Raw genomic sequence first — 43,486 nt, 5'->3', positions numbered from 1 at the left:
CGGAAAACAACACGTTTTGTCGTTTAGGCCCAGATCGTCGAACAACAGAAAACGACTCACGCCCCGAAGCTCGTCATACACAACGATGCTTCGGGGCGTGCCGATGGCGACCCTGACGGGACTTGAACCCGCGACCTCCGCCGTGACAGGGCGGCGCGCTAACCAACTGCGCCACAGGGCCAAATATTCACATATCTACCAACACAGAGGTGTTGGTACCCCCAACGGGATTCGAACCCGTGCCGCCGCCGTGAAAGGGCGGTGTCCTAGGCCGCTAGACGATGGGGGCCCGTTGCCGTTCAGGCAACTTCGTAAAAATATACTGGAGATATCCTCAGTTGACCAAATCGCCCCGACAGAGAGGCAGAAAACCATGGCTGAACAGCGCGAAACCTGCTCGTGCCACGAGCCCGGTGTGCATGGCTATAACTCCGATAGTGAGCAGAAGGCTAGATATTTGGCCCGCCTCAAGCGCATCGAAGGCCAGACTCGCGGTATTCATCGCATGATTGATGAAGACCAGTACTGCATTGACATCATCACCCAAATCTCAGCGGTAACCTCTGCCCTCGAGAACGTCTCCCTCGCGCTCCTTGAGGACCATATTGAGCACTGTGTGGCCGGAGCTGCCGCCGAAGATGAGCATGTGGCCGCAGAGAAGCTTGAGGAGGCTATGCGCGCCATTCGGAAGCTGGTCAAGAGCTAACCGGTAAAACTGGAAAGAGCCGCCCGAAGGCGGCTCCACCGTGGGCCCTGCGGGGCTCGAACCCGCGACCTGCGGATTAAAAGTCCGTAGCTCTACCAACTGAGCTAAAGGCCCAACGCCCTTCCATAGTAGTCGGTGGGCTTGAAGAAAAGGAAATGGCCCCCACTTCAGCAGTGAAGGCCACGGTAGAGCGCGCTTATTAACCGCGCATGTCACCCTTCTCCATGAAGTTCACCTGGAATTCAAAGGCGGTCTTCAGGTCGTGCGGGGTGTGCTGGAACTTGTTTTCCTTCGCACGCTCGAAGTACTCCTCCAGCAGCGGACGGTAGTCCGGGTGAGCCACGGCGATGACCTTCTCCACACGCTCCTTCGGGGCCAGGCCACGCAAGTCGGCAACACCGTACTCGGTGATGATGACCATGGTGTCGTGCTCAGTGTGGTCGGTGTGGGACACGAACGGAACGATGGCGGAGATTGCACCATCCTTAGCTACCGACGGGGAGACGAAGGTGGAGATGTACGCGTTACGGGTGAAGTCACCGGAGCCACCGGTACCGTTCATGATGCGGGAGCCGGAGACGTTGGTGGAGTTGATGTTGCCGTAGATGTCGCCCTCAATCATGCCGTTGGAGGAAATCAGGCCCACGCGGCGGATAACCTCCGGGTGGTTGGACACCTGCTGCGGGCGCAGGATGATGTGCTTGGCGTAGCGCTCAGCCTCAGCGTTCATCTTGTCTGCGTACTCCGGGGACAGCGCGAAGGAGGTAGCGGAAGCGACGGTCATCTTGCCAGCGTCAATAAGGTCGAGCATGCCGTCCTGGATAACCTCGGTGTACGCCTGAATGTTCTCAAACTTGGAGTCCAGCAGGCCGGCCATCACGGCGTTCGGCACGTTACCCACGCCGGACTGCATGATGAACTTGTCATATTCGAGGCGACCAGCGGCAACCTCGCCCTCAAGGAACTCGATGAAGTTTGCAGCGATCTTCTCGGAGATCTCGTCCGGAGCCTTAAACGGTGCGTTGCGGTCTGGGGCGTCGGTCTTGACAACGGCCACGACCTTCTCTTCCGGAATCTCAATGTAGGTGGTGCCTACGCGATCGGCCGGCTTGGTGATCGGAATCGGCTGACGGTTCGGCAGCTTTTCAATCTTGTAAATGTCGTGCATGCCCTCGAGGTTCTCGGACTGCCACTCGTTGACCTCGATGATGATCTTGTCAGCTGCATCGATGTACTCAAGGTTGTTACCCACGGCGGAGGACGGAACGATGTTGCCGTTTTCATCGATGCGCACGGCCTCAATGATCGCTACCTGGAAATCACCGTAGAAGCCCTCTTCGACCTGCTGGCCCGAGTGGGACAGGTGGATGTCCTGGTAGAGGGCCGAGCCGTCGTTAAAGCGGTTACGCAGAGCCGGATCGGAGTTGTACGGGGAACGGAAGCGGATGGCGTTGGCCTCTGCCAGCACACCATCGCAATCCGGAGCGGTGGAGGCGCCGGAGAATACATCAATCTTAAATTCCTCGCCAGCCTCGTGAGCAGCCTTAGCCTTCTCAGCAATAGCGGTGGGCAGGGCCTTGGGGTAGCCGGCACCGGTAAAGCCGGAGATACCCACACGGTCACCGTGATTGACAAACTGTGCAGCCTCGTCAGCGCTCATAACAAGCTTCTCAAACGGCGCGTACGCGATTCTCTCAGACATTAAATCCTCCTTTGTGTACGGAAAGGGCCTAGGTTACGGCTCCATCCACTTAGTTACATGCACCACATTAGCGAATGTGTGGAGAGTTTACCGCACTCTTCGCAAAACTGTGCATCCCCTCTCTGTCCCCGATTCCCACACTGTGCCCGAGCCAATCGTGGCCGCGCGCCAATTTGCCACCCCACCCTCCTACCGCGCACAATGAGCTGCGTGACTCTTGCGATCGGAAAAATTCAGCTCACTTCCCCCGTTGTTCTCGCCCCCATGGCTGGCGTGACCAACGTGGCTTTTCGCGTGCTGTGCCGCGAGCAAGAGATCGAAAAAACCGGAACCGTATCCGGACTCTATGTGTGCGAAATGGTTACTGCCCGCGCGCTCGTGGAGCGCAACCCGAAAACCATGCATATGACCACCTTCGATCCGCAGGAGAATCCGCGCTCCCTGCAGCTGTACACCGTGGATCCGGAGTACACCTATAAGGCTGCGAAGATGATTGTGGATGAAAATCTGGCGGACCACATTGACATGAACTTTGGTTGCCCGGTGCCTAAGGTGACACGCCGCGGTGGCGGCTCGGCCCTGCCTTATAAACGTCGCCTTTTCGGCAATATTGTGGCAGCAGCGGTTAAGGCTACCGAGGGCACCGATATCCCTGTGACGGTGAAGATGCGCGTGGGCATCGACGATGAGCACCACACACACCTTGACGCGGGACGCATTGCGGTGGAGGAAGGGGCGTCGGCAGTCGCTCTCCACGGTCGTACCGCAGCACAGCGCTACTCCGGCCATGCTGACTGGAACGAGATTGCACGCCTCAAGGAGCACCTGGCCGATACCGGTATTCCGGTGCTGGGCAACGGCGATATCTTCAAGGCCAGCGACGCCCACGCCATGATGGCGCAGACCGGCTGCGACGGCGTCGTCGTCGGGCGCGGCTGTTTGGGTAGGCCGTGGCTGTTCGCGGAGCTGTCCGCACACCTGCGCGGCGAACCAGTCCCGTCTGAGCCCACGCTCGGCGAGGTCACCCGGATCATGACCCGCCACGCGGAGCTCTTGGCGCAGCACGAGGGCGAGCGCCAGGCCAGCCGCGATATCCGTAAGCACATTGGCTGGTACCTGCGTGGATTCCCTGTCGGCGGCGAGGTTCGGGCGGGTCTTTCGCGCGTTAATTCCCTTGAGGATCTGCGCGAACTCCTCGCACCGTGGTCCGACTCCCCTGCGCTTGCCGACGACGCCGATGGTGCCCGTGGACGCCAAGGCTCCCCCGCCAAGGTAGTCCTTCCTGAGGGCTGGCTCGACGATCCGGAGGATGCGACTGTGCCCGAGGGTGCAGAGTTGATGCACTCTGGCGGCTAATAGAGGGTCACCAAAAGTTGCACATCCCTCCCCGCATTGTTCTTCACCGAGCGCTAGACCAAAAAATCAGTTAGGCTACAGGCCATGCGCGCCGCTTACCGTGAACAGCTGGATAACTTTGCCCATGACCTGATCATCATGAGCGATACTGTCCACAAATTGATGACTCTAGCCTCCCAGGCCCTGCTTGAGGGCGCCCTCCAGCCAGCCGAGGAGGCCCTCTCACTGCGCGAAGACCTCGATGAAGTGCGCGAACGCTGCGAGGACCGCGCGGTCTCCCTCTTGGCCTTGGAGAACCCCATGGCCAAAGATCTCCGCCAGGTCATCTCCTCTATCTACATCGTGGAGGATTACTACCGCATGGGCCGCTTAGCCCAGCACATTGCCACGAGCGCACGCCGCCGACACCCTGAGATCGTCGTTCCCACGGAAATTTTGGGTTTCTTCGAGGAGTACGCGCGCCTCGTTCTGGACATGTCCTTGGGCCTCAAGGAGCTCCTTATCACCCGCGACCCGGAACTCGCGCTGCATCTCACCGAGGACGACGACGCCGTTGATGACATCAACCACCACCTGCTGCGCATGTTGACCCAGCGTGAGTGGAATGGCTCCGTCCGCCAGGCAGTCGAGACGTCGCAGCTTTCTCGTTACTACGAGCGCTTCGCCGACCACTGCGCATCCGCTGCTGGCCGCATCATTTACCTCGCCACGGGTTTGGATCCTGAGCGCTACATGCACAAGCGTGATGAAGAAAAGCGCGAGGCAGAGATGGAGGCCCGTATGGCTGAGCTCGAGCGCCAGTTCCACCGCTAACAGCGCTAGGTTGTTCGCACGGCTCAGCCTGGGAAACGCCGCACAGCATCGCGCGTTCCGCCCACAACGAAGCCACAACGACCCAACGGCCCCCTCCTAGACCTTTGAGGTCCGGGAGGGGGCCGTTGCGGTGGAAAGAATCTCTGCGGCTTAGCCGAAGCGGCCGGAGATGTAGTCTTCGGTGTCCTTCTTGGACGGGTTCTCGAAGATCTTGGTGGTGTCATCGAACTCCACGAGGTGGCCCGGCTTGCCGGTGGCCTCCAGGGAGAAGAAGCCAGTCTTATCGGACACACGAGCTGCCTGCTGCATGTTGTGGGTCACGATAACGATGGTGAAGTTCTCCTTCAGCTCGTGGATGAGGTCCTCCACGGCCAAGGTAGAAATCGGGTCGAGCGCGGAGCACGGCTCGTCCATGAGGAGAACCTCCGGCTCCACAGCAATCGCACGAGCGATGCACAGACGCTGCTGCTGACCACCGGAAAGGCCGCCGCCTGGCTTGTCCAGACGGTCCTTAACCTCATCCCAGAGGTTAGCGCCGCGCAGCGACTTTTCAGCAACTTCCTTCAGCTTCTTCTTGTTCTTTTCGCCGGAGAGCTTCAAGCCGGCAACGACGTTGTCCTCAATGGACATGGTCGGGAACGGGTTAGCCTTCTGGAAGACCATGCCGATGGTGTTGCGAACAGACACCGGGTCCACCTTGGAACCGTAGATATCCTGGCCGTCCAGAAGGATCTCGCCCTTCACGTAAGCACCCGGAATGACCTCGTGCATGCGGTTGAGGGTGCGCAGCACGGTGGACTTACCGCAGCCGGACGGACCGATGAACGCGGTGACGGCCTTCGCCGGGATCTGCATGTTGACGTTCTGTACGGCGTGGAAGTCACCGTAGTAGATGTTCACGTCATTGAGCTCAAGCTTGGACATGAGTAATGCTCCTAGTGTGTAAGTAGAGAGTGGTTACGGTTACTTCTTGACCGAGAACTTCGCCGAAACGATGCGCGCGGCAATGTTGAGGGCGGCGATAAGGATAACCAGCGTCAGCGCGGCACCCCACAGCTTGTCCAGCACGGCCGGCTGTGCGCCGGACTTGTACATGTCCAGCATCATCAGCGGCAGGGAGGACTGTGCGCCCTTGAACGGGTCCCAGTGGATGGAAGACGTGGAACCGACCAACACCAGGACCGGTGCGGACTCACCCATGATGCGGGCCACGGCCAGCATGATGCCAGTGACGATGCCGGACAGGGCAGTCGGCAGAACGATGCGGGCGATGGTCTTCCACTTGGGGACGCCCAGAGCGTAGGAAGCCTCACGCAGGTCCATCGGGACCACGCGGAGCATCTCCTCGGTGTTGCGGACAACAATCGGAATCATGAGCAGCACCAGCGACAGGGCCACGGCCATGCCGGAGCGCTTGAAACCAAAAATGGTAATCCACATGGCGAAGATAAACAGCGCCGCAACGATGGACGGGACACCGGAGAGGATGTCCACCATGAAGGTGGTCAGACGGCTCAGGAGGCCGCCCTTGGAGTACTCCACCAGGTAGATGGCGGTGAAGATACCAATCGGCACGGAGATGAGGGTGGCGATGATGGTCTGCACGAAGGTACCGATGATGGCGTGGGCGGCACCGCCGCCGGCCTCGGTATCGAGAATGCCGCGCTGGGAGCTGGTCCACCACTCCGGCGAGATGACTGCACCGGCGCCGCGGACGATGAGCTCGTAGAGAACCCACAGCAGCGGGATCATGGCGATGATCATCGTCGCCCACACCAGCACTGTGGCGACGTTGTTGGTGGCCTTGCGGCCGGCGGAGATATCCAGGAAGGTCGGGCCGGAGGAGGCCGGGACGGAATTGGTAGTCGTAGTCGTAGTCATTCTTCGTCCCTCCTTACTTGCTCTTCACGATGGAGCGGGCAATGGCGTTGACCAGGAAGGTCAGCAGGAACAGCATGAGGCCTGCGGCGATGTAGGCACCGGCGCGCATCTCATTACCAAACTCGGCGGCTGCCAGGGCGATGGCAGTAGCGAAGGTCGTACCACCGTCGAACAGGGAGAAGCGGAAGTCCACCAGCGGGGAGACGACCATGTACAGAGCCATGGTCTCACCCAGCGCACGGCCCAGACCCAGCATGGAGCCGGCAATGTAGCCGGACATACCGAACGGCAGGACGGTCATGCGGATAACTTCCCAGCGGGTAGCGCCCAGCGCCAGCGCGGACTCGACCTGGCCGGGAGGGGTCTGCACGAAGACCTCGCGGGCAGTGGCGGCGATGATCGGGAGGATCATCACGGCCAGCACGATGCCACCGGTCAGGATGTTGCGGCCAGTCGCAAAGTTCGGGGAGTTGTCGTAGACCTTGAACAGGAAGAAACCACCAGCCCAAGAGTGAAGCCAGGTGTACAGGCCGGACAGCGCCGGGCCAAGCACCTGCCAGCCCCAAAGGCCGTACACGATGGACGGCACAGCGGCGAGCATGTCCACCAGGAAGCCGAGCGGCTTGACCAGCTTGGCCGGTGCGTAGTTGGACAGGAAGATGGCGATACCAAGTGCCACCGGCATCGCGATGATGAGCGCCACAACGGAGATGAGGACGGTGGACCCGAACATCGTCGGGATACCGAACTTCATGGCGTCGGTGTTGGTGGTCTCCCAGCGCTCGCCGTAGGTGAAGAAGCCCCACAGGCCGTTCTCGTTGACGGCGAGGGACGGCACTGCCTGCAGGATCAGGAAGGCTGCGATGGCAGCGATCATCACCGTAATCAGCGTCGCGGACGCGGTGGACAGGAACTCGAATACGCGGTCACCCGGGCGCTTAACGCCGGACTTCACTGCGGGTTCGGTTGCTACGTTGGCATCGTTCTTCGACACTGCCGGCTGGGACGTAGCAATAACGTCCTCCTCGGCTGACGACGCCGTAGTGAGATTGTTGTCTGCCATGAGACTACGAAATCCTTTTCGACGGAAGCAATAAAAATATGTGACATGCCAGCGCCCCCAAAGCGCTCGTAACGGGCGGATTGGGGGCGAAAGCGGTGCTAGGCAGTGCGCCCAGCGGTAGCTATCACGCGCTAAGCGCTCTTACTGGATAGCCTCAACAGCAGCCTTCAAGCGGTCCAGGTGGTCGCCAGAAACCGGGATGAAGCCAGCGTCCTCGAGCTCCTGGTTCTGGTTGTCCAGGACGGTGTTGAAGAAGGCCTTCACCAGAGCGGAGGTCTCCTCATCGTAGCCAGCGGAGCAGACGATGTTGTAGGTGGTCAGGATGAGCGGGTAAGCACCCTCGTCGTCGGAAGCGAAGAGCTTCTCGGAATCAACGACCATGTTGTGCTCGGAGCCGGTCTCCTTGAAGGCCAAGTGGTCCAGGGCAACGCCGACGGACTCGGAGGAGAGCTCAACCGGGCCGTTACCGAAGTCGATCTTGGCGATCTTGACGCCGTCAGCTTCCTTCTGGTGTGCGTAGCCAGCCTCAACGTAGGTGATGGCACCGTCAATGGAAGCAACCTGGTCAGCAACACCGGAGGAACCGTTAGCGCCCTCGCCGACAGCGTCAGGGAACTGCTTGCCCTCGGAGTCCCAGTTGCCGGTAGCGGACTTCAGGAACTTCTGGAAGTTGTCGGAGGTACCGGACTCGTCGGAACGGAAGATGACGGTGATGTCCTTCTCCGGCAGGTCGGTGCCCTCGTTCTCAGCCTTGATGGCGTCGTCGTTCCACTTGGTGATCTCACCCTTGAAGATCTTGGCCAGGGTGTCGGTGGAGAGGTTGACCTCAGTGTCACCCAGGTTGTAAGCGATAGCTACCGGACCGATGGTGGTCGGCAGGTGCCATGCATCGTTGCCGCCGCAACGCTCCTTGGCAGCCTCGACCTCACCCTTGTCCTCCTTCAGAGCGGAGTCAGAGCCAGCGAAGTCTACGGTGCCGCCGTTGAAGGCCTTAACACCAGCGCCGGAACCGGAGGAGGTGTAGGAGAAGTTAGCATCCGGGTACTCACCCAGGAAAGCCTTCTCAAAGACGGACATAGCGGACTTCTGGGAAGAAGCGCCTTCGCCGGAGAGGTCGCCGGAGACTTCCTTGGTCTCGGCGGCGTCAGAGCCACCCTCAGCTTTGTCAGAACCAGAGTCGTTGGAGTCGTTGCAGGCTACGAGAGCGGTGGAGGTAGCGGCGACAAGGCCGAAGATAGCGGCGGTGCGCTTGAAGTTGCGAATCACGGGAAACCTTTCCGGTGCGGATACAAGAGAATGATTGTCCGAGGAAACCGTCCACTGCCCCACCGGGGCGAGCACGATTAACTCACGAGAGGTAAAGCTATCCCGAGCGGGTTAACCACACAGGGATCAAGAGGTGAACAATCGGTTAACTTGTACCAAAAGGTCGTGAGACTAGTCACTTACTGACCAGACGCAGTGTTCCTCCGCGACAGAGAAGCCCAAACGTTCATAGGCCTTAACCGCCGGCTGGTTATCCGCCTCCACATACAGGATTACCTTGTCAGCGCCTTTATCCTGCATGCGCTGCAGTCCAGCAGTGAGCAACGGGCCGCCCAATCGGCGCCCGCGGTAGTCCTGGCTAAGCCCGACAACATAGACTTCACCGAAAGCTGGAGTGTCCTCTGTGTGCCATTTCAGCCAGTGGAAGCCGGCCATTGTGGCTGGCTCGCTGGGTGCGGCAGCGCCGTCCTCCTCCCACAGGAAAAGCACGTCGTCCGGATCGAACCACTCGGCCTCCATGCCGCGGTGCAGTCGTTCCAGATCCCAACCGCCTTGCTCCGGATGCCAGGAAAAGGCCTCATTGTTGGCGCGGACCCACTCTGTCTCCACGTGCTCGCGGCCGTAGCGCTCGACGGATTCCGTATAGGACAGAATCGTGAGCCCCGTTGACAGGGAGGGCCACGCCGCGGCCGCGCGCAGTGCCTCGCCATCAATACTCATCACGAGCAGGCGTCTGACAACGTCCATCCCACACTTCTTCGCAAGTGCCTGCGCAGCCGGGAGGTTGCCATGGGCCCAGACCTGGGGATGGTCCGGGAGGGCGGCGACAAGTGCTTGCCCCACGCCACGGCCACGGTGCTGCGGCGCAACGACGAGCTCCACCGACTCCCCATCGCGCGCGGCGACACCCACAATCTCGTCCCCTTCCGTGGCGAGTAGGTGCTCGTGACCCAGACGAGTATCCCGCAGACCGAGAAGAAACTGCTCGGACAGAGGATCAATGCCATCCTGGGCGGCAGCGGCACGGGCAAGTTGTTCAACCTGCTCAGCCAGGTCTGGGTGCTGCGGCAGACTGCTGTTCTCAATATTCATGCTTCCCAGCCTACGTGCGGTAGAAATAGAAGGGTGACCGTCATCCATCTCAGCCGCACCACCGTGCGCCTCGCCGCAGTGGCAGGCGTGGTGTTGGCCGCATGGCTGGCGGATTCTGCGGTGGCCATGCATGCAGAACACACCGTGGCGCAACAAGCAAAGGCCAGCTCACAGCTCGAAAACTCACCCGATGTCTACATCGGCGGCGTTCCCTTCACCGCAGCGGCAGTCACTTCAGAGATTCCCTATATCGAGGTCAACTCCTCTGACGTCGAGGTTCCCAAGCTCGGCATGGTCAATGCCTCCACCACTCTGCGTGATATCACCATCCGCCCCGAACAACTCTTCAACGGTGACTTAGAAGGTTCACCCGTATCGACCTACACGCGCAGCATCAGCCTCGATGGCGTTGCACTCGGCCGCTTGCTGGGCATCACGGATTTATCCATTGCCAATCCCGACAACATCTCCCCCACCGGTGGTTTATCCGCCGAGGCCGAACTCACCGGAACACTGCCCGGTGATACCACCAAGTCCACGGCTACTGTCACGCTGCGCCTCGTCGGCCCGGAATTTCGAATGAGCGTGTATGGCACTGACGATGAACGCCTCAAGAAAGCCTTCAGCCTAGTGCTTGATACTCGCCAACTGCCGCTCCCATCACAAGCAACGTCGGTGAAGCTGCACGGCGGATCAATTTCCTTTGAGGTGCAGCGCCGCAACATCACGTTGAAGGCAACCCAGCTCTCCCCTCTCGAGATCGATGGCTCGGAGGAGAAAGCCGTGGAGGACGCGGCGCAAAAAGCCCACGACACCGCCAACGAAGTGGGCAGCGCCCCAACAACGCCTCCCAGCTGGCGCCAAAACTAACGGGCCGTGGATTGTGCCACCCCCGGTGTCCACACCACCGCTGTACGTGGTACGCGCCTTATTTGATGCGGATGAAGTCTCGCAGCACTTCCCGGATGGTGCGCTGTGAGGCTGGGCGCGGATCAATAGGTGCGAAAACTTCCAGCGCATTCGGCACTGATTCGATGTGCACCTTGGTGAAGGTACCTTCGGATTCACCATCGGCCTGGAAGCGGTGCGGCTTTGGGCAGTCCAAGTCCACTTCGGCGGCATCCTCAAAGTGCAATGTACGGGCATCCGTGATTTTGTTCAGCCAGTGACGGTGATCCACACCGAAGAGGTGGAGAACTCCCACCAACCCATCGAAACCGTGAAGGTCAGAGACTCCGAACAGGCCCAGACCTTGGTCGAAGGAGTTGCGCGGATTAGTCACCACAGGAAGTGGGCCCAAGAAGGTCCACGGGTTAGTGTTGGACGTGAACATGAGCGGTACGTTCTCCGCCTCAAAGGTTTGTCCAGAACGCGATACTGCACGCACGTTGATGCGCGGCGGACGCACGCGGGCGCGCTGATAAGCCTGGAAAGCCACTGCAAGATAGCGCAGCGGGGTTGCAGAAAAGCCCTTCTCACGAGCGCGATCCACGCGGGCAAGAACGTCCGCGTCCAAACCGAACCCGGCGTTCACAGCAAACCAGCGGTCATTCCACGTTCCAAGGAACACCTCGCGGCGAATGTCGCGGTCGAGCATGCGCGCCAAGACGTGCGCGGCTTCCACAGGAGTATTGGGGAACCCCAGTGCGCGCACAAAAACGTTGGCGGAACCGGTCGGAATCACCGCCAACGCTGGGATATCCTGTGGCGACGGGTGGGCCCGTCCATCCACCGACCCGAGGAGGCCGTTAACAATTTCATTGACAGTGCCGTCCCCGCCGAAGGCCAGGATGACATCGAAATCTTCCCTGGTCATTCCCTCCACCATCTCTTCTGCATGGCCTGGGTAGTGGGTAAACTGCGTCAACAGGCGAAGCCCTTCCACACCGCGAATGATGGGCAGCACCTCTCGGAAGAGGGCTGCATTCTGGCTGGTGGAATTCGGGTTAGAAATGAGCAATACGCGCATGTCACCCAACAGTACTGGAGCCTAGTGGTGAGCGTCGGTGCGGCACGACTACGCTGGGGCAGCATGAGCGAACAGACGAATAACCAGAACCAGCCCGAAGACCACCGCGGCGCGCACCCGGAGAACACCAAGATTGACGGCAACGAGGCCGTCAATCAGGCCGCGGAGGCATGGAAGGATGCCGCCTCGCGCAATATCCCCACCGTGACCGTGGCGGAAAACCCGCTGCCGGATGAGACCGCCAACCTGCGGCAGGGCCCATCCTTGCACGATGGTCTCTTGGGGCTCCTCCCCCTTGTTGGCGTGTGGCAGGGTGAGGGCCAGGCTCACAGCACCGACGGTGAACAGTACACCTTTGGCCAGCAGCTCATTATCGCCCACGATGGTGAGAACTACCTGACCTACACCTCCCGCACCTGGAAGATCGATACCGAGGGCAATCCCACCGGACCCGACGTCCGCGAGACCGGTTTCTGGCGCATCTCCCTCAAGGATGAGATCGAAATGACCTATACCTCTTCTAATGGAATCAACGAGATCTTCTACGGCTCCCTCTTCAATGAGCGCGCCTGGCAGCTCGAATCCGCTTCCACCATGGTCACCGAAACTGGCCCGACCAACCTGGGCCCGGGCAAGCGCATGTACGGCCTCATGCCAAACAACAACCTCGGCTGGGTCGATGAGCGCCTCGTCGATGGCGAGATGCGCCCCTTCATGTCTGCCGAGCTCACCCGCGTCGCAGGCTAAGCTCAGGCACCTGAGTGAAGGCGGGAGGGATCTGCTTTCGGGGTGGTTAGCGGGCCAGTGAGGCGTCGATAAGCGCGCGGATCTCCTCCACATTCCCTGGCGCCTTGAGTTTCACATCATCGAGGCGAGTCACCCGCACCGCGGTGCGCACGGAGGAGACCAGCCACACTGAGTCCGCTCCCTGCAGGTACTCCACGGTCAATTCCTTCGCTTTGCAGCGAAAGCCCTGCTTCGTGGCGTACTCAAAGAGCGCTGCCTGCGTGGTGCCAGGCAGGATTCCCTTGCCCGCCGGCGTGCGCAGTTTCGCACCTTTGACCGCCACGACTGTCGACGTCGCCCCTTCCAACACCAGCCCAGTCTCCGGGTCCGTGAAAATGACGTCATCAAACCCGCGCTCGCGCGCCAAGCGCAGCGTAGCCATGGTGGCCGCATAGTTCAACGTCTTGGCTGGCAGCTCCTCCGCCACCTGCCACAGCCGCGGCGTGCTCATGACCTTGACACCGGTCTCGCGCTGTTTCAGCACGTCCTCTGGGATTTCCTGCACCACTACCCAGGCCGAAGGCACGCCCGTTGACGCTCGGCCGCGCGTGTACGTCCACGTGCACTTAGCCTCCGGAACCGGCCGTCCATCCGTCACCGGCCCACAAAAGTCCGTGATGGCTAGCTGTGTGGCCTTCTCCCACTTATGCATCGGCGGCTCTGGCAAGTCCAGCGCACGGGCCGACTGCGCGAAACGCTCGGCATGACGCTGAAAGTTCGCCGCCTTGCCATCACGCACGAGAAGCGACTCAAAGATGCCATCGCCACGGGTTACCGCAGCATCATCCCAGTGAACCAACGGCAGACTGGGCATATGGCGCCGCACCGACCCACCAAAAGGTTCGACAACGTAGATGACCGGCTCTTTTCGGGGCAGAAGGCTCATAAGTCCGATTATGCCCTACCATCGGAAGACGTGAGTTACTCTTCGCCGCTTCTTTCCCGGCCCGGAGCCGCTGAGCTTCAGGGCACAACGCTTGTTGACGCCGCCGGAGTCCCCTGGCACTACGGCAACCCACTCGTGGAGCAGCGCGCCGTGGAGACTGGATCCGCGATTATTGACCGCTCCCAGCGCCGCGTCATCTCCGTGTCCGGCCCGGATGCTCCCGGTTTTCTGCATAACCTGCTGAGTCAGAAGCTTGATGACGTCACAACGGGCTTCGCCGCCGGCGCCCTCGATCTGGACGTGCAAGGCCACGTGCTTCATCACATGGACCTCGTCTTCAGCGGTGAGACGTTCTACCTTGATGTCCCCTCACAGCAGTTCGATTCGCTCAAGGACTTCCTCACCAGGATGGTCTTTTGGTCGGACGTCACTGTGGACGAAGCGGACCTCGCGGTCATCACCGTCCTCGGCACTGCACTGCCCGCGCCCTCCGCGGTCGTGGCCGAACGCACCGTCTACTGGCCAGGCTGCCCACGCCAGGATTTCCTCGTTCCCCGCGCTGAGCTTGTGGTCGCTGCGGCGGAACTCGAGTCCCACGGCGGCACGCTCGCAGGCCTCATGGCCTTTACCGCCGAGCGCGTCAAGGCCCGCGAACCGGAACTCGCCGCAGACTTAGATGCCAAGGCCATCGCCCACGAAGTCCCGCACTGGATTCGACGCAGCGATGAGCGCCCAGCCTTCGTCCACTTGGAGAAAGGCTGCTACCGCGGCCAGGAAACCGTGGCGCGCGTGGAGAACCTTGGGCGCTCACCGCGGTTGCTCGTCCTCCTCTACCTCGATGGCTCTGCTCCGGAGGCGCCAAACAGCGGTGCTGATATCACGCTGGGCGGCCGTCGTGTGGGCCGCCTCGGCACTGTGGTGGAAGATTGCGATTTCGGTCCTATTGCGCTGGGGCTTGTCAAGCGCTCGGCGCTGAGCCAGGGCGATCTGGCCATCGGCCCGGTCGCCGCGTCTGTGGAACCGGAGTCCATCCCACAGGACGAGGGCCCTAAGGCGGGACGTGCTGCTGTGGATCGTCTGCGCGGACGGTAGTGGCAAACCGCACATGGCTGCATCTGCGCGGGGTATAGCACTTTTTCAGCCCGTTGCTGGGGGTAGTTCGGAATTTTTTCGTCACACGCGCTATGGTGTCTTACAGGAACATACACATATCTGACTAAGACGATGGGGCGGCCAAGAATCCCTGGACCGCCCTACACACCTCAAGGGGGTCATGCACATGGGACGCGGACGCGCAAAGGCAAAGCAGACCAAAGTTGCACGCCAGCTGAAGTACAATTCGCCCGAAATGGATCTGGACTCTCTCCAGCGCGAGCTCGCGTCACAGCGTTCCCGCGACGAGGATGCTGACCAGCACTCGGAATATGCCGATTATGACGAGGATGACTGGGACTCGGACGAATGGGATGAGGACGATTCCGACGAGCGTTAAGCTCCTCAGACTCAGCCCTCAGCACGTATGCACAAGGCCGGTGGCCTCCCCCTCCCAGTCCATGGGAGGTGAGACCACCGGCCTCTGCTATGTCAGCGAGTTCTAGTATCCCGGGTGTTCACCGGTCATCAGAACGCGTGGCTCGCCTTCATTCGCCGAACGTACCGTGCCCAGCTCCCAGGCCTCGACGTGGCGGGCGGCCATCATAGCCAGCGCGCGCTCACGATCCTCGGGTGCCACGACGGCAATCATGCCCACGCCCATGTTGAAGGTCTTCTCCATCTCTTCGAGAGCGACCTTGCCCACGGAGGAAATGGTTTTAAAAATCTGACCCGGAGTCCACGTGGAGCGGCTGACCTCAGCAGTCAGGCCTTCCGGAATAACGCGCTCCAGGTTGCCGGCCAATCCACCGCCGGTGACGTGGCAGAAGGTCGACACTGCGCACTCGGACGTCAGCGCCAGGCAGTCCTTGGCGTAGATTCGCGTCGGCTCTAGCAGCTCCTCGCCGAGGGTGCGGCCAAGGTCCTCCATGTAGCCGTCGAGAGGAAGCCCAGCTTGCTCCAGAAGGACATAACGCGCTAGGGAGTAGCCGTTGGAGTGCAGTCCCGAGGATTTCATGGCGATCAGCACGTCGCCGTCGCTCACCTTGTCTGGACCGAGCAGTTCATCAGCTTCAACCACGCCCACGGCGGTGGCGGACACATCGTACTCATCCTTGCCCATCACACCTGGGTGCTCGGCGGTCTCGCCGCCCAGCAGCGCGGCACCGGCCTGGACACAACCTTCGGCAATGCCCTTGACTATGTCTGCGATTTTCTCCGGCACAACCTCGCCCACGGCGATGTAATCCTGCAGGAAGAGTGGTTCTGCGCCGCACACAACGAGGTCATCGACGCACATGGCTACCAGGTCAATACCGATGGTGTCGTGCTTATCCATCGCCTGGGCCACGGCCAACTTGGTGCCCACGCCGTCGGACCCAGCAGCCAGGACCGGTTCCTTGTACTCGCCCAGCTTAAACAGACCGGCGAAACCACCGAGTCCGCCCATGACCTCCGGGCGGGAGGCACGCTTAGCGTGTGGGGTAATCAGCTCAACCGCGCGGTCGCCCTCTTCGATGTTGACGCCAGCGGCTGCATACGTGTTTTCACTCATGTGAGACTTTGGTCCTTACTCGTTAGTCGGGGTCGAGCCCTGCAGGGTGCGCACGGCCTCAGCATTGGGGTTTCCGGCGGGTAGGCCGAGTGGATACTTGCCGTCGAAGCAGGCACAGCACAGCTCGTTGCGCGGTTGCTCCGTGGCGGCCACCATCTCATCGATGGAGACAAACCCTAGGGAATCCGCACCAATGGCGGTGCAGATGGTCTGCGCTACCTCCTCCGGGTCATCGGAGGGGTTAGCGTTAGCGATGAGCTCGCCGGGGGAGGCAAAGTCAATGCCGTAGAAGCACGGCCACTTCACCGGCGGGGAGGCGATGCGCACGTGCACTTCAGCCGCACCGGCCTCGCGCAGCATGCGGATGAGCGCACGCTGCGTGTTACCGCGCACGATGGAATCATCCACCACGACGATGGACTTGCCATTAATGACCTCGCGCAGCGGGTTGAGCTTCAGGCGGATACCCATCTGCCGCTGGGACTGCGTGGGTTGGATGAAGGTGCGCCCCACGTAGGAGTTCTTGACCAGGCCATGCGCGAAGGTCAAGCCGGATTCACGTGCATAGCCCACGGCGGCAGGGTTTCCGGATTCGGGCACGGGAATGACCATGTCGGCATCGGGCGCTGGGTACTGCCGCGCTAGACGACGCCCAATTTCCACCCTCGTCGCATTCACCGAACGGCCCTTGATGTCCGTGTCAGGGCGTGCCAAATAGACATATTCGAAGACGCAGCCGTGGCGCTTAGTCTCCGCAAAGCGCTCGGAGCGAATGCCGGTCTCATCAATCGCGACGAGCTCACCTGGCTCGATCTCACGGATGAACTGCGCACCCACGATGTCGAGCGCACAGGTTTCGCTGGCGACGACCCAGCCGGTGCTGAGGCGCCCTAAGGCCAGCGGGCGCACGCCGTGCGGGTCACGCGCGGCATACAAGGTGTGCCCGTCGGTGAACGTCAGGCAGTATGCACCTTTCACGTCGGGCAGGAGTTTCAGGGCGGAATCAAAGACGGAAGTGTCCTCCGAAACGCCGTCCGCCAGCAGCATGGACAGGCACATGGAATCGGAGACGGATTCCTCCTGCGGCTTGATGAGTCCGCGTTTGACGGCCGCCGCGCGCAGTTCCAGGTAGTTCACTAGATTGCCGTTGTGGCCGAGTGCGATGTCGATGCCGCTGGGCGACGTCCCGAACATCGGCTGCACATTGGACCATTCCTTGCCGCCCGCCGTGGAATAACGGGTATGCCCCACTGCCACATTGCCGTGCAGCGAGCTCAGAATGGATTCATCAAAGACGTTGGACACCAAGCCCATGTCCTTGAAGACAACGATGCGGTCATCATCACCCACCGCAATGCCCGCGGCTTCCTGACCGCGGTGCTGGAGGGCAAAGAGGCCGAAATAGGTGAGCTTAGAAACCTCTTCCCCTGGGGCCCAGACGCCGAAAACGCCACATTCCTCGCGGGGCTCCGGATCCTGGGCTGGATCCTCGGACAAAGGTTTAATGTTGTTCTGGACGTGTTCAGCTACCACGGCGTTTATCCTAGCCGTTTCGGTCAGTGAAAACTAACGGAATGACGGGCAACCACTCCGCAATTTCGTGGGCTCGGGAACCGGAAGCCTCAAGGTTAGGGCTGGCCAGCGCCTGTTCCCAGGACACTACCCCGGTGGCCAGTTGCAACCAGGTACGGGGATCCATTTCCACCACATTCGGAGGGGTGCCCCGGGTATGGCGCGGGCCTTCGATGCACTGAACTGCCACGAATGGGGGGACTCGCACTTCCACCGAGTGGCCCGGCGCGTCGGCCTCCAGCAAGCGGGCGGTCATGCGGGTAGCCTGCGCAAGTGCCGCGCGACCTGGTTTTTCCACCTCCTCCGGATTCTGGATCCAGGCCGCGATGACCTCGACGGCGGCGCGGGTGGTGGCGGCATCAGCGGCCTTCTTCATACGTGAACCACTCTCCCTGCTAATTTGTTATCCATGTCACCTACTCTGTCGGAAGAAAAGAAACCGGTTTCTACCGGGAAGTCCCCCTCCATCACGCTGCGCTTTATGGCTGCGCCCACCGATCTCACCATCGCTGGTGCCCAGGGCATCGGCGGCGGACGCGTCCTGGAATGGATCGACAAGGCCGCCTATGCCTGTGCGGTGCAGTGGTCAGGGACTTACTGCGTGACAGCCTACGTGGGCCATATTCATTTCACACGTCCCATCCCCTCGGGCCACCTCGTGGAGGTGCGCTCCCGCATCGCCATGACGGGTCGCTCGTCCATGCACATTGTCAATGAGGTGCTGTCAGCCGATCCGCGCGACGGTATCTTCACGCGTGCCTGCGACTGTCTCGTCATCTTCGTGGCCAAGGACACTGAAACCGGAAAGGCAGTTCCCGTGCCTCCGCTGACCCCGGAGTCCACCGAGCACCAGCGCGTGTGGGAGGCTGCGGAGTCCCGCATTGAGCTGCGCAAGGCCATCGAGGAAGAGATGGAAAAGCAGACCTATGACGGCCCCTCAGATGCGCCGCGCATGATCAACCGCTTCCTTGCCAAGCCCACAGACGTCAACTGGGGCGGCAATGTCCACGGCGGCACCGCCATGGAGTGGATCGATGAGGCAGGCTCTGCCTGCACGATGGAGTGGTCTGGCGAACACACCGTTGCGGTGTATGCCGGCGGCATTCGTTTTTACCGCCCGATTCACATCGGCGACCTCATTGAGGTTGATGCCCGCATGATGCGCACCGATGCCCGCTCCATGCAGATGTCTGTCCACGTGCGCTCCGGCAACCCTCGCGGTGGCCGTGAGAAGCTGCAGACCGCCATTCATGCCACGGTGTCCTACATGGCCATGGACGCTGACTGGCAGCCGCTGGCCGCCCGTCAGTTCACTCCGCGCACAGAGGAGGACAAGCGCTTGTGGGAGCACGCCGGCATTCTGCGTGGTCTGCGCGGCAAGTACTCCCCCAAGCCGCTAGTGGTGGCGCCGAAGCACCAGCATCTGGATTAATCAGAGATTAATCCAGATAGCCACGCCAATTAGGCTAGCGGCTCCACGCGGGCCGCAACATGGAGGGTGCTGGGGTCCTTGGCCTTGCGCAGCGTCACGGTGCGCGTACCACCGCGCACCCCGGCGTTATCGCCGCTGTCGGCACCGGATTGGTCCACGTACACGCCGGTGATGGCCGGCAAGATGACCGGCTTGTAGAAATCGGCGGTGATTCGCGTAGCGCCGCTCAGTACGCCCTCCAGTACCGACAGCATGCGCGCGTGGGTGTACATGCCGTGCGCGATGGTGGCGGGAAAACCGAACAGCTTTGCACCGACTTTGGAGACGTGGATGGGGTTCTTGTCTCCCGAAGCCTCGGCATAGACGCGTGTGCTTTCAGGGGTGAAGCGCAGCGTGGCCGTCGAAGTGCCGGCTTCATCGCCTGGGAAGTCGAGGAAACGCTCCGCCTCGGGACGCGTCGTGACTTCCTGTGGGGTCTCCTTGGTGAATTTCGCACCCTGTCCGAGGAAAGCTGAGGTTTGACGCCAGATCTCCTCTCCATTCACGCTGTACGTCGTCACCATGTCGATAACAAGGCCCTTGCGGTGAGGGCGCAGATTCTCCGCATGGACCGCGATATCAAGGGCCTCATCCACGCGCAGCGGGCGAGTCTGCTCGATACGGTTGGACAGGTGCACCACGCCGAGCGCGGGGAACGGGAAGTCCTTGGCTGCCATCACCTTAATGGCCAGCGGGAACGCCAGGGCGTATGGGTAGGTGGCCGGCAGCTCGTTGCTCAGGCGCAGGCTGGTGGCCTGGCAGTAGCGCGCCAGATGCTCAGCATCAACGTGCACGCCTTCGACACGGTAGGCGGTCTGAGGGTCGGCCACTGTGCGCTTTCCGACGCCCACCCCCGGCACCGGCACCGCGCCCACCATAAGGGAGCGGTACAGCGCGGACAGATCTGGAATTTCTTTCAGGATGGTGTAGTTCATTTAGGCTCCCATGAGGTTCTGGCCGCACACGCGGACGGTATTGCCGGTCACCGCTGCGGAGGCGGGAGCGGCAAAGAAGGCGACGGTCTCAGCCACATCAACCGGCTGACCACCCTGTTGCAGGGAGTTGAGGCGGCGGCCGATTTCACGCGGGCCGGTCGGCATCGCAGCGGTCATGGCGGTCTCGATAAAGCCTGGGGCTACGGCATTGATGGTGGAACCGTTCTCGGCAAGGACGGGACGGAGGGAGTCGACAAGCCCGATGATGCCCGCCTTGGTGGTGGCATAGTTCGTCTGACCACGGTTGCCGGAAATGCCGGCCATGGAGGACACACCAATGACGGATGCGCCCGGCGCGAGCGAACCAGACTCGAGGAGGTTCTCGGTGATGCGGACCGGGGCGAGAAGGTTGACAGCAAGAACGGAATCCCACTGCCCCTCGTTCATGTTGGCCATCAACTTGTCGCGGGTAATGCCGGCGTTGTGCACGATGACGTCGATGGCGCGGCCATGGCGCTCCTGGGCGTGCTGCGCAATCTTCTCTGCTGCCTGCGGGTCCGTGACGTCGAGCGGCAGAGCGGTGCCCTTAACCTGGTTAGCAGTCTTGGCCAGGTGCTCGCTGGCCTGCGGGATGTCAATGCAGATGACGTCGGCCCCATCGCGGGAGAGCACCTCAGCGATCGTGGCACCGATACCGCGCGCAGCACCGGTGACCACGGCAAGTCGGCCCTCCAGCGGCTTCTCCCAGTTGTGGGGACCCTGAACCTCGCCCTGCGCGGTGACGCGAACAACCTGACCGTCTACGAAGGCGGACTTACCGGAGAGGAAGAAACGAAGGGTGGACTCCACCTCAGCGGTGGCGGCTGGGTCCGCCCAGACAAGGTTCACGGTTCCGCCCTTGCGCATTTCCTTCGCAAGGGAGCGGGTAAACCCTTCCAGGGCACGGGCGGCGATGCGGGCGTCGATAGTATCGGCAGCTTCCGGAGTGGTGCCGACGACGACGATGCGCGCGCACGGCAGGAGGTTGCGCATCTGCGGGTTGAAGAAATCATAGAGCTCACGCAGCTGCTCCGGGGTCTCGAGGCCGGTGGCATCAAAGACAAGGGCAGCGCGCTTGGCTTCCGCGGAGGAGTCAATGACCTGGTAGTCCACGGCAAGCTGGGAGCGGAGGAACTCGGCGATGCGGCCTTGGCCGCCGAGAACGATGGGGCCTTCGAGGGCAGGTTCGCCAGCCTTGTGGCGGCGGAGGGGGTAGCCCTGTGGCACACCCGCCTTGGCGGCGAGCGGGGAGTTAATGAGTTTCTCAGCGATGGTGACGTGCGACATGTAGTGGCGCGATCCTTTCTTAAATCTTCACAACCTTGCGAGCTTTGTTGCCCTGGTTGCAAGGTTAGTTAATTGAGTGATAGAACTAACACTATCACTTTAAGTGTGATGCGAAATTCCTGAAGGGGTCTTCACCCCCCTCTCACGGGATGACTCGCACCAAACCACCCCGTGAAGGAGCTTTAGATGACCACCCCTCAGCACCGCGTAGCCATCCTGGGCGGCAACCGCATCCCGTTTGCCCGCTCGAATAAGCAGTACGCCCACGCTTCCAACCAGGACATGCTCACCAGCGCTCTTGATGGCCTCGTGGCTCGTTACGGCCTCCACGACGAGCGCCTGGGACTCGTGGCCGCCGGTGCTGTGCTCAAGCACTCCCGCGACTTCAACCTCACCCGTGAGGTCGTCCTCGGTTCCGCGCTGGACTCCACCACCCCGGCTATCGACGTTCAGCAGGCCTGCTGCACCTCCCTCGCCGCCGCCATCCACGTCGGCGACGCTATTGCCCAGGGCCGCATTTCCGCTGGTATCGCCGGCGGCACGGACACCACGTCGGATGCCCCGCTCGCCGTCAATGACAACCTGCGTCGCACTCTGCTCAACCTCACCCGCGCCAAGTCCGCCGCACAGCGCGCCCAGCTCATCGGCTCCATCCGCCCCTCCCAGCTGGCCCCGGAGCAGCCGCAGAATGGTGAGCCGCGCACCGGCTTGTCCATGGGTGACCACGCCGCCATCACCGCCCGCGAAATGAAGGTCAGCCGCGAGGCTCAGGATGAACTTGCACTGGCCTCCCACCAGAACCTCCACAAGGCTTGGGAAGAGGGCTTCTTTACCGACCTGACCACTGGCTTCCTCGGCGTGAACCGCGATACCAACCTGCGCCCCGATTCTTCTCTTGAGTCCTTGGCCAAGCTCAAGCCAGTCTTCGGCAAGCGCGACGCCGAGCAGCACGGAGCCCAGGCCACCATGACGGCAGGTAACTCCACGCCGTTGACCGATGGTGCCTCCGTTGCCCTCCTCAGCTCTGAGGAATGGGCCGCTGAGCACAACATTGAGCCGCGCGCCTTCCTCGTTGACTCTGAAACCGCCGCCGTCGACTTCGTCCACGGCCCGGATGGCCTGCTCATGGCCCCCACCTACGCTGTTCCGCGCCTCTTGGAGCGCAACAACCTCTCCCTGCAGGACTTCGACTTCTACGAAATCCACGAAGCCTTCGCCTCCCAGGTCCTGGCCACCCTCTCCGCATGGGAAGACGAGACCTACTGCCGCGAGCGCCTCGGTCTGCAGTCCGCACTCGGCTCGATCGACCGTTCCAAGCTCAACGTCAAGGGGTCCTCGCTCGCTGCCGGCCACCCGTTCGCGGCAACCGGAACCCGCATTCTTGCTACGACTGCGAAGATTCTCGAAGAGAACGGCGGCGGCCGCGCCCTGATCTCCATCTGTGCTGCCGGCGGCCAGGGTGTTGCAGCCATCGTCGAGCGTTAAAGAAATTTATTCAGAAAGGAAATCCCTCACCATGCCAATGACCAGGTCCTCCGACAAGAAGTCCAACGCCGATCTCAACAAGAACGCCTCCAACGACGCCCCGAAGGCAGAGGCCCGCAGCCCGCGCCGCCTGCCGTCCACGCCGAAGCCGGCTGTGGCCACGGAGCTGGGCGCGCTTCTCGACGGCCCCCACGCCGCCTTCCGCGATGAACTGCGTACCTTCCTCAACGACCCGGAGCTTTTCCCGAAGTCTCACCTGCCCATGGCGGAGCAGCGTGAGCACACCTTCAACAACCTGGCCAAGGTGCGCGACTTCGGCGGCTTCAAGCACGGCCTGCGCCGCGACAACGGTGGTTCCGGTAAGCCGAACCTCTCCACCTTCACTCTCGAGGGTCTGGCGTGGGTCGATGGCTCCCTCGCCATCAAGTCTGGCGTGCAGTGGGGTCTGTGGGGCGGCGCCCTAGACCAGCTCGGCACCGAGCGCCATATCGAGTGGGTTCAGAAGGCCGCCAACTTGGAGCTACCTGGTTGCTTCGCCATGACCGAGCGCGGCCACGGCTCCGACGTGCAGTCGTTGGAAACCACCGCTACCTACGACCCTGAGACCCAGGAATTCGTCGTGCATACCCCGTCCGACACCGCCGTGAAGAACTACATCGGTAATGCCGCCAAGGATGGCCGCGCTGCTGTCGTCTTCACCCAGCTCATCACCCCGGAGAGCGACGGCCGCTCCCACGGCGTTCACGCCATCATCGTGCCCATTCGCGATGAAGAAGGCAATGAACTGCCGGGTGTGACCTTGGGCGACCATGGTCACAAGGGCGGCCTGGTGGGCGTCGACAATGGCACCCTTCGCTTCGACCACGTCCGCGTGCCGCGCGAGAACCTGCTCAACCGCTTCGCGGACGTTGATGAGGACGGTAAGTACACCTCCCCCATCGAATCCAAGAACGCTCGCTTCTTCACCATGCTCGGCACCCTCATTCGCGGCCGTATTGGCGTGTCTGGTGCCGCTGGTGCTGCCACCGAGGCCTCCCTCGACATCGCGGTTCGCTATGCCAACCGCCGCCGCCAGTTCGAAGGCGCAACCGGCGCCGAGAAGCGCCTCATCGAGCACCGCCAGCACCGCCGCCGCCTGCTCATCCCGCTGGCCCGCACCTACGCACTGCACCTGCTCTACAACCAGATTCTGGAGCGCTACCAGGAGCAGAACGACCAGCACGAGGCTGGTACCTGGTCCGTCACGGAGCCGACCGAGGAGCAGAAGTTCGCCTCCCGCGAGATGGAATCCCTCGCGGCCGCCATCAAGTCCGCACAGACCCAGCACGCGACCCGCACCATCCAGGAGTGCCGTGAGGCATGCGGTGGTGCTGGCTACATGTCGGAGAACCGTCTGACCACCTACCGCGCCGACTCGGATGTCTTCGCCACCTTCGAAGGTGACAACACCGTCCTCATCCAGATGGTGGGCAAGAACCTCCTCACCGCCTACGGCCGTGAGATGAATGACATGAGCCCGTGGGACACCGTGAAGTACGCGGCGACGACCGCCACCGATGTGGTCAAACGCCGCTACGGCTTCACCACCCGCCTACAGGGCTTGGTCGACCGCGTGAATCCGTCCGAGGCCTCGCTCTTCGATGCCACGTACCAGGCCAAGCTTATCGACGACCGCGCCCAGTCCGTCCTCTTCTCCCTCGTGCGCCGCATCCAGCCGGCCCGCAAGGCAGACAAGGTGCAGGCAGCCGCGATTGTGGACCAGTGCCAGGACCACCTCATTGCCGCCGGCTGGGCCCGCGTCGACACCTTGCTCGTGCAAGCAATGATTGAGGCTGAGGAGCGTCTCGAGGAGGGCTCAATGGCCCGCCAGGTCTTCGAGCAGCTGCGTCACCTCTTCGTCTTCGACACCATCGTGCAGCACGCCGGCTGGTACCAGGAGCACAACCTCATCCCGGCCGGCCGCATCAAGGCTGCCCGCGCCGCCATCAACGACCTCGTTGATTCGCTGGCGCCGTGGTCCGTCGTGTTGGTCGACGCCTTCGGCGTTCCGGCTGAGGCCCACAACATCCCGATGCTTAACGAGGCCGGTGTGGATCCGCTCCACAAGTAAGCCACTACCGCATTTCTCGGAAGACACCCCGCAGGCGGGGTGTCTTCCCTGTTTTCGGACAGTACCTTTTAGAGTTGTTTACTCTCTGAGCTATGACCACACAGCATCCAATGTTCTCCAGTTCGTTTCCGCCCTCCGATGATCTCTTGGTCTCCGGCACTCTGCGCAACGACATCTCGCTGCATTTGTGTCACGGCCACTCACGCCGGGACATTCACAACGACTTCTTCGAACTGCTCGATTCCCCAGACGAGTGGGAGATGGTGCGCAAGGACCCGTTCCCCGAAGACTTCGATGCCATCATCGACGAGGTAGCCGCTGAGTACGCACAGAAAGTTACAGAAAAGTCTGCTGACGCACAGCGCCTCGAGAACCTCCGGGATGAACTCCAGCAACGCGACCTGGTCTTCAGCTTTGACGAGGGCTGGGATGCCTCCGAAGGAGCCGAGTACGGTGCTGAAAAGGCGGAAGAAGATGATGCCGCGGGCTATGTTTATTGCCACATGCAGGACGTCGACCGGTTGATTCATACCGGTGACCTCCTGTTCGGCTTTGGCACCATGAAAACCGATGCCGAACTCAGCACGGCCGAGGCCGTGGGTGAGCGGCTCGTCGAAGCACTACGTGCCAGTGGTTTTGACCCTGAGTGGGACGGCAACCCCAACGCGCGTGTCCTGTGCCAAGGTCTCGTTGTCGAATTCCCCCTCGCGGACGACCTCACCGACTAGGCGCCCCAAATGGTCAGCCCCTCATTCGGCTAGCCCGCGACAACCATCCAGATGGCTACCATGTGCTCGCAGGGCTGACATCTTCCAGTGCGCCGCCTCAGTGTTTATTGCCTTAACTGGATGAACTGCGAGCCCTCCCCCAAGTTATTGCGACAGCACCGAAAGTCGCCCAAGCGATGTGCACAAGAAGAAGAATAAGCAGGGCGGCGCTGACAGTATCTAACCATTCCACATTCCACGACAGCATAGTGCCCTGCGTAGACAAGGCATGAGTACCGAGGCAACACGTGCCTACAGGAAAAGTACTGGCCCACCACGAAGGGTTGTAGGACATTGGAGTGCTGCCCAAGACTGCCCCCCAGTGTTTGGTGACGGCATAGACAGCTAACGGGACACCGAGGCTGAGCATCGCGGCGCCGTAGACCGCAGCTCGAAGATGCCATTGATCTCCGTCGAGCAATTTGTCACCAGCGAGTAGCTGCGCGCCTGCGGTGGACTGGCCAACCAGGCCGAGTGGGATCCAAGCAGTGGCGGCGAAGCTGGTGGGAAGCTTGGGAAAAGTGCGCAGGTAGACGAAGACAAACGTGGGTATCGCGGTAGTCCATGCCAGCACAAAGCAGGCCACACCGATACCGTGGACTACCGAAGCCCACTCGCCAGCATGTGGTGTCAATTGCGCTGAGCACGTAGCGGCCACCATGGGTGCTACGAGGGGCAATCCCCAGGTGAATGCCGGCCCAGAGGGGCGTGTGACGATAAGGAAATGGAGAAATCGAAGGCAGGTAACGACGCCAAGGACTGTTCCTACTCCCCAGCACAGCGCATGGATTGTCCAAGCAGTGAAAACACCGGAGTATGCGCTCCCCAAGGCGAGGATGCCCATTGAAGCCATACCCCACGATGGCATTACAGTGGAGTGAAATCCAGGAACGCGGTTTCTCAAGAAGCCGATCAGGAGCGCTAGGGCTAGAGAGGTTGCAATCCCAAGCATGAATGCGGCGGGCAGCCTACCCACAACTGGCGTCAGATGAATGTTGATAAGGGTCGATGAGATCGATAGACCCATGAGTGAGCCAGCCCAGGCAGGGCCTAGAGGTGGGAGATCTATCTCATCTTGAATTTTTAACATGGGTTTCAGGCTAGGTACTGCCGCGACGAAGCGGGAGAGCGCACAAACCGAACGGGGTTACAATAAATGAATGTACCCCATGCGAAATAACGATAGTGATGAATTTTTTCCAGTTCGACGCGGCTACGTTCCCGACGCTCTAACAGTTGATGCGGTGCTTGCCGTTGTTCGGTATGGGGGTATGAATAAGGCCGCTCATCACTTGGGAGTCTCCCAACAAGTGGTAAGTACGCGTATTTCGAAACTTGAAATGCGATTAGGTCAACGCATTTTTTGGCGCGGAGCGGCGGGTAGCTTCACCACAGAGGCGGGGAGCCGGATCGTTCGCGTGCTCGAAGGTCTGCACGGTGCCCTAGACGAATGCGCGAGGGGTCTCGAAATTGCTGTAGGAGGAAGTCCCACCGAGGAAGTCAAACTGGTGGTTTCTCATACGATCGCCGAAGTGGACTATCCTCGCTGGGCTGCGGCCTATCAGCGTGCTTACCCGCATACCCATTTGCACATGCGTCAGCTCAACAGCCGGGAGGCGCAGAATCATGTTGTTCAAGGACATGCGGAACTAGCCATTGTTGAAGGCAACTGGGTAGCGCACGAGCTGCATCAGCGTGTAGTCGGGCACGATGAGTTGGTGGTGGTTGTCCCCGCAGCGCATCGCTGGGCTGACACGAAAAATCCCCGTCAACCAAGCGGTACTGAAGTTTCCACATCGGCTCCTGAAATAGCGGCGGTGACTAAAGAGGAGTTGCAATCTACGCCTCTGGTTTTGCGTGAGCATGGAAGTGGTACGCGCGAAGTTGTAGCCGATGTTCTGGGGATGCTCGCCTCGCCTGCGGGAGAGTTTGGTTCTCTGGGTGCGCAACGTACTGCCATAGGTGCTTTAGGAGCTCCTGGAATAATTGCGCGACGTGCGGTGGCGTCCCAGCTGGAGACGGGTGAGTATGTCGAAGTACCGGTGGCTGGTATTAGTTTTGACCGTCCGCTACGAGTCGTGTGGAGCTCGCAGAACCGACTTTCCGATCCTGCTCATCAGTTCCTGCGCTTTCTCGTGGACTACGCGGATGCGGGGAGGGCATAGCCCAGAGAACCCGCAGTCAGGCCAGGGGACGTGAAAACGACTTCTTTGAAGTCCTCGATGACCCGTCCGAGTGGAAAGCCAACCACGCGGAACCTTATCCAGAGGATTTCGACGGCATCATCGACGAAGTCGCCGCAGAATACCGCCGCCTCGTCACAGAAAAGTCGGAAGATGCTAAGCGCCTTGATGCCCTACACGACGAGCTCGCTCAGCGCGACATATCCTTCACATTCAACGAAGCATGGGATATGTCAGACGGAGCCTGGGTAGGCTCCGAGCTCGCTGAGGAAGAAGGCCACAGCGGTTATGTCTACTGCCACCGCCAGGACATCAGCCGGGCTATCTACAACGGCGAACTATACTTCGGTTTCTCCGCCATGGAAAAAAGCGAAGAGGCAACAATCAAAGTCGGCGAGCAACTCGTCGACGCCCTGCGCGCCGTAGGCTTTGCCCCCGAATGGAACGGCTCGACGAAAGCGCGCATTCTATGCCACGACGTCGCCCTCGAATTCCCCCTCGCGGACGACCTCACCGACTAGGCGCCCCAAATGGTCAGCCCCTCATTCGGCTAGCCCGCAACAACCATCCAAATGGCTACCATGTGCACCACCGCCGCGGCAATCGTCGCGGTGTGGAAATGCTCGTGGTAGCCATACCACCGCGCATTGCGCCCCGGCCACTTGAAGCCGTACACCAAGGCTCCCAGTGAATAGACCACCCCACCGGCAAAGAGCAGCCACACCACGGCTGGCCCGGCGGATTCCCACAGGTTCGGCAGCAGCGGCAAAATAAGCCAGCCCAGCACGAGATACACCACCACATCCAGCCAGCGTGGGTGGTTAATCCACACCAGATTCAGGACAACCCCCATGATGGCTCCCACCCACGCCGCACTCAGCATCCACAGCGCCTGCGTGGGGTCCAGAACAATGGCACACAAAGGCGTGTAAGTCGCCGCGATGAACACCGAAATCGTCGCGTGATCTGCCCGCCGCCACCATTGCACCGCGCGCATGGATACCCACGGCCAGCGGTGATACAGCGCCGAGACCCCGAAGAGCCCCACCACGCCGACGCCGTACACCGTTACCGCAAGGCCCTGCCACCACGGAAGCGTCATCCACGCAAAGGTAATAAGGACCGTCGACGCAATGAGCGAAAGGATAGCCGCAAAGAAGTGCCCCCAGCCGCGCGTGAGGGGGCGCGGTCCGCGGTCTGCCATCCAGTACGAGCGCTGGATGCGGTGCTCGATCGTATCGCCGCCGCGCGCAGCGCCACCTTCAGCCGGAAAATCGTGCGGGGAAGATGTGTGAGCAATGGGTGCGTTCATAGTGAGGGGCCTTGCCTTGCCTGAGATGCGGGTCATGCGCATAACGCATTCACCTCCAAAACTTACGTGCCCGTAACTATACGGGTGAGGAACACTCCAGACAAGACTAAAAGCAAAGTTACCGCCGTATTTTCTACCGATTGCCACAGATCGAGAGCCCTGGCCACATACACTACGCACAGTATGTTTTCCTATTTCTCACACTCGCGCCGCACCACGGCTTTGCTCGCAGCCGCCATGGTGGCGCTGGGGGCGACGTCGGCAAGCATCGGCCCTGCCTCCGCACAGTCCAGCACGATCGGTGAGGCTTCCTCGCGCGTGACCAACCCGCAACCCTGGCTTGGCAACAAGCCTTTCATCACCTCAAAGCGCCACGTGCACGGCAACCACTGGGTGGTGGACGTGTGGTCCCCGGCCAACCGTGCGGTGATTTCCAATAACGTCCTCCTCCCCGCAGGCGATAAGCCCCGGCCTTCCTTCTATCTGCTGCCCGGAGTGGAGGGCGGCCAGGCGGGCATGAATTGGATGACCCACTCCGATATCGGCAGGTGGGCTGTGGGCAAAAACGTCAACGTGGTGATGCCACTCGGCGGCGCCTACTCCCTCTACACCGATTGGAACGCCGACGATCCCATCCTGGGCATCAACAAGTGGAACACCTACATGACCACTGAGTTGCCGCCGCTTATCGACGCCGAATTCCACGGCACCGGCCGCGATGCCATCGGCGGCATTTCTTCCACCGCTGGTGCCGCACTCGACATCGCCGGCCATGCCCCGCAGCGCTACAAGGCCGCTGCCTCCTATTCCGGCTGCCCGGTGCGCTCCGGCGCGATTGGTTTCCCCACCTCCACCGCGATGATTGCCTACGGCGGCGGCTCCTCCCTCAACGCGTGGGGTCTGCCAGGCTCCCCGCAATGGCTGGACCACGACCCCAATGCTAACCCCGCTCGCCTGCGCGGCGTTGAAGTCTTCGTAGGCTCCGCCTCCGGAACGCCGGGCCCCATCGATGGCACCACCAACCCCGCCCAGTGGCTCGGGCCCCACGCGGTAGAGATGGTGGCCAACCAGTGTTCGGAGGAATTTACACGCAACGCCCGCAAAGCCGGAGTGCGCGTGAACCGCTACTTCAGCCCCTACGGTTCACACACCTTCAACCTTTTCTCCCACCAGATGAAGCTGAGCTGGGATCAGACTATTGCCCGCGCTATCGGCGCCTAAGTTTTGACTGGTTGTCGCTTCACTGCAGACGCAAGCCCCCTTCATCACCACGACCACGGAATATACCCACTGTAGGTTTTGATTCCACTAACCCTCAGCTAAACAACTAGATCTTGAAAGTTCATGTTTGCCCGAAAAAAGGGATTGACGCATGTCAAGATTCTGCGGTAAAATTTTGGTTAATAGTTCAGCCCGCCCGGTTCCCTTCGGAAACACGGAGTGGGCTGGATCTCTATTTGCGCAGTGTCGCCAACACTGTCGCCGTGGCAACACATCCCACCTCTAGATTGGCTTTTCATGTCTTCTACGCTCAAGCCAGCAGCGACCATTGGCGAACACATTGATGGTACTGACTTTGCCGACGTCGTCTCCTTATATGAAGCCGATCGGAAACTCCGTACCCTGATTCATGATGGTATGGAGCGAATCGAGGTTGCGATGCGCACCAAGATAATCGAGTTGCTGTGTGCTCGACACCCGGGTGATCCTACCTTCTACCTCAAATCAGACGACTTTCGGCCAAACTTTGACCACGTGTCGTGGCTGAGTACAGCGTACGGTCGGCTTGCGAGAGCAAAGAAGAGCGACGCCGTGAAGCACTACATTGATGAATACGGTGGACAGTATCCCATGTGGGTTGTGGCTGAAGTGCTCGACTTTTCGGACATTTCAAAGCTCTATGCAGGATTAGGATCCAACGATCAACGTTCGATTTCGGAAGCGCTCGATATCAAAATCAACTTCTCTAGTTTGAATAGGAATCAGAAGCAAAGACTTACGAAGAAACATCCGCTGGCGAGTTGGCTCGAGCAGCTAACTGTCATTCGGAATACATGTGCCCACCATGGAAGGCTGTGGAATCGTTCATGTGTTCATGGAGCCAATCATTACGCCGAGGAAGGTGAGGAAGTACCAGATGATTACCCAAGCGATTATGGACCTAACGCTCTGATGATTCCTGCTACCAGTCCTGCGCGTCGTATCTGGGCGATCACGAACGTCAGAATCAGCCCCCATGGCCCACAACAGCGACACCGATTTCGGCGCACAAAACGTCAGATCGAAACCCGGACCCCTTTATCTCCAAGAGCTTTTCCAAGCCGTTCGCCGCTCGGAGCAACCGCCTTATTGAACCAATCATCAACCGCTTTCACTGACGCAATCGCACCGTTATTGGTGCTCAAAAACGCCGAAACCACGGACAGTTTTTCACCCTGAAGCAGGCTGCTTTCCATCCTCGGAATAATACGAATCAGCCCCGGTTCTCATCAACCGTGGACTGGTAGTAGGCCACAGAATGCGCACCCATCTTCGCGATAGTCAGCACGCCGCCACCTCCTCAACAACACCACGGCGACGACCTGGACACACCCACCAAGGCACTTTAGTGCAAATGTACCAAAGGATTCTGTTGGAGCGTCGAGAAACGACGCTGTGGGGGCTGGTTTTGGCGGACGGTGATCGCGGGGCGGGGTTGTGTAGCGTCGAACCAGGGGCCGACAGCGGCGTCGGCAACGAAGCATCAAGGGGCAAGGAAGGCGAAGCCTTTCGCACCAGACCATTTACAGCGCGACGCCGCAACTCGAAGAAAAAGAGCCGAGAACTCCCAGCATCAGGTCGGAACGTGGGTCGCTGCCCTCCGCGCTAAAGGTCAGTAACTCTTTTACAAAGCGCACTCATGCTCCACGCTCGACAATCTCGTCCACGATTCGACGCAGAACAGTCAGCGAACGCGCCAGCCGGTCGATGCTGGCTACAACTAGCAGATCGCCAGGCCGGAGGTAGGCCACACGGCCTCTAGCCCGGAGCGGTCGCCAGACTGTTAGCGACTACCTCGAAGAATACGTCCACAACAATAAAGGTTTACAGCTATACAGCCTCTGTAAACCTTTATTACTGTGAGTGATTGAGCGGTGGTCGTCATTATTTGGGGAACGCAGGCAGGATGCTACCGTTCTAAACGGTCCACAACCCCCACTTCCAATCAGGAGTAGGGAGTACGTGACTTCCCCGTTGGCGCACACTTAAGCCTGCACGCCTGTTAGGCGAGGGAAAAGTCTTACAACGTTAGGTGATGCAAACAGTACGAGTCCCTATCTTACCCGTATTTTGCTTCGCAGGCCTGCTTTGCAGCCAGCAAAGCAGCACCTGTGATAGTTCCGCCGACGGCAGCAGCAACAGCTGATGGCGGGAACGTTGCTGCCGCGATCCCCCATACCGCTGTATTCCCGAAGGCAAGCCACTCGAGAGTATTGCACCTCCAGTTCAAGGGCTGAACCTGACCCGGTGATGTGTTAGCCGCCAGCATTTCGTTGTAGACAGAATCAAGATTGACCTTATTTACGTACCTGCCGTTATAGTAGGCCGTAAGGTCATTACTAGTCTTATCTAGAACGCTAGTGAACACGTCGCCCGTGTCTAGTGTGGTAGTCTCTGTGAGAATATCCCCCTCTTCTTCAACAGTTCGGCTGACAACTGCGGCTGGGGTTACTCCGTCTACGGATTCCTCCAATGATTTTTGATTCTCAGCCGTCGATGTTGCCACTGATGCCGATTGATGTGTAGGAGTGGCGGATGCAGTCGCATGCGTGCCAAAACTAATGGTAGTTGCTACCACAATTGCAGTGGCAGTTTGAATAGTCTTTTTCATTGCGGCCTTTCTGATGAGGGAGCGATTCGTCTCCCTATCTAGGTTGCCGTGCATTGTTGATGGTAGCAACCAAGAATAGCCCTTTATGTCCGTTCGTATAAAGATATGAAACTTTTGTCCCCAACTTTTGGAAATTCTTGCTTCAACGCTGTGCGAAAAATAGACTGGAAACCATGGAAACTAAGAAAAGCTTCACGCTAGACCAAAGGATTAAAGCAGCGACCACTGTTTTTGCGGTAATGGCTATTGCAAACTGCGTGCTCCTTCTGGTTTTTAGGATGAGTGGTCAAGACATCGCATTCTCAACCGCTGTCGGTGTACCCATTCTTGCCGGATTGACTCTAGGGGGGTTGTTTGCCCTGACTATGAGCCAAGCTACTTTTAACGTTCAGCTCACCTTCTGGATTTTAACCAGTATCGTTTCTGCCCTAGCCTTCGCATTGGCAACACACATGATCTTCTTTTAGTCTGTCAATTCTTCTTTCAAGGCATTAAGTTGCTATCAATGATCTGTGTATACAGAACGAAATACTTTTACGACAAGTCTGAGTCTGGTTTCCACATTGAATAGCGACATTATGTGCGATAGCTGTTTCTTAATTGCTGACTCCGAGTAATTCATCGATTCGGCAATCTCTGCATTCGATTTTCCTTCACAGAGATGATGCAGTATCTCTTTCTCCCTGTTAGTTAGGGGAAGAGGAGAAGAACATTGCTCTTTCTTATTGGAGGGGGTAGGGCGTTTTGGGGTTATTGAATAGATAGCGGACAAGCCGTTTTAGGGCTGGGGGAGAGACAGTTGTTCCGCCTGCGACAGCGTCACGGATAGCATGAATAATCGCCTGGGGTTGGGCGCTTTTTATGATGTATCCAGCACCTCCTCTAGCGAGCACATCGAGCATGGCGTCGTCGGTGTCTAGGTCGGTAGTAGCTATAAAGAGTGGCGGGTTGGGGCGGTTTTGAACCTCATGGAGGAGGGTCAGCCCATCCATTTTGGGCATATTGATATCTGCCAGGACGATATCAACGTAAATTTTGTCGAGCAATGATAACGCTTCGATGCCATCACGTGCTTCCCCAGCTACTCGAATATCTTCCGTGGCTGCGAAGTATTCTCTTAATAAAGATAAGACTAGGGGGTCGTCATCGACGATTAAGGTCCAAATGAAGGCGGAAAAATCTGTTGTCATATTTTGCAGTCTAACGGGGGGAGCGTCAAAAAGTTTATGTGTGAGGCTCTGATCTGAAGGAGTTTCACCGATAATGACTACTGTGTCACCGAAGAAAGGCCGCGACTCGGGCAAGGTCAATGAGATCAGCGAGAAGCTGATGGGTAACCCCGAGCTTGCCAGAGGGTGTCGGATTCTTTGTGTGCGGGGAAGTCACCCTCCTACTTTAAGCAGGGTCAAGTCCTTTTGAAGGGCAGCCCCGCAATAGAAGCAAAAGCCTTTACATAAACCCCATGTACCTCCCGCCTCTTCCACCAGCGCGATCAGCAGTCACATTGGCATCCCCGCCCTGGAAACCAGAGGAAGCAACAGGTGCTCAGCACCCTAGACCGGACCAAAACAAGTTGCTGTTGTTGTGCTCCGGCTCCAACTGAGGTTATCCGGAACAATGGAAACCTACACATCCTTCCAGAGAATCAAAGTGAAAAGCTATTCGGTGCTTTAATAATCATGGCGCATTTGCTGCGGACCGTGTCTCCCGGAACCACGTGGCCTGAAAAAGTAGTGGCCTTGTTAAATGAGCACTTCCTCACCAATCCTCTTGTCGAAAAAGCCAGTATCGGTGTTCACGGCAACTGGGATGGAGAAACACTTTAGATGACTCAGAAAACGGAAAAAGCCCGGCCGAAGCCGGGCTGATGCAGCGTCAACGCTGCTGAGCGGAACTGTGTGTTTTACTCTACGACGGAGTTGGCACCCACCGCGTGACCAAAGAGCAGCGGCAAGGTAGCAGACCAGGCCTCGCGCAGAGCGGCGACGGCAATGGATTCTTCGCCGAGCTCCAACTCGCCGCTATCGTTGGTCTGGCCGACGACGACGGCCGGTACGCCGCACTCCTCCGCGCGGTGCAGCAAGGTGTCGACGCGGTCGGCAGTCGTAGCCACGAGCACGCGGGAGGCGGACTCGGAGAAGGCCGCCACAAAGGCGTCCTCGTGCACCTTGGATAGGTCCAGGCTCAGGCCCACGCCGCTACGCTTGGCCATCTCAAATGCGGTGACGGCAAGTCCACCTTCAGAGATGTCGTGCGCAGCAGTCAGTCCTTCATTGCCCACGAAGAAGTCCGCGAGACGCTTCTCATTGGCCAAGTCCACCTGCGGCGGCAGACCATTGAGACCGCTGTCCGTGTTCGCCTCGTCGGCGCTCACCTGCTGCCAGATGGAACCGCCAAACTCATCCTTGGTCTCACCCAAGAGGACCAGCACTTCCGGCTCCTCAACAAGGCCGAGCTCGTTGCCGATGGTCTTGTGGACGTCATCGATGACACCGAGGACGCCCACGACGGGCGTCGGCAAGATCGGCTCCTCACCGGTCTGGTTGTAGAAGGAGACGTTGCCGCCGGAGACGGGGATGCCGAGTTCCACGGCGCCATCGGCAAGGCCATGCACGGACTCACGGAACTGCCACATGACGTCCGGGTTCTCCGGGGAACCGTAGTTAAGGCAGTTGGTGATGGCGACGGGGCGGGCACCGGTCACAGCAACGTTGCGGTAGGCCTCCGCCAGCGCCAGACGCGCGCCCATATTCGGATCCAGCTTGGTGTAACGGCCAGACGCATCCGCGGAGACGGCCACGCCACGGCTGGTTTCCTCATCGATGCGCAGCACACCGGCGTTGGCGTGCTGGGCCTGCACGGTGTTGCCGCGCACATAGCGGTCATACTGATTCGTGATGAAATCACGCGAGCACAGCGCCGGGGAGGCCACGAGCTTAGTCAGCGCCTGCACGAGGCCGTGCTTCTCGACGCCCTGGAATTCCTGCAGCGCATCCTGCCACTCCGGGCGGGCGTAGGGGCGCTCGTAAACGGGGCCCTCGTTGGCGATGGTGTGGGCCGGTGCGTCGACGACGACCTCGCCCTGGTGGCGGATGATGAGGTGCTTGCCGGTGGTGACCTCACCAATCTCAGCGCAGGTAACGTCCCAGTGCGCACAGATTTCCTTGAACTTCTCCACGTTCTCCGGGGTCACCACGGCGCACATGCGCTCCTGGGACTCGGAGGCGAGGATCTCCGCGGCGGACATGTCCTTGGCGCGCAGCGGCACGTTGTCGAGGTTGATCTCCATGCCACCGTCACCGGAGGCAGCCAACTCGGACGTGGCGCAGGCCAGGCCCGCACCGCCCAAGTCTTGGATGCCGACGACGATGCCGGACTTGTACAGGTCCAGGCAGCACTCGATGAGGACCTTTTCTGCAAACGGGTCACCGACCTGCACGGCCGGCAGCTTACGCTCCGCGCCGTCTTCGAAAGTATCGGACGCCAGCACGGACACGCCGCCGATGCCGTCCAAGCCGGTACGCGAGCCGAAGAGCATGACCTTGTTGCCCGTTCCCGAAGCAAAGGCCAGTTTGAGATCCTCCACCTTCAAGGTACCCACGCACAGGGCGTTAACCAGCGGGTTTCCCGCATAGGACTCGTCGAAAACGGTTTCACCACCAATGTTGGGCAGGCCCAAGCAGTTGCCGTAGTGCGAAATACCGTCGACAACACCGGGGAGAACGCGCTTGGTATCGGGGGCATCGGCAGCGCCGAAGCGCAGCTGGTCCATCACGGCGATGGGGCGAGCACCCATGGCCATGATGTCGCGGACGATGCCGCCCACGCCAGTGGCCGCGCCTTGGTGCGGCTCCACGTACGAGGGGTGGTTGTGGCTTTCGACGCGGAAGGTCACGGCGTTGCCGTCTCCGATGTCGACCACACCTGCGTTCTCACCGATTCCGGCAAGAATCTTCGATCCCATCTCCTCGGTCATGGTTTCACCGAAGTAGCGCAGGTGCGTCTTGGAAGACTTGTAGGAGCAGTGCTCCGACCACATCACGGAGTACATGGTCAGCTCGGCGTCGGTAGGACGGCGGCCCAGAATCTCGCGGATGCGGGCGTACTCGTCGTCCTTGAGGCCCAGGTCGCGGTAGGGCTGTTCAATATCCGACTGCTGGGTAGCCTGCTCAACGGTGTCGTTGTGTACGGTCATGGTTTCTCCTTGTTCCCTTTCAGCCGCCGGCGATTTAGGCCCTGGCCAGGGTGTTGATGGCGGACACAAACAAGCCCAGACCGTCGGTGGACGGTCCGGTCAGCAGATCAATAGCGTGCTCTGGGTGCGGCATGAGGCCCACGACGTTGCCGGCCTCATTGGTGATACCCGCAATGTCATTGATGGAGCCATTGAAGTTCTCGGTGTAGCGGAAGACCACGCGGCCCTCGCCCTCGAGGCGCTCTACGGTTTCGGCATCCGCCTGGAAGCGGCCCTCACCGTGCTTGGCGGGGATAAGGATGCGCTGGTTCTTCTCGAACTCGCTGGTCCACGCGGTCTCCGCGTTCGCCACCTCGAGGTACGTGTCCACGCAGTGGAAGTGGAGGCCCTGGTTACGGGTTAAAGCGCCGGGCAGCAAACCGGCCTCAGTCAGAATCTGAAAGCCGTTGCAGATACCGAGCACCGGCATACCCTTATTTGCTGCATCGACGACCGCACGCATCACCGGAGCCAGCGCCGAAATCGCGCCGGAACGCAGGTAGTCACCGTAGGAGAAGCCGCCGGGAACCACGACGGCATCGACGCCGCGCAGATCTTCATCCGCGTGCCACAGGGACACCATCTCGGCGCCGGCGGTGCGGGCGGCGCGGGCCGCGTCTACGTCATCAAGCGTGCCCGGGAAGGTAATAACGCCGATCTTCATTACTGGATGACCTCGTAGTCCTCGATGACGGTGTTCGCCAGCAGCGTGGAAGCAACCTTCTCCAACTCCTCGGCGCTCACGGAATCATCGACCTCGATTTCAAAACGCTTGCCCTGGCGTACGTCGCTGACCCCAGCAACCCCCAGGCGCCCCAGCGCGCGAACGACGGCCTGACCCTGCGGGTCCAAAATCTCGGCCTTGGGCATGACATTGACAACTACACGAGCCATGAAAATTTTGCCTTACTGTGCGTGAGTATGGGTGCCCTGCCAGTGTATCCCCCAACCCGGACAGTTTCGGAATCTTCAGGGGGTGAACACGCACTAAACGCCTCAAGAATTCTTGAGGAATCGCATCTTAACTCCCAGCTCGCTCTCAGCTCTCCGGTATCGCACCAGCTACCCAGCGGGTAGAACGAGATGCACAATCACTCATCTCCCCGACTCAAGGATTGTCTCATGCATCTCAAGCGAATTGGCTCGCTCGCCATCGCCGCGCTGGTTTCCACCTGCGTGGTAGTCCCTCAGGCCACTGCCGCGGTGGATGGCTCCACCGCTGTCATCTCCGAGGTCTACGGTGGCGGCGGCAACAAGGGCGCCCCCTTCACCAATGACTTCATCGAGCTCTACAACCCGACTAACTCCCCTATCGACCTCACCGGCTGGTCTGTGGAGTACTTCTCTTCCAAGGGTAATTCTGGTGGAAAGACAGCTCTCTCCGGCTCCATCCCGGCCAGCGGGCACTACCTCATCCAGGAAGGTGGCGGCGGCACCGGTGAACCGCTTCCCACCCCGGATGCGGAGGGCAGCCTGAACATGTCCGGTTCCAAGGGCTCGGTCAAGCTGTACGACGCCTCCGGGGCCGAGGTTGACGTGGTGGGGTACGGCGCGGCGTCGATAAGCGAAGGCTCTACCACCCCCGCCCTGAGCAACACGACCTCCGCACAGCGCAACGCAGCCGGCACCGACACCGACGACAACTCCGCTGACTTCAGCACGGGCGCCCCAACACCGAAGTCTGCAGGCGGCGACACAACCAACCCTGAACCGCCAGCCCCAGAACCACAGCCGGACCCGGTCGAGCCGGGCGCGACCGTGACCATCCCGGAGATCCAGGGCACCGGCACGGAGTCCCCGCTCAAGGGCCAGAACGTGACCACTCAGGGCGTTGTCACCGCCGTGTGGCAGGGCGAGAAGTCCCTCAACGGTTTCACCATCCAGACCCCGGGTACGGGCGACGCCGCACCCGCAGAGGCCTCTGAGGCTGTCTTCGTCTACACCGGCGGCACCGGCTTCTACCCAAAGATTGGGGAATCCGTCGAGGTCACCGGTTCCGTCGACGAGTACTACGGCCAGACCCAGGTGGTCCTGTCCTCGGGCTCCGTCCTCGAGACTGCACTCGATCCCGTAACCCCGCTTGCCATCGATGCCCTACCCCAGGGCGATGAGGCCCGCGAGAAGCTCGAGTCCATGCTGCTCAAGCCGGGCGTGCACACAGTGACGGATAACTACGGCCTCAACCGCTACGGCGAGTTGGGCCTAGCCCCGGGCACTGAGGCACTGCGCCAGCCCACCGACAAGTTCGCGCCCGGCTCCCCGGAGATGCACGCCCTCGAGGAGTCCAACGCGGCAAAGTACGTCATTCTGGATGACGGTTCCACGCGTGACTTCACCCGCGACGGTGCCTCCACCAAGCTGCCGTACATCATGCAGAACGGCTCGGATGTGAAGACCATCCGTACCACCAACCAGGTGGAGTTCGCCGAGTCTGGCGTTATCTTGGGCTACGGGCACGACCAGTGGCGCTTCCAGCCCACCACGCTGATTACCGGTGACTCCGCCACCGGTGACCTGCCGATCACCTGGGATCCGGCACGCCCGGAAGCCCCGCAGGTGGCCGGCGATTACACCGTTGCTGCGTTTAACGTGCTGAACTTCTTCATTAACCTTGGTGAGGACAACGGTGCGAAGTCCTATAAGGACCGCTTTGGCAACGGCGTGGGTTCTGACAGCGGTACGTTCCGTGGCGCGTGGTCTGCCTCCGCATTTGAGGACCAGAAGGGCAAGATCCTCACTGCGCTGGAGGGACTCGACGCCGATGTCATCGGCCTGTCTGAGATTGAGAACGCCGCTAACACCGTGGGTGGCTCCTACGATGATGCCGTGAAGTACCTCGTGGGCGAGCTCAACTCGCGCGCAGGTTCCGAGGTGTGGGACTACGTCAAGGCCCCGGCAAACTCCGCGGCGGACACGGATGTCATCCGCACCGCGATCATCTACAAGAAGGACCGCGTCGAGCCAGTAGGTGAGGCCACCTTGCTGGAGGACGAGCGTTTCAAGGGCACCGCCCGCACCCCGCTCGCTGCCGAGTTCGTGCCGGTGCAGGACAAGTGCGCTGCTGAAGGTCCGGATTCCTTCGTTGTGGTCACCAACCATTTCAAGTCCAAGGGTTCGGTGGCTAAGGGCGACAAGGACACCGGCGATGGCCAAGGCAACAACCCCAACGTGCGCAATGCCCACGCCCAGGCTGTCCTCGATGGTTTGGCGAAGCAGCCGCAGTGGCAGGAGAAGGCCACCTTCGTCATGGGTGACCTGAACACTTACTCCAAGGAAGACGCCATCTCGATCTTCCGCAACGCGGGCTACACCATCCCGGTCGAGGAGCTCAACCCGGAGTCTGAGTGGCAGGCCGTCGCGTCCTATCAGTTCTCCGGACGCATCGGCTCCCTCGACCACATCTTGGCCAACGAGCACGTCAACGCGCAGGCTGCGCAGACCTGGAACATCAACTCCGACGAGCCGATTGCCATGGAGTACTCTCGCCGCAACTACACCGGTGGCGATGTCTTTGAGTCCGATAACCCGTACCGCTCCTCCGACCACGACCCGGTCAAGGTGGGCTTCAACCTCGGCACCGTCGAGCGCTCCGCTGACGATCTCAAGGACTGCGACCCGTCCGAAGACCCAGCGCCGACTGACGACGCCCGCGGCATCAAGTCCGTCACCATTGATGACAATGGACATCTCATCATCACCTACACCGACGGCACCACCGAGGATGCTGGCAAGGTCGTCGGCGCCGACGGCAAGGACGGTAAAGACGGTACCGACGGTAAGGATGGCGACAAGGGCCCTCAGGGCGACAAGGGCGATGCCGGCCAGGACGGTAAGGACGGTACCGATGGCGAGGACGGCGCCGACGGTAAAGACGGCCGTGGCATCAAGTCCGTGACGACCAACGACAAGGGCGAGGTGGTCGTCACCTACACCGACGGCACCTCTGAGATTCTCGGTACCCTCGCCGGCGCGAAGGGTGACCAGGGCACGCCGGGCCGCGATGGCTTCGATGGCGCACCAGGCCGCGACGGTACCGACGGCCGCGATGGCGCGAACGGTAAAGACGGCAAGGATGGCCGCGGCATTAAGTCCGTGACCACGGATGCCGACGGTAACCTCGTCATCACCTACACCGACGGCACCTCAGAAACCGTCAAGTCCGGCGAAAAGCCAGCCGCCCCGGCAGGTGGTTCCTCTGTCAGTGAGCGCTGCTTGCCGACGGTCCTCGGCCTCACCATCCCAGCAGCACTCGCCATTCCGCTGGCCTTCCTCGGCAACTTCGGCGCAAAGCTCAACATCCCAGGCCTTGAGCCAGTGAAGAAGCAGATTGGGTCGCTCACTCGCAATTTCCCGCGTGAGGCTCAGTACGCTGCCGGTGGCATTGGTCTGCTGGCTGCGCTTGGCATCATCGCCGCAGCCTGCGCACCGACCGACTCTGAATAGAGCGCCCGTCCCAGCCTTTTCTTACGCCTAAGCTGGGATTCCATTCGCTGTCGATGTGGGCGTCGTATGTGGCTGGTCGCCCGTCTGGGTGGCCGCCCACTACTTTCCGAGGCCCACCATCAGCAAGCGTTACACCACACTAAGGGACGCAACCGATCATGACTGGGGAGTTGTAAAGTTCGCAAAGCCGATTTCTTCCAGCTGGTTTGGAATTAAACCGAGCGATACTTCTTCCGCTTTCTCCGGGCAAAAGCAACTGTCACCGGATTTCCAGGAGAGAAAGGTACGAGCCTGATTCGCGACTAAGGGCAACTGTGGACAATGAGCGGAATCCTTCAGCCAGGAACCCAAACTCGACTCTGCTATAACTTAGACACCACGGGCGGACAAAGCGGTTCTCCCGTCGACACCACAAAATTACTGCTATCGGCATTCACACGCACGGCATCAGTCAGCTAGGCTTCCCTGTAAACAGTGACCTACGTATCAGCCCAAACATGCTAAATACCTTCAATGACATTAAGGAGATCCGAAACAATGCGACCACAGATCCCGGTTCCAGCTCAGGTTCAAGCTCTCATTAATAACCCCAGTAATCTTCTGGGACTCATTGGTACCGTTCTGGGCATTATTTCCCTAGTTGTTGCAATCAGTGACAACCAAGGCCTTCCTAATGATGGGCAGACCGAGCCCAGTGCGGGAAAATCAACGATTCAAGTTGTAACCTCCAGTGGTAACCCGGCAGGCGAATGTAAGCTTATTGGTCTTTCGCAGGAAAAGGTACACACGACTAATGCCAATGGCGTGTACTTCTACGCGTTGGAACCTGGTTCGCATACCATCAACGCATCTTGTTCGGGGCTTTCCAGCCTTTCCTCCACGCGAGTGCTCGAGGGTAGTCAAGAAGTAACTGTCAATGACGAGCCGGTAATAGTAGAGATTGTTGTTAAGTAGATTGGCCCTAACTTCCTTGGCTCTAAAGAGCTAAGAGAAACACGCGGGTGCCCCAGGGAAAAACTCCTGGGGCACCCGCTTTTCAATGAACCACGCCTAATTTGAGAGGGCACCGTACCGTCGTACGCGCCCGTATGAGAAGCTGGCGCATTTAATGACCTCAGCAAAACAGCATTTTCAAGCAAATGAACGCTTTTAAACCTCTGCCCCGAGAGCACCAAACGCTTATCTTCATGTGTTTTTGCGCGGGCAGTTGGGTGTTAACGCGTAAAGACCCCATCACCTTCAATGCGCATCGCGATGATCTGTTTGAAGCTAGCCACAAGAACTGGCTTTTTCAAGTAGAAGTTGACGCAACACCACCGAGTCGTGGCGTCTCCAACACCCCCATGTAGTACCGAGTACGCGCTAGACGCCGCCAATAGTGCAGCCAGACACCCGCCAGCATTACTGACAGAGCTTCCTACCACTTCCTCACTGACCCACGACGCCCGAATACTCGCTAAGTTCGTACGCACAGCACAACAAAATCTATCTCAACAGCGGCCCCACAAATAACCCAGTCGAATTTCTAGGCTTAGCCACCAGTCTCAAAGAACGGCTGGAAGGCTCGTCTCTGCTCACCTATGCCGTTTCGGCGTAGTTGGTAGGGGCAA

Annotated in this window: 40 protein-coding genes, 3 tRNA genes and 1 pseudogene; 18 read left to right on the top strand and 26 right to left on the bottom strand. The window is 60.1% G+C overall.

Annotation, left to right across the window (positions count from 1 at the left end):
• Positions 1-104: 104 nt before the first annotated feature.
• Both HMPREF3149_RS07205 and HMPREF3149_RS07200 read right to left on the bottom strand, forming a co-directional pair.
• Positions 105-181: transfer RNA gene (locus tag HMPREF3149_RS07205), tRNA-Asp, on the bottom strand.
• Positions 182-213: 32 nt separating this feature from the next.
• A tRNA-Glu gene (locus HMPREF3149_RS07200) sits at positions 214-289 on the bottom strand.
• Between the two features lie 84 nt (positions 290-373).
• Here HMPREF3149_RS07200 and HMPREF3149_RS07195 point away from each other — a divergent pair.
• Positions 374-706, top strand: coding sequence for a metal-sensitive transcriptional regulator (locus tag HMPREF3149_RS07195; protein ID WP_070537272.1), 333 nt, complete (start codon positions 374-376; stop codon positions 704-706).
• Between the two features lie 41 nt (positions 707-747).
• Here the strand turns inward: HMPREF3149_RS07195 and HMPREF3149_RS07190 are convergent.
• Both HMPREF3149_RS07190 and HMPREF3149_RS07185 read right to left on the bottom strand, forming a co-directional pair.
• Positions 748-820, bottom strand: a tRNA-Lys gene (locus tag HMPREF3149_RS07190).
• Between the two features lie 85 nt (positions 821-905).
• On the bottom strand, positions 906-2,408 hold the full coding sequence (locus HMPREF3149_RS07185; RefSeq protein WP_042532177.1) for an acetyl-CoA hydrolase/transferase family protein: 1,503 nt from the start codon (positions 2,406-2,408) through the stop codon (positions 906-908).
• Between the two features lie 210 nt (positions 2,409-2,618).
• Here HMPREF3149_RS07185 and dusB point away from each other — a divergent pair, with 210 nt between their 5' ends.
• Together dusB and phoU are read left to right on the top strand one after the other, a co-directional pair.
• Positions 2,619-3,764, top strand: a complete 1,146-nt coding sequence (dusB, locus tag HMPREF3149_RS07180; protein ID WP_042532179.1) for a tRNA dihydrouridine synthase DusB — start codon at positions 2,619-2,621, stop codon at positions 3,762-3,764.
• 84 nt (positions 3,765-3,848) lie between these two features.
• Complete coding sequence (gene phoU / locus HMPREF3149_RS07175) at positions 3,849-4,577, top strand: phosphate signaling complex protein PhoU (RefSeq protein ID WP_042532182.1); 729 nt, start codon at positions 3,849-3,851, stop codon at positions 4,575-4,577.
• Positions 4,578-4,727: 150 nt separating this feature from the next.
• Here phoU and pstB read toward each other — a convergent pair whose 3' ends face one another.
• From pstB to mshD, 5 genes are all read right to left on the bottom strand, one after another.
• Positions 4,728-5,501, bottom strand: coding sequence for a phosphate ABC transporter ATP-binding protein PstB (pstB, locus tag HMPREF3149_RS07170; protein WP_042532184.1), 774 nt, complete (start codon positions 5,499-5,501; stop codon positions 4,728-4,730).
• 39 nt (positions 5,502-5,540) lie between these two features.
• A complete protein-coding gene (gene pstA / locus HMPREF3149_RS07165) occupies positions 5,541-6,458 on the bottom strand; it encodes a phosphate ABC transporter permease PstA (RefSeq protein ID WP_070537271.1) in 918 nt (305 codons plus the stop codon).
• 13 nt (positions 6,459-6,471) lie between these two features.
• Positions 6,472-7,521, bottom strand: a complete 1,050-nt coding sequence (gene pstC, locus HMPREF3149_RS07160; RefSeq protein ID WP_070537270.1) for a phosphate ABC transporter permease subunit PstC — start codon at positions 7,519-7,521, stop codon at positions 6,472-6,474.
• Positions 7,522-7,662: 141 nt separating this feature from the next.
• Complete coding sequence (pstS, locus tag HMPREF3149_RS07155; RefSeq protein WP_070537269.1) at positions 7,663-8,787, bottom strand: phosphate ABC transporter substrate-binding protein PstS; 1,125 nt, start codon at positions 8,785-8,787, stop codon at positions 7,663-7,665.
• A gap of 171 nt (positions 8,788-8,958) precedes the next feature.
• A complete protein-coding gene (gene mshD / locus HMPREF3149_RS07150; RefSeq protein ID WP_070537268.1) occupies positions 8,959-9,879 on the bottom strand; it encodes a mycothiol synthase in 921 nt (306 codons plus the stop codon).
• Positions 9,880-9,912: 33 nt separating this feature from the next.
• Between mshD and HMPREF3149_RS07145 the strand changes: the two genes are divergently transcribed.
• Positions 9,913-10,749: an LmeA family phospholipid-binding protein gene (locus tag HMPREF3149_RS07145; protein WP_070537267.1), complete on the top strand. Its 837-nt coding sequence runs from the start codon at positions 9,913-9,915 to the stop codon at positions 10,747-10,749.
• A gap of 58 nt (positions 10,750-10,807) precedes the next feature.
• Here the strand turns inward: HMPREF3149_RS07145 and HMPREF3149_RS07140 are convergent, their stop codons facing one another.
• Entirely contained in the window at positions 10,808-11,848 is a 1,041-nt protein-coding gene (locus HMPREF3149_RS07140; RefSeq protein WP_070537275.1) for a diacylglycerol/lipid kinase family protein, read from the bottom strand.
• A 63-nt stretch (positions 11,849-11,911) separates the two neighbouring features.
• Between HMPREF3149_RS07140 and HMPREF3149_RS07135 the strand changes: the two genes are divergently transcribed.
• Positions 11,912-12,595, top strand: a complete 684-nt coding sequence (locus HMPREF3149_RS07135; protein ID WP_070537266.1) for a heme-binding beta-barrel domain-containing protein — start codon at positions 11,912-11,914, stop codon at positions 12,593-12,595.
• Between the two features lie 46 nt (positions 12,596-12,641).
• Here HMPREF3149_RS07135 and HMPREF3149_RS07130 read toward each other — a convergent pair whose 3' ends face one another.
• Complete coding sequence (locus HMPREF3149_RS07130; protein WP_042532201.1) at positions 12,642-13,520, bottom strand: aminodeoxychorismate lyase; 879 nt, start codon at positions 13,518-13,520, stop codon at positions 12,642-12,644.
• A 30-nt stretch (positions 13,521-13,550) separates the two neighbouring features.
• On the opposite strand from HMPREF3149_RS07130, the gene HMPREF3149_RS07125 reads away from it, so the two are divergent.
• Together HMPREF3149_RS07125 and HMPREF3149_RS07120 are read left to right on the top strand one after the other, a co-directional pair.
• A complete protein-coding gene (locus tag HMPREF3149_RS07125; RefSeq protein ID WP_070537265.1) occupies positions 13,551-14,612 on the top strand; it encodes a CAF17-like 4Fe-4S cluster assembly/insertion protein YgfZ in 1,062 nt (353 codons plus the stop codon).
• Between the two features lie 187 nt (positions 14,613-14,799).
• Positions 14,800-15,012, top strand: coding sequence for a DUF3073 domain-containing protein (locus tag HMPREF3149_RS07120; RefSeq protein WP_070537274.1), 213 nt, complete (start codon positions 14,800-14,802; stop codon positions 15,010-15,012).
• Positions 15,013-15,114: 102 nt separating this feature from the next.
• Here the strand turns inward: HMPREF3149_RS07120 and purM are convergent, their stop codons facing one another.
• Genes purM through HMPREF3149_RS07105 form a run of 3 tightly spaced genes read right to left on the bottom strand, consistent with a single transcriptional unit; the run spans position 15,115 to position 18,115 of the window.
• Positions 15,115-16,167 carry a phosphoribosylformylglycinamidine cyclo-ligase gene (purM, locus tag HMPREF3149_RS07115; protein WP_070537264.1) on the bottom strand — a complete coding sequence of 351 codons (1,053 nt, stop codon included), beginning with the start codon at positions 16,165-16,167 and terminating at the stop codon, positions 15,115-15,117.
• A 15-nt stretch (positions 16,168-16,182) separates the two neighbouring features.
• On the bottom strand, positions 16,183-17,700 hold the full coding sequence (gene purF, locus HMPREF3149_RS07110) for an amidophosphoribosyltransferase (protein WP_070537263.1): 1,518 nt from the start codon (positions 17,698-17,700) through the stop codon (positions 16,183-16,185).
• A 10-nt stretch (positions 17,701-17,710) separates the two neighbouring features.
• The gene (locus HMPREF3149_RS07105; protein ID WP_042532208.1) at positions 17,711-18,115 is read right to left on the bottom strand and encodes a sterol carrier family protein; all 405 of its coding nucleotides are present in this window, start codon (positions 18,113-18,115) and stop codon (positions 17,711-17,713) included.
• Between the two features lie 33 nt (positions 18,116-18,148).
• Here HMPREF3149_RS07105 and HMPREF3149_RS07100 point away from each other — a divergent pair, with 33 nt between their 5' ends.
• Positions 18,149-19,171: an acyl-CoA thioesterase gene (locus HMPREF3149_RS07100; protein ID WP_042532211.1), complete on the top strand. Its 1,023-nt coding sequence runs from the start codon at positions 18,149-18,151 to the stop codon at positions 19,169-19,171.
• Positions 19,172-19,200: 29 nt separating this feature from the next.
• Here HMPREF3149_RS07100 and HMPREF3149_RS07095 read toward each other — a convergent pair whose 3' ends face one another.
• Entirely contained in the window at positions 19,201-20,145 is a 945-nt protein-coding gene (locus tag HMPREF3149_RS07095) for a MaoC/PaaZ C-terminal domain-containing protein (RefSeq protein ID WP_042532214.1), read from the bottom strand.
• Positions 20,146-21,471: a 3-oxoacyl-ACP reductase gene (locus HMPREF3149_RS07090; RefSeq protein ID WP_070537262.1), complete on the bottom strand. Its 1,326-nt coding sequence runs from the start codon at positions 21,469-21,471 to the stop codon at positions 20,146-20,148.
• Between the two features lie 186 nt (positions 21,472-21,657).
• Here HMPREF3149_RS07090 and HMPREF3149_RS07085 point away from each other — a divergent pair, with 186 nt between their 5' ends.
• The 3 genes from HMPREF3149_RS07085 to HMPREF3149_RS07075 all read left to right on the top strand — a co-directional run bounded on the left by HMPREF3149_RS07085 (position 21,658) and on the right by HMPREF3149_RS07075 (position 25,794).
• Positions 21,658-22,956 (top strand): acetyl-CoA C-acetyltransferase, encoded by a 1,299-nt coding sequence (locus HMPREF3149_RS07085; protein ID WP_042532218.1) that lies wholly within the window; start codon positions 21,658-21,660, stop codon positions 22,954-22,956.
• Positions 22,957-22,987: 31 nt separating this feature from the next.
• Positions 22,988-25,066, top strand: a complete 2,079-nt coding sequence (locus HMPREF3149_RS07080; RefSeq protein ID WP_070537261.1) for an acyl-CoA dehydrogenase family protein — start codon at positions 22,988-22,990, stop codon at positions 25,064-25,066.
• A gap of 92 nt (positions 25,067-25,158) precedes the next feature.
• Positions 25,159-25,794: a DUF6891 domain-containing protein gene (locus tag HMPREF3149_RS07075; protein WP_070537260.1), complete on the top strand. Its 636-nt coding sequence runs from the start codon at positions 25,159-25,161 to the stop codon at positions 25,792-25,794.
• 112 nt (positions 25,795-25,906) lie between these two features.
• On the opposite strand, the gene HMPREF3149_RS07070 is transcribed toward HMPREF3149_RS07075, so the two are convergent.
• Positions 25,907-26,923, bottom strand: a complete 1,017-nt coding sequence (locus tag HMPREF3149_RS07070; RefSeq protein WP_070537259.1) for a TDT family transporter — start codon at positions 26,921-26,923, stop codon at positions 25,907-25,909.
• Between the two features lie 79 nt (positions 26,924-27,002).
• Here HMPREF3149_RS07070 and HMPREF3149_RS13010 point away from each other — a divergent pair, with 79 nt between their 5' ends.
• A complete protein-coding gene (locus tag HMPREF3149_RS13010) occupies positions 27,003-27,998 on the top strand; it encodes a LysR family transcriptional regulator (RefSeq protein ID WP_083280805.1) in 996 nt (331 codons plus the stop codon).
• Positions 27,914-28,537 (top strand): DUF6891 domain-containing protein, encoded by a 624-nt coding sequence (locus HMPREF3149_RS13370; protein ID WP_070537258.1) that lies wholly within the window; start codon positions 27,914-27,916, stop codon positions 28,535-28,537. The genes HMPREF3149_RS13010 and HMPREF3149_RS13370 overlap by 85 nt, the downstream gene beginning before the upstream one ends.
• 29 nt (positions 28,538-28,566) lie before the next feature.
• Here the strand turns inward: HMPREF3149_RS13370 and HMPREF3149_RS07055 are convergent, their stop codons facing one another.
• Positions 28,567-29,220, bottom strand: a complete 654-nt coding sequence (locus HMPREF3149_RS07055; RefSeq protein ID WP_042533436.1) for a PAQR family membrane homeostasis protein TrhA — start codon at positions 29,218-29,220, stop codon at positions 28,567-28,569.
• Between the two features lie 291 nt (positions 29,221-29,511).
• On the opposite strand from HMPREF3149_RS07055, the gene HMPREF3149_RS07050 reads away from it, so the two are divergent.
• A complete protein-coding gene (locus HMPREF3149_RS07050) occupies positions 29,512-30,549 on the top strand; it encodes an alpha/beta hydrolase (protein ID WP_070537257.1) in 1,038 nt (345 codons plus the stop codon).
• Positions 30,550-30,846: 297 nt separating this feature from the next.
• Positions 30,847-31,398 (top strand): annotated as a pseudogene (locus HMPREF3149_RS13000) (Abi family protein); the annotation flags it as partial.
• Positions 31,399-31,413: 15 nt separating this feature from the next.
• Here HMPREF3149_RS13000 and HMPREF3149_RS13900 read toward each other — a convergent pair.
• The 3 genes from HMPREF3149_RS13900 to HMPREF3149_RS07045 form a co-directional block, all read right to left on the bottom strand.
• Positions 31,414-31,608, bottom strand: coding sequence for a hypothetical protein (locus HMPREF3149_RS13900; protein WP_141741472.1), 195 nt, complete (start codon positions 31,606-31,608; stop codon positions 31,414-31,416).
• A gap of 617 nt (positions 31,609-32,225) precedes the next feature.
• On the bottom strand, positions 32,226-32,339 hold the full coding sequence (locus HMPREF3149_RS13895; RefSeq protein WP_246819963.1) for a recombinase family protein: 114 nt from the start codon (positions 32,337-32,339) through the stop codon (positions 32,226-32,228).
• A 308-nt stretch (positions 32,340-32,647) separates the two neighbouring features.
• Positions 32,648-33,199, bottom strand: coding sequence for a hypothetical protein (locus HMPREF3149_RS07045; protein WP_070537273.1), 552 nt, complete (start codon positions 33,197-33,199; stop codon positions 32,648-32,650).
• Between the two features lie 173 nt (positions 33,200-33,372).
• On the opposite strand from HMPREF3149_RS07045, the gene HMPREF3149_RS07040 reads away from it, so the two are divergent.
• Positions 33,373-33,666: a hypothetical protein gene (locus HMPREF3149_RS07040; RefSeq protein WP_070537256.1), complete on the top strand. Its 294-nt coding sequence runs from the start codon at positions 33,373-33,375 to the stop codon at positions 33,664-33,666.
• Between the two features lie 35 nt (positions 33,667-33,701).
• On the opposite strand, the gene HMPREF3149_RS13890 is transcribed toward HMPREF3149_RS07040, so the two are convergent.
• The 5 genes from HMPREF3149_RS13890 to purS all read right to left on the bottom strand — a co-directional run bounded on the left by HMPREF3149_RS13890 (position 33,702) and on the right by purS (position 38,327).
• Positions 33,702-33,971: a response regulator transcription factor gene (locus HMPREF3149_RS13890; protein WP_246819962.1), complete on the bottom strand. Its 270-nt coding sequence runs from the start codon at positions 33,969-33,971 to the stop codon at positions 33,702-33,704.
• Positions 33,922-34,389: a response regulator gene (locus HMPREF3149_RS07035; protein ID WP_246819961.1), complete on the bottom strand. Its 468-nt coding sequence runs from the start codon at positions 34,387-34,389 to the stop codon at positions 33,922-33,924. The genes HMPREF3149_RS13890 and HMPREF3149_RS07035 overlap by 50 nt, the downstream gene beginning before the upstream one ends.
• 713 nt (positions 34,390-35,102) lie before the next feature.
• Positions 35,103-37,394 carry a phosphoribosylformylglycinamidine synthase subunit PurL gene (purL, locus tag HMPREF3149_RS07030; RefSeq protein ID WP_070537255.1) on the bottom strand — a complete coding sequence of 764 codons (2,292 nt, stop codon included), beginning with the start codon at positions 37,392-37,394 and terminating at the stop codon, positions 35,103-35,105.
• Positions 37,395-37,428: 34 nt separating this feature from the next.
• A complete protein-coding gene (gene purQ / locus HMPREF3149_RS07025; protein ID WP_042532233.1) occupies positions 37,429-38,097 on the bottom strand; it encodes a phosphoribosylformylglycinamidine synthase subunit PurQ in 669 nt (222 codons plus the stop codon).
• On the bottom strand, positions 38,097-38,327 hold the full coding sequence (gene purS, locus HMPREF3149_RS07020; RefSeq protein ID WP_039676532.1) for a phosphoribosylformylglycinamidine synthase subunit PurS: 231 nt from the start codon (positions 38,325-38,327) through the stop codon (positions 38,097-38,099). The genes purQ and purS overlap by 1 nt, the downstream gene beginning before the upstream one ends.
• Positions 38,328-38,555: 228 nt before the next feature.
• Here purS and HMPREF3149_RS07015 point away from each other — a divergent pair, with 228 nt between their 5' ends.
• Positions 38,556-41,876, top strand: a complete 3,321-nt coding sequence (locus tag HMPREF3149_RS07015) for an ExeM/NucH family extracellular endonuclease (protein WP_141741471.1) — start codon at positions 38,556-38,558, stop codon at positions 41,874-41,876.
• Positions 41,877-42,413: 537 nt separating this feature from the next.
• On the top strand, positions 42,414-42,830 hold the full coding sequence (locus tag HMPREF3149_RS07010; protein ID WP_070537254.1) for a hypothetical protein: 417 nt from the start codon (positions 42,414-42,416) through the stop codon (positions 42,828-42,830).
• Positions 42,831-43,486: the final 656 nt, after the last annotated feature.

It is taken from the genome of Corynebacterium sp. HMSC05E07 (assembly GCF_001807225.1).
GTDB classification, from domain to species: domain Bacteria; phylum Actinomycetota; class Actinomycetes; order Mycobacteriales; family Mycobacteriaceae; genus Corynebacterium; species Corynebacterium singulare.
The sequence above is the reverse complement of the archived record's forward strand: the minus strand, read 5'-3'. Positions and strand labels throughout refer to the sequence as shown.

Excerpts from the sequence above, each read along its gene's own strand:
- HMPREF3149_RS07195 (WP_070537272.1), top strand. The coding sequence starts at position 374 with ATGGCTGAACAGCGCGAAACCTGCTCGTGCCACGAGCCCGGTGTGCAT.
- HMPREF3149_RS07185 (WP_042532177.1), bottom strand. The coding sequence starts at position 2,408 with ATGTCTGAGAGAATCGCGTACGCGCCGTTTGAGAAGCTTGTTATGAGC.
- phoU (WP_042532182.1), top strand. The coding sequence starts at position 3,849 with ATGCGCGCCGCTTACCGTGAACAGCTGGATAACTTTGCCCATGACCTG.
- pstB (WP_042532184.1), bottom strand. The coding sequence starts at position 5,501 with ATGTCCAAGCTTGAGCTCAATGACGTGAACATCTACTACGGTGACTTC.
- pstA (WP_070537271.1), bottom strand. The coding sequence starts at position 6,458 with ATGACTACGACTACGACTACCAATTCCGTCCCGGCCTCCTCCGGCCCG.
- pstC (WP_070537270.1), bottom strand. The coding sequence starts at position 7,521 with ATGGCAGACAACAATCTCACTACGGCGTCGTCAGCCGAGGAGGACGTT.
- mshD (WP_070537268.1), bottom strand. The coding sequence starts at position 9,879 with ATGAATATTGAGAACAGCAGTCTGCCGCAGCACCCAGACCTGGCTGAG.
- HMPREF3149_RS07140 (WP_070537275.1), bottom strand. The coding sequence starts at position 11,848 with ATGCGCGTATTGCTCATTTCTAACCCGAATTCCACCAGCCAGAATGCA.
- HMPREF3149_RS07135 (WP_070537266.1), top strand. The coding sequence starts at position 11,912 with ATGAGCGAACAGACGAATAACCAGAACCAGCCCGAAGACCACCGCGGC.
- HMPREF3149_RS07130 (WP_042532201.1), bottom strand. The coding sequence starts at position 13,520 with ATGAGCCTTCTGCCCCGAAAAGAGCCGGTCATCTACGTTGTCGAACCT.
- HMPREF3149_RS07120 (WP_070537274.1), top strand. The coding sequence starts at position 14,800 with ATGGGACGCGGACGCGCAAAGGCAAAGCAGACCAAAGTTGCACGCCAG.
- purM (WP_070537264.1), bottom strand. The coding sequence starts at position 16,167 with ATGAGTGAAAACACGTATGCAGCCGCTGGCGTCAACATCGAAGAGGGC.
- HMPREF3149_RS07105 (WP_042532208.1), bottom strand. The coding sequence starts at position 18,115 with ATGAAGAAGGCCGCTGATGCCGCCACCACCCGCGCCGCCGTCGAGGTC.
- HMPREF3149_RS07100 (WP_042532211.1), top strand. The coding sequence starts at position 18,149 with ATGTCACCTACTCTGTCGGAAGAAAAGAAACCGGTTTCTACCGGGAAG.
- HMPREF3149_RS07095 (WP_042532214.1), bottom strand. The coding sequence starts at position 20,145 with ATGAACTACACCATCCTGAAAGAAATTCCAGATCTGTCCGCGCTGTAC.
- HMPREF3149_RS07090 (WP_070537262.1), bottom strand. The coding sequence starts at position 21,471 with ATGTCGCACGTCACCATCGCTGAGAAACTCATTAACTCCCCGCTCGCC.
- HMPREF3149_RS07085 (WP_042532218.1), top strand. The coding sequence starts at position 21,658 with ATGACCACCCCTCAGCACCGCGTAGCCATCCTGGGCGGCAACCGCATC.
- HMPREF3149_RS07080 (WP_070537261.1), top strand. The coding sequence starts at position 22,988 with ATGCCAATGACCAGGTCCTCCGACAAGAAGTCCAACGCCGATCTCAAC.
- HMPREF3149_RS07075 (WP_070537260.1), top strand. The coding sequence starts at position 25,159 with ATGACCACACAGCATCCAATGTTCTCCAGTTCGTTTCCGCCCTCCGAT.
- HMPREF3149_RS07070 (WP_070537259.1), bottom strand. The coding sequence starts at position 26,923 with ATGTTAAAAATTCAAGATGAGATAGATCTCCCACCTCTAGGCCCTGCC.
- HMPREF3149_RS13010 (WP_083280805.1), top strand. The coding sequence starts at position 27,003 with ATGCGAAATAACGATAGTGATGAATTTTTTCCAGTTCGACGCGGCTAC.
- HMPREF3149_RS07055 (WP_042533436.1), bottom strand. The coding sequence starts at position 29,220 with ATGGCAGACCGCGGACCGCGCCCCCTCACGCGCGGCTGGGGGCACTTC.
- HMPREF3149_RS07050 (WP_070537257.1), top strand. The coding sequence starts at position 29,512 with ATGTTTTCCTATTTCTCACACTCGCGCCGCACCACGGCTTTGCTCGCA.
- HMPREF3149_RS07045 (WP_070537273.1), bottom strand. The coding sequence starts at position 33,199 with ATGAAAAAGACTATTCAAACTGCCACTGCAATTGTGGTAGCAACTACC.
- HMPREF3149_RS07040 (WP_070537256.1), top strand. The coding sequence starts at position 33,373 with ATGGAAACTAAGAAAAGCTTCACGCTAGACCAAAGGATTAAAGCAGCG.
- HMPREF3149_RS07035 (WP_246819961.1), bottom strand. The coding sequence starts at position 34,389 with ATGACAACAGATTTTTCCGCCTTCATTTGGACCTTAATCGTCGATGAC.
- purL (WP_070537255.1), bottom strand. The coding sequence starts at position 37,394 with ATGACCGTACACAACGACACCGTTGAGCAGGCTACCCAGCAGTCGGAT.
- purQ (WP_042532233.1), bottom strand. The coding sequence starts at position 38,097 with ATGAAGATCGGCGTTATTACCTTCCCGGGCACGCTTGATGACGTAGAC.
- purS (WP_039676532.1), bottom strand. The coding sequence starts at position 38,327 with ATGGCTCGTGTAGTTGTCAATGTCATGCCCAAGGCCGAGATTTTGGAC.
- HMPREF3149_RS07015 (WP_141741471.1), top strand. The coding sequence starts at position 38,556 with ATGCATCTCAAGCGAATTGGCTCGCTCGCCATCGCCGCGCTGGTTTCC.
- HMPREF3149_RS07010 (WP_070537254.1), top strand. The coding sequence starts at position 42,414 with ATGCGACCACAGATCCCGGTTCCAGCTCAGGTTCAAGCTCTCATTAAT.